This is a genomic window from Stutzerimonas azotifigens DSM 17556, assembly GCF_000425625.1.
GTDB classification, from domain to species: Bacteria; Pseudomonadota; Gammaproteobacteria; order Pseudomonadales; family Pseudomonadaceae; genus Stutzerimonas; species Stutzerimonas azotifigens.
This window is the reverse complement of record NZ_KE384411.1, coordinates 116,405-171,892: the sequence shown is the minus strand read 5'-3', so window position 1 is coordinate 171,892 and position 55,488 is coordinate 116,405. Positions and strand designations below refer to the sequence as shown.

The window sequence follows — 55,488 nt, the reverse complement described above, 5'->3', positions numbered from 1 at the left end:
AGAGCGTCTGCCCCAGGCTTTCATATTCGTAGCCGACCAGGTGCACGATGATGTCGTAGCCCTGGTACAGGCAGCGGTGGCTGTGCGGGATCTGGTGGTCGCTGCCCGGGGGAATGTGCTCGGGTGCGTCGAAATAGGGTTGCTCCGCATCCGGTTTGAACATCTTGCTCATGGTGGCACCTGCTCGCTCGTCCATTAGCCCTTTGGCCCGACCAGCGCCGGCAATGTTCCCGTTGTCTGACGCAACCGACAGGAATTTGCGCGGCGCGAATCGGTCGATTGCCGTACCGACTTCATGCGGAGGCAGCGATGACGGCGCGGAAGATCCAGCTGGATGTGTGGAGCGACTATGTATGCCCGTTCTGCTATCTCGAACTACCGGTGATCAGGCAGTTGCAGACCGACCTCGGCGATGCCGTGGCGGTGCGCTGGCCGGCGTTCGAGTTGCGCCCGGAGCCGATGCCGGCCCTGGAACCTGCCGGCGACTACCTGCAGAGCACCTGGGACCGGGCGGTCTACCCGCTCGCCGACCTGCGGCGGATGATCCTGCGGCTGCCGCCGCTGCAGCCGCGCAGTCGCATGGCCTTCGAGCTGGCGGCGTTCGCCCGCGACCACGGGCGCTTCCAGGCGGTCCACGAGGCGCTGTTCGCGGCCTTCTTCGAGGACGGGCGCGACATCGGCGAAGAGAGCGTGCTGCTCGACCTCGGCCGCGAGCAGGGGCTGGACCCGCAGGCGCTGGCCGAGGCGATCGACACCGGGCGCTATCTGGAAGAGGTGTTCAGCGACCGCCAGACCGCGGAGCAACTGAACATCTCGGCAGTGCCGACCCTGGTGGTGCGGCGGGCGGGCGAGCCGCTGGAGGATGGCGTGCAACTGCATGGAGCGGTGGACCATCCGGCGCTGCGCCAGGCGGTGGAGCGGGTACTGCTGCGCTCGGGCCAAGTCGTCCGACCCTAGGGTGGGCTTCAGCCCACCGGTGCCTGTTGGGTCGACGAGGCCATTGGTGGGCTGAAGCGGAACGCCGCCCGGCCCACCCTACATGCATGTGCGCATAACCCAGCCTACGGCGGGGGCAATGGCTGATCCGGGTCGGGCCCTTTTCGACGTAGCTCGCAGACGCGCGGGCGCACGAATTGACAGCAGCGGCACGGCTTATCTAGGGTGCAGCGCCACCTTGGAGGAATCGCATGACCCAGGAAGATCGCATCAAGCTCGAGGCCAGCTGGAAGGAGGCCTTGCGCGACGAATTCGAACAGCCCTACATGCAGGCGCTACGCGACTTCCTGCGCCAGGAGAAGACCGCCGGCAAGCAGATCTTCCCGCCGGGCCCGCTGATCTTCAACGCGCTCAATTCGACGCCGCTGGACAAGGTCAAGGTGGTGATTCTCGGGCAGGATCCCTATCACGGGCCTGGCCAGGCGCACGGCCTGAGCTTCTCGGTGCAGCCGGGTGTCGCGGTGCCGCCCTCGCTGCAGAACATCTACAAGGAAATCAAGCGCGACCTGAACCTGGACATGCCGGCCCACGGCTATCTGCAGGCCTGGGCGGACCAGGGCGTGCTGCTGCTCAACACTTCGCTGACGGTGGAGCGGGGCCAGGCCGGTTCTCACGCCAAGGCAGGCTGGCAGCGTTTCACCGACCGGGTGATCGAGGTGGTCAGCGCTGAGCGGCCGCACCTGGTGTTCATGCTCTGGGGCTCGCATGCGCAGAGCAAGGCCAAGCTGATCGACGGGACGCGCCATCTGATCCTGAAATCCGCGCACCCCTCGCCGTTGTCGGCGCACCGTGGCTTTCTCGGCAACGGGCATTTCAGCCGGGCCAACAAGTTCCTCCAGCAGCACGGCCTGACGCCCATCGACTGGAGGTTGCCGGCCACGGTCTGACCACGACCGGGCCGGACCAAGATGCGACGCGAACGCCGCCGCCCCGGCGTCAGTTCTTGCCGGCGTACTTCGTCTGCAGCTCCTTGGCCATCTTCAGGTGTTCCTCGAGCTTGGGCAGGGTCGATTCGGCGTACTGCTTGAGGTCGGGGTTTTCGCCGCTCTTCACGTATTCGCGGTACAGCTCGATGGTCTGCTCGTGGGCGACCACCTGGTTGTTCGCGTAGGCCTCGTCGAAGTTCTCGCCATCGCGCAGCTGCAGGATCATGGCCTTGGCCTTGTCCATCAGCATGGCGCGGTCGGACATCTCCAGGTTCTTCTCGCTGGCCAGCTGGGCGAGCGTCTGGTTGGCCTGGGTGTGGTCCTCGACCATGCGGTTGGCGAAGTCCTTGATGTCCTGCGCCTGGCTCTTCTCCAGCGCCAGCCTGGCCGTCTCGATTTCCGCCATGCCTTTGGCCGAGGCGTCGTCGACGAAGCTTTCCGCCTGGGCCAGCGCCTGGCTGCTGGCAAAGGCGAACAAAAGGGCGAGAGCGCCCGCGAGGAAGGCTCTGGATTGTCGGATCATTGTTTTTCTCCTGCTCGTTGAACATGGGCCGTGCACGCCATGCGTGTGCGGCTGACCGTCATGAGTTCGGACGTGCGGCGGAGAAAGGCGGTTCCTGCGGGCCGTCGAACGGTCGACGCAGAAGCGGAAAGGCGGCGGAGCCGGGCGGCCCCGCCGGAGCGGTTACTGGAGCATGCCCATGGCGGCATCCATCGCCGCGGAGAGGTCTTCGTCGTCCTCGGCCTGCGAGTTCGGATCGAGCCCCAGCTTGGCGAAGGCGGGAATGCCGCTCCAGTCGAGCCGGGCGAACGGGTGCTCGGTGCCGATGTAGGACTGCAGGGTCGCCACCTGGACGATGTCGACATAGTCGACGGCGGGCGAGTGGCGGGTGAAGTTCAGGTAGGCCGCCGGCACGCAGGCGATGTGCTCGGGGAAGTCCCAGGTGCGCAGGATCTTCTCGCCGATGATCGGATGGATCTTCTCAATCACGCGGTTCAGGCTGATGGAGTCGGCCAGCAGCGCGCCGTGTTCCTCGGCATAGGTCAGGATCGGCAGCACGCCGATCTGGTGCACCAGCCCGGCGAGCGTCGCCTGGTCCGGCATCAGGCGGGTGTAGTGGCGGCACAGCACATAGGCGATCCCGGCGATCTCGGCGCTCTTGTTCCACACTTCGCGCAGCTTGCGATCGACCACGTCGGTGGTCGCCTGGAACATCTGTTCCATGGCCAGGCCGGTCGCCAGGTTGCAGGTGTAGTTGATGCCCAGGCGCGAGACCGCCATCTGCAGGTCGTTGATCTCGCGGTTGGTGCGCAGCAGTGGGCTGTTCACCACCTTGATGATGCGCGCGGTCAGCGCCGCATCGTTGCCGATCACCTTGCAGATGGCCGGGATGCTGATGTTCGGGTCCTCGGCCGCTTCGCGTACGCGCAGGGCCACTTCCGGCAGCGTCGGCAGCACCAGCGCGTCGTGATCGATGGCCTGGGTCAGCTCCAGTTGGACTTTGTCGGCTAGGGTGCTCATGTCGATTCCTTTATATGAGGCTGAGTCATTCAGCGCTGGATTTCCTTATCGGCATCCAGGGTGTACGGCAGATCCAGAGGGGTGAGCGGCAGCCCGTCGGGCGAGCCGAGGTAGATGCGGCCGTCGGCTGCGGCGTCTTCCTGCAGCACGGCGAGCAGCTCGATGCCCTGTTCGGCCGGCGCGGCCAGCACGACCTCGCCGACGCTCGATCCGTGCACCGGCGAAAACAGTTCGACGCCGGGGGCGGGCAGGGCGGTCTGCCCGACGTCGACCAGCGACAGGCGATGCAGGCGGCGCTTGAGCTTGCCCAGGTACTGCATGCGCGCCACGATCTCCTGGCCGGTGTAGCAACCCTTCTTGAAGCTGACGCCGCCCAGCGCCTGCAGGTTGATCATCTGCGGGATGAACAGCTCGCGCGTGCTGCCGAACACCTGGCCGATGCCGGCGCGCACCTGCGCCAGCAGCCAGCGTTCCAGCGGCGCTTCGCTCAGCTGTGCGGCCAGCCGGCCGCGAATCGATTCGGCCTGCCCGGCCGGGGCCCACAGCTCGGCGCGGCCGTCGGACAGCCGTACCGCGAGCAGTTCGCCGGCGCGCGCGACCCGGTCCGGTTCCTGCGGCAGGTCGAGGCCGAGGGTGACCAGCGCCGTGTCGCCGCCGGCCAGACCGAAGCGGGCCCAGCGGTCGCTCTCGTCGCCGATGGCCGACTTGGAGAACACCGCGTATTTCTTCAGGTCCGCCTGCTGCCCCTCGAGCAGTTCACGGGCGAGCGCCAGCAGGTAGCCGTCGCCCTCGCCGAGGATGCGGAAGCTCGACTGCATGCGGCCCTTGGGGGTGCAGCGGGCACCGAGGCTGGAGCGCTCGGCGGACAGGTAGTTGAGGTTGCAGGTCAGCTGGCCCTGTAGGAACTTGGCGGCATCCGGGCCACGGACGGCCAGGACACCCTCGTGCGACAGGGCGCAGAAGAAAGCGGTATCGGTCATGGTCGGTCGCCAGGAAAGGGAAGCGCCATCATAGCAGAGGCCGATTCTCTGGCGAGCCGATGGCGGGCACGCAACCGGCCGATATAATGCGCGCCGACTCACAGGAGCTATCCATGACCGATCAAACCGAACTCAATCGCCTTTTCTGGCATAGCCGACGCGGCATGCTGGAGCTCGACGTGCTGCTGGTGCCCTTCGTCAAGGAGGTCTATCCGCAGCTCGACGCCGAGGACCAGGCGCGCTACCGCAAGCTGCTCGCCTGCGAGGATCAGGACCTGTTCGGCTGGTTCATGGAGCGCAGCGAGCCGGAAGACGCGGATCTGCTGCGCATGGTTCGCATGATTCTCGACCGTGTCCAGCCGAAGTGACACCTTCGAGTGCCGCTGGCAGCCCTCGCGGATGCTGCTGCGGCTCTACCTGAGCGTGCTGGCGCTGGCGGTGCTGGCCACCGCCCTCAGCGCTCTTCCGGCCGGTTGGAAGCTTCTGGTGCTGGCGCTGTGCGCGGTGCATGCGTGGTGGACGCTGCCGCGGTACGTGCTGCTCAGCGACGCGGCGGCCTGGCGCGGGTTGCGCCACGACGAGACCGGCTGGCAGCTGTGGAGCCGGGCGCACGGCTGGCAGCCGGTGCAGCTGCGCCCCGACAGCCTGGCCCTGCCGCTGGCGGTGGTGCTGCGCGTGCGGCTGCCCGGCGCCTGGCGCAGCCGCGGATTGTGCATTCCCTTCGATGCGATGGGGCCGGCCGAACACCGGCGCCTGCGCGTGCGGCTGAAGTTCAGTCGGCGTAGGTGGGCGGCACCAGAATAGTGTCGCGCGCCTGCGGCAGCAGGCCGGGGTGGTCGAGGGTGTAGTGCAGCCCGCGGCTTTCCTTGCGCTGCATCGCCGAGCGGATCATCAGGTCGGCCACCAGCGCCAGGTTGCGCAGCTCGATCAGGTCGCGGCTGACGCGGTAGTTGCTGTAGAACTCGTCGATCTCGCTCAGCAGCAGGCGCACGCGGTGCTGGGCGCGCATCAGGCGCTTGTCGGTGCGCACGATGCCCACGTAGTCCCACATGAAGCGCCGCAGCTCGTCCCAGTTGTGCGCGATGATCACGTCCTCGTCGGAGTCGGTGACCTGGCTCGCATCCCAGGCCGGCAGCCGCTCGGGCGCGCGGGTCTCGGCGAGGCCCGCGACGATGTCGGCGGCCGCCGAGCGGGCATAGACGAAGCATTCGAGCAGCGAGTTGCTGGCCATGCGGTTGGCGCCGTGCAGGCCGGTGAAGCTGGTCTCGCCGATGGCGTAGAGCCCGGGCAGGTCGGTGCGACCGCGCTGGTCGACGAGCACGCCGCCGCAGGTGTAATGCGCGGCCGGCACCACCGGTATCGGCTGGCGGGTGATGTCGATGCCGAAGTCGAGGCAGCGCTCGTAGACGGTGGGGAAGTGCGCCTTGATGAACTCGGCCGGCTTGTGGCTGATGTCCAGGTAGACGCAGTCGGCGCCCAGGCGCTTCATCTCGTGGTCGATGGCGCGCGCGACGATGTCCCGCGGGGCCAGTTCGGCACGCGGATCGAAGCGCGGCATGAAGCGCTCGCCCGAAGGCAGCCGGAGCAGCGCGCCTTCGCCGCGCAGGGCCTCGGTCACCAGGAAGCTCTTGGCCTGCGGGTGGTAGAGGCAGGTGGGGTGGAACTGGTTGAACTCCAGGTTGCCGACCCGGCAGCCGGCGCGCCAGGCCATGGCGATGCCGTCGCCGCAGGCGCCGTCGGGATTGCTGGTGTAGAGGTAGGCCTTGGCCGCGCCGCCGGTGGCGAGCACCACGAAGCGCGCCTGGAAGGTATCCACCTCGCCGGTCTGGCGGTCGAGCACGTAGGCGCCCAGGCAGCGCCCGCCGTCGCGGCCCAGCTTGCGGTCGGTGATCAGGTCCACCGCTACGCGCTGCTCGAGCAGCTCGATGTTCGGCCGCTGGCGGGCGCGCGCGAGCAGGGTGTTGAAGATCGCCGCGCCGGTGGCATCCGCGGCGTGGATGATGCGCCGGTGGCTGTGGCCGCCTTCGCGGGTAAGGTGGAAGGCGAAGCCCTCTTCCTGATGCTGCTCGTCGCGGGTGAAGGGCACGCCCTGGTCGATGAGCCACTGGATGGCTTCGCGGCTGTGCTCCACGGTGAAGCGTACGGCCTCCTCGCGGCAGAGCCCGGCGCCGGCATCGAGGGTGTCGGCGACGTGCGAGTCCACGGTGTCGCCGGCATCCAGCACGGCGGCGACGCCGCCCTGGGCCCAGAAGGTGGAGCCGTTGGCCAGGTCGCCCTTGCTCAGCACGGCGATGTTCAGCGACTGGGGCAGTGTGAGGGCCAGGGTGAGGCCGGCAGCGCCGCTGCCGATGACCAGCACGTCATGTTGGTAGTAGTGGCTCATGTCGGATACCAGATGAGGGGCGCCGCCTAGTATATCGGTCGTCGGTATGGCCTAAATAGACGGGCGGTAACGCTCGATGCTGTGCGCGACCGAAACACGTCGTATCCTAACCGGCTTTGCCAAAGGCCGTTGGCGACGGCAATGTAACGCGCTGCGCCTCTACCATACGTCGGAACTTTTCTTCCATGCGGGCCGTCAATAGACAGTTGCCCGAGCAGTCAGGCTGGCTATGCACATAGGCGGCCCGGCAGCACCGTGGGTGCAGGGAGAGGCCGGCGGCAGGGTGATGAGCGCTCGTATCTATTGGTTTTTTGCAGGATGGCTTGCTAGGAGGGGAACTTTTGCGTAGAGCCCGGGTCTATTCTGGCAGTTCGGTTCGCTGGTGGGCACGGCACCCCTTCGGCTTCAACGAGGAGTGTGCATGCTAACCCAGGAGCAGGACCAGCAACTGGTCGAACGAGTGCAGCGGGGAGATAAGCGGGCTTTTGATCTGCTGGTCATGAAATACCAGCACAAGATTCTCGGGTTGATCGTGCGGTTCGTGCACGACTCCCACGAGGCCCAGGATGTGGCGCAGGAAGCATTCATCAAGGCCTATCGCGCGCTGAGCAACTTCCGCGGCGACAGTGCCTTCTATACATGGCTGTACCGCATTGCGATCAATACGGCAAAAAATCACCTCGTGGCGCGGGGGCGTCGTCCTCCGGACAACGATGTAAGTTCCGAAGATGCCGAGTTCTATGAAGGCGATCATGCGCTCAAGGATATCGAATCACCGGAACGCTCACTGCTAAGGGATGAGATCGAGGGCACCGTTCATCGAACGATCCAGCAGTTACCGGAAGATTTGCGCACAGCCCTAACATTGCGCGAATTCGATGGTCTTAGTTATGAAGACATTGCAAGTGTGATGCAGTGTCCGGTAGGCACCGTTCGATCCCGGATATTCCGGGCGAGGGAAGCCATCGATAAAGCGTTGCAACCCTTGTTGCATGAATCCTGAGACAGCGGCGTCAGCCAAGAGAGGAACCGCCATGAGTCGTGAAGCCCTGCATGAATCGCTGTCCGCAGTGATGGATAACGAAGCGGACGAGTTGGAATTGCGCCGTGTACTCGCCGACAGCGGCGAGACCGAGCTGCGCTCGACCTGGTCGCGCTACCAGATCGCTCGTGCCGCCATGCACAAGGAGTTGATCGAACCGCGCCTGGACATCGCTGCGGCCGTATCCGCCGCCATCGCGGACGAAGCCGCGCCGGTCAAACCGGCCGAACACAAGCGCTCGGTCTGGCAGAACGTGGGCCGGATCGCCGTGGCCGCCTCGGTCACGGTCGCCGTGCTGGCGGGTGTGCGCCTGTACAACGGCGGCGCGGACAGCGCTCCGCAGATGGCTCAGCAGGCCGCACAGCCTGCGCCGTCCGGGCTCAGCGTACCGCAGGCACAGGGGCCTGCGATGCTGGCCGGCTACAGCGAAGGCGAGGCCGATGCGGGTCAGGCGGCACAGGACACCACCGCGGTGGAAGGCTGGCATGAACAGCGCCTTCCGGAGTATGTTCGCCAGCATGCCCAACAGGCTGCGTTCGGCGGATCGGAAACTGCACTTCCATACGCGCGAGCTGCAAGCATGGAAGAACGCTAGGGAGAAGCATGCGCGTCATACCGCTGTGTGTTGTTGCTTTGGGGGGCTGGCTGACGATGCCGGCCCTTGCCGCAGATGATGCTTTCCAATGGTTGAAACGCCTGGCCGAGGCCGAGCACCAGCAGAGCTATGCCGGTGACTTCGTCTACCAGCGCAACGGAAGCTTTTCGACCCATGCCATCTGGCAGCGCGTTGCCGGCGGAGAGGTCAGGGAACGCCTGCTGCAGCTCGACGGTTCGGCCGTCGAGGTCGCCATGGTCGACGGACGTCCCGTCTGTGCGACCCAGGGGCTGGTGCCTGGCGCCGCTTCGGGTAATGGCCTCGGCGGAGACCGGTTCGACCCTCGTGTACTGACCCAATCCTACGAGCTGCGCGTGATCGGCGACTCCCGTGTCGCCGGGCGCGATACCGTGGCGCTGGCCATCCTGCCGCGCGACCAGCATCGCTACGGCATGGAACTGCATCTGGATCGCGCTACCGGGCTTCCGTTGAAATCCCTGCTGCTGAACGAACAGGGGCAGTTGCTCGAGCGCTTCCAGTACACCCGGCTGGATGTCGGCGACGTGACCCCGGAAACCCTGCGTACCGGCACCGGGTGCAAGACCGTCGAGGTCCCTCCGGCCCGTGAGCCGCAGCCGGTCGAGTGGCGCTCGGACTGGTTGCCGCCGGGTTTCGAGCAGTTGGAGTCGGATGTGCGATCGAGCCCTGCCGCCGACGAGTCGGTCGCCTGGCTGAGCTATGGCGACGGGCTGGCCCGTTTCTCGGTGTTCATCGAACCGCTGCGCGGCGAAGTCGTGCAGGACGCCCGCAGCCAAATGGGGCCGACGGTCGCGGTGTCCAAGCGCGTCACCGTCGATGACGGCGATGTCATGGTGACGGTCGTGGGAGAAATCCCGCTGGGTACTGCCGAGCGCATCGCGCTGTCGATGAGAAAGGCGCCCGGCCTGGCCCAGCAATGATCGAAGAGCGCGGGCGTGTCGTCGCGGTAGAGCCCGAGGCCGCCTGGGTGCAGACCGTCCGCAGCAGCTCGTGCTCGACCTGTTCGGCGCGCGCCGGCTGCGGGCAGGGTCTCATGGACCGGCTCGGCGTTTCCGGGCGGGTCGGCCTGGTCCGGGCGCATTGCCCCACGCCCGTGCGCCAGGGCGATGAAGTGGTCATCGGCATCGCCGAAGATGCGCTGCTCAGAGCCTCTCTGCTCGTCTATTTGTTTCCGCTGATATCGTTGCTCGCCGGCAGCCTGCTGGCGCAGCTGCTGTTCGGTCTCGGCGAACCCTTCGTCATCATCTCGGGGCTCGTTGCCTTTGCGCTCGCCTGGGCCGTGGTTTGCAGGCACGGCGAGCGCCTGGCCGGCCGTCGCCGGTCCCAGCCGGTGGTGCTGCGCACCCTGCCGGCGGACGCATCGGCCACGCCTTGAATCCATCCTCGTCGGGAGACCGGACTATGTCGTCGTACTGGAAGAACTATCACGCCATGGTGGCGGGTCTGCTCCTGCTGGGGCAGGCCCTGGTGGCGCGCGCCGAGCTGCCCGACTTCACGCCGCTGGTGGAGAGCGCCTCGCCCGCGGTGGTCAACATCAGCACCCGGCAGACCGTGCCCGCCCGTGGCGCCGGCGCGCAGATGCCCGATCTCGAGGGGTTGCCGCCGATCCTCCGCGAATTCCTCGAGCGGGGGATTCCGGGCCTTCCGGGCGGGGCCGCCCCGGGGCAGCCGCGTGAGGCGCAGTCGCTGGGTTCCGGATTCATCATTTCCGAGGACGGCTACATCCTCACCAACAACCACGTGGTGGCCGACGCCGACGAAATCATGGTGCGCATGCCCGATCGCAGCGAGCTGGTAGCCAAGCTGGTCGGCGCCGACCCGCGGACAGATGTGGCGCTGATCAAGGTCGACGGCGACGGCTTGCCCACCGTCAAGCTCGGCAAGTCGAGCGCGCTGCAGGTGGGCGAGTGGGTGCTCGCCATCGGCTCGCCGTTCGGCTTCGATCATTCGGTCACCGCCGGGATCGTCAGCGCGACCGGTCGTAACCTGCCGAACGAGAGCTACGTGCCCTTCATCCAGACCGATGTCGCGATCAACCCCGGCAATTCCGGCGGCCCGCTGTTCAACCTGCAGGGCGAGGTGGTCGGCGTCAACTCGCAGATCTTCACCCGCTCCGGCGGCTTCATGGGCCTGTCGTTCGCCATTCCGATCGACGTGGCCATGGATGTCGCCGATCAGCTGCGCACCGCCGGGAAGGTCAGCCGCGGCTGGCTCGGCGTGGTGATCCAGGAGGTCAACAAGGAACTCGCCGAATCCTTCGGGCTCGACCGGCCGGCCGGCGCCCTGGTCGCCCAGGTGGTCGATGGCGGCCCGGCGGCCAAGGGCGGTCTGCGCGTGGGCGATGTGATCCGCAGCCTCAACGGCGAGCCGATCGAGATGTCGGCCGATCTGCCGCACCGTGTCGGGGCGCTCAAGCCGGGTACCCTGGCCACCCTGGAAGTGGTGCGCGACGGTGATCGGGAAACGCTTCGCATCGAAATCGGTGCGCTGCCCGAGGAGGGCGAGCCGCTGGCCATCGACGAACGGGGCGAGCCGATCGGGCAGGGCAACAACCGGCTCGGCGTACAGGTCTCCGAATTGACCGCCACCCAGAAACAGGCGCTCGATCTGCAGAACGGCGTGGTGATCACCGAGGTCGGCAGCGGCCCGGCCGCCATGATCGGGTTGCGCCCGGGCGACGTGATCACCCACCTGAACAACGAAGCCATCGACTCGGTGCAAGCCTTCGACAAGGTGACGCGGCAGTTGCCGAAGAATCGTTCGGTGTCCATGCGCGTGCTGCGCGAGGGGCGCGCCAGCTTCATCACTTTCAAGCTGTCGGAGTAGGCCGGCGCGCGGAAACGGGGGCCGGCGGCAGGCTCCGGCGCCGCCGGTGCGCTCGGCCGGTCGGCAATGGCACTCGCAGGGGCATTCGGTTAAACTCACCGGCTATTTTCGGCGGGCAATCGGCCCGCGGCATACCGAGTGTTCGAGCTGTGAGTGACCTGAGTCATATCCGCAATTTTTCCATCATCGCCCACATCGACCACGGCAAATCGACCCTGGCGGATCGCTTCATCCAGATCTGCGGTGGTTTGTCCGAGCGCGAGATGGAAGCCCAGGTGCTGGACTCGATGGACCTGGAACGTGAGCGTGGCATCACCATCAAGGCCCACAGCGTCACCCTTTACTACAAGGCGAAGGACGGCAAGACCTACCAGCTGAACTTCATCGACACCCCCGGGCACGTCGACTTCACCTACGAGGTGAGCCGTTCGCTGGCCGCCTGCGAGGGGGCGCTGCTGGTGGTCGACGCCGGCCAGGGCGTCGAGGCGCAGTCGGTCGCCAACTGCTACACGGCGATCGAGCAGGGCCTCGAAGTGATGCCAGTGCTGAACAAGATGGACCTTCCCCAGGCCGAGCCGGAGCGGGTGAAGGAAGAGATCGAGCACATCATCGGCATCGACGCCACCGACGCCGTGGCCTGTAGCGCCAAGAGCGGCATGGGCGTCGAGGACGTGCTCGAGCGGCTGGTGCAGGTGATCCCGCCGCCGCAGGGCGAGATCGACGCACCGTTGCAGGCCCTGATCATCGATTCCTGGTTCGACAACTACCTGGGCGTGGTCTCGCTGGTGCGGGTGCGCCACGGCCGCCTGAAGAAAGGCGACAAGATCCTCGTCAAGTCCACCGGCAAGGTGCACCAGGTCGACAGCGTCGGGGTCTTCAATCCCAAGCACACCACCACCGAGGATCTCAAGGCCGGCGAGGTGGGCTTCATCGTCGCCGGCATCAAGGACATCCATGGCGCCCCGGTGGGCGATACCCTGACCCTCGCCTCGACGCCCGACGTCGAGATGCTGCCGGGCTTCCAGCGCATCAAGCCGCAGGTATACGCCGGCCTGTTCCCGGTCAGCTCGGACGATTTCGAGGACTTCCGCGAGGCGCTGCAGAAGCTGACGCTCAACGACGCGGCCCTGCAGTACGAACCGGAGAGCTCCGATGCGCTGGGCTTTGGCTTCCGTATCGGCTTCCTCGGCATGCTCCACATGGAGATCATCCAGGAGCGCCTGGAACGCGAGTACGACCTCGACCTGATCACCACCGCGCCCACCGTGGTGTTCGAAGTGGTGCTGAAGAACGGCGAGCTGCGCTACGTCGACAACCCGTCCAAGCTGCCCGATCTGGCCTCGATCGACGAGATGCGCGAGCCCATCGTGCGCGCCAACATCCTCGTCCCGCAGGATCACCTGGGCAGCGTGATCACCCTGTGCATCGAGAAGCGCGGCGTGCAGCGCGATATGCACTTCCTCGGCACCCAGGTGCAGGTTTCCTACGACCTGCCGATGAACGAGGTGGTGCTCGACTTCTTCGACCGCCTCAAGTCGGTCAGCCGCGGCTACGCTTCGCTCGACTACAGCTTCGACCGCTTCCAGGCCGCCAATCTCGTTCGTCTGGACGTGCTCATCAACGGTGAGAAGGTCGATGCGCTGGCACTCATCGTGCATCGCGACAATGCGCACTACAAAGGTCGCGCTCTGACCGAGAAGATGAAGGAACTGATCCCGCGGCAGATGTTCGACGTGGCGATCCAGGCGGCGATCGGCGGGCAGGTCGTGGCCCGTACGACGGTCAAGGCCTTGCGCAAGAACGTGCTTGCGAAGTGCTACGGCGGCGACGTGAGCCGCAAACGCAAGCTGCTGGAAAAGCAGAAGGCAGGCAAGAAACGCATGAAACAGGTCGGCAGCGTGGAAATCCCGCAGGAAGCCTTCCTAGCGGTACTGAAGGTGGATAGCTGAGATGTCGATCAATTTCCCTCTGCTGCTGGTGATCGCCGTGTTGGTGTGCGGTGCCCTGTCGCTGTTCGACCTTCTGTTTCTCGCCCCGCGCCGGCGCGCCGCCATCGCCGCCTACGAAGGGCAGGTCGGCCAGGCCGATCCGGGCACGCTGGAAGAGCTGAACAAGGAACCCCTGCTGGTCGAGTACGGCAAGTCGTTCTTCCCGGTGCTGGCGATCGTCCTGGTGCTGCGCTCCTTCCTCGTCGAGCCGTTCCAGATCCCGTCCGGCTCGATGAAGCCGACCCTGGAAGTCGGCGATTTCATCCTGGTCAACAAGTTCGCCTACGGCATCCGCCTGCCGGTGGTCGACACCAAGATCATCGACGTGAACGACCCACAGCGCGGTGACGTCATGGTGTTCCGCTACCCCAGCGATCCGAACATCAACTACATCAAGCGCGTGGTCGGCCTGCCGGGCGACACCGTCCGCTACACCGGCGACAAGCGCCTGTACGTGAACGGCCAGCTGGTCGCCGAGCAGCTGCTCGGCGAAGAGCCCGGCAGCCTGGGCAGCGCCAGGCTGTATGTCGAGCAGCTGGGCGAGGCCGAGCACCAGATCCGCAAGGAAATGACCCGTCTGCGCATCGAGCCGGACCGCGAATGGAGCGTGCCGGCCGGGCACTACTTCATGATGGGCGACAACCGCGACAACTCAAACGACAGCCGCTACTGGGACGATCCGGGCATCCCCTACGAGCTGCGCGGCATGGTTCCGGACCGCAACATCGTCGGCAAGGCCTTCGCCGTGTGGATGAGCTGGCCGGATCCGAAGTTCAGCAACCTGCCGCATTTTTCCCGCGTAGGCCTGATCCACTGATCCTGTGAAGCATTCCCGGTTCGCTGGTTGCCGCTCGCTATAGTAGGGCGGCCCGCTGATGGGCGTTTAACGACAATGAGGTCGATATGAGTCTTGCACGCTCGCAGAAAGGAATGTCCATGCTCGGGTGGGTCGCGATGCTGGCGCTGGTGGCATTCTTCGCCAGCGCGGCATTCAAGATGTTTCCGCACTACCTGGACTTCATGTCCATGGACAAGATCATCATGGCCGTCGAAACCGATTCGGCGCTGGACATTCGATCGGTTCGTGACTTTTATGATCATGTCAACAAAGGCATGCAGGTCAACGGCATCAGGGACCTGAATCTGCGGGACGTCCTGCAGGTCGAGGTCGACGGCGACGAATTCCGTGCTCACCTCGATTACGAGAAGCGCGAACCCCTGATCCGCAACCTCGACCTGGTCGCCAACTTCAGCAAAGATTACCGTCTAAGGATGCCGTGAGCACATCGCTAGCCCGCCTGGAGCGCAAGCTCGGCTACCAGTTCAAGGACCAGGAGCTGATGCTCCTGGCCCTCACCCACCGCAGCTTCGCCGGACGCAACAACGAGCGCCTGGAATTTCTCGGCGACGCCATCCTCAACTTCATCGCCGGCGAAGCGCTGTTCAACCACTTCCCGCAGGCCCGCGAAGGCCAGCTTTCGCGGCTGCGCGCGCGTCTGGTCAAGGGCGAGACCCTGGCCCAGCTGGCGCGCGGGTTCGAGCTCGGCGACTACCTGCGCCTGGGTTCGGGCGAGCTCAAGAGCGGCGGTTTCCGCCGCGAATCGATACTCGCCGACGCCCTCGAGGCGCTGATCGGCGCCATCTACCTCGACGCCGGCATCGAGGTGGCCCGCGAACGCGTGCTCGACTGGCTCGACAGCCAGCTGCAGGGCCTGACGCTGGTGGACACCAACAAGGACCCGAAGACCCGCCTGCAGGAATTCCTGCAATCGCGCAGCTGTGAGCTGCCGCGCTACGAAGTGGTCGATATTCAGGGCGAGCCGCATTGCCGGGTCTTCTTCGTGGCCTGCGAAGTGGCCTTGCTCAACGACAGGACGCACGGGCAGGGCGCCAGCCGGCGCATCGCCGAGCAGGTGGCCGCAGCGGGCGCGCTGGTCGCCCTGGGCGTCGAAAACGGCCAAGACTGAGGGGGGGCCGCCAGGCCACCCTCGGCATCACGAGGAATCATCATGACTGCTGAAGGCAGCCGCTGCGGCTACGTGGCGATCGTCGGACGGCCGAACGTCGGCAAGTCCACCCTGCTCAACCACATTCTCGGGCAGAAGCTCGCCATCACGTCGCGCAAGCCGCAGACCACCCGGCACAACATGCTCGGGATCAAGACGGAGGGCGAGGTGCAGGCGGTGTACGTCGACACGCCCGGCCTGCACAAGGACGGCGAGACGGCGCTCAACCGCTACATGAACCGCACCGCGTCCTCGGCGCTGAAGGACGTCGACGTGGTGATCTTCGTGGTCGACCGCAACCGCTGGACCGAAGAGGACCAACTGGTCCTGGAGCGTGTCCAGTACGTGCAGGGCCCGGTGATCGTCGCGGTCAACAAGACCGACCGCCTCGAAGACAAGGCCGAGCTCCTGCCGCACCTCGAATGGCTCGCCGAGCAACTGCCGAACGCCGAGATCGTGCCGATCTCCGCGCAGCAGGCACGCAACCTGGACGTGCTGGAACAGCTCGTCGGCGAACGCCTGCCCGAAGGCGAGCACTTCTTCCCCGAAGACCAGATCACCGATCGCAGCAGCCGCTTCCTCGCCGCCGAACTGGTGCGCGAGAAGATCATGCGCCAGCTCGGCGCCGAGCTGCCCTACCAGATCACCGTCGAGATCGAGGACTTCAAGCAGGAGGGCAGGGTGCTGCACATCCATGCGCTGATCCTGGTCGAGCGCGAGGGGCAGAAGAAGATCATCATCGGCGACAAGGGTGAACGCATCAAACGGATCGGCCAGGAAGCGCGCAAGGACATGGAGACGATGTTCGACTCCAAGGTCATGCTCAACCTCTGGGTGAAGGTGAAGGGCGGCTGGTCGGACGACGAGCGGGCGCTGCATTCGCTGGGCTACCGCGACAGCTGACCGAGCCGGCCGCAGGCGCGACAGGCGCCTGCGGCGAACCCCTCACGCCATGTCCAGCCCCTCCGCCTTCGTCCTGCACAGCCGGCCGTACCGCGAGACCAGCGCGCTGGTCGACCTGTTCACGCCGCAAGGGCGGACCCGCGCGGTCCTGCGCGGCGCGCGCGGCCGGGCCGGCACGCTGGCGCGCCCCTTCGTCCCGCTGGAGATAGAGCTGCGCGGGCGTTCCGAGCTGAAGAACCTGATACGCCTGGAGCCGGCCGGCACCGCGCACTGGCTCGACGGCGACGCGCTGTTCAGCGGCCTGTACCTCAACGAACTGATCATCCGCCTGCTGCCCGCCGAGGACGCCCATCCCGACCTCTTCGAGCACTACGCCGCGACCCTGCCGGCGCTGGCCGCGAGACGTCCGCTGGAGCCGCTGCTGCGGGCCTTCGAATGGCGCTTGCTGACCGAGCTGGGCTACGGCTTTCCGCTCGACCTGGACATCGCCGGGCAACCCATCGACCCCGCAGGCGTCTATCGTCTGCAACCGGACGCCGGCCTCGAGCCGGTCGGGCAGCTCCAGCCCGGGCTGTTCGGTGGTGCCGAACTGCTCGCCATGGCGGAGGCGGCCTGGGACCAGCCGGGCGCGCTGGCCGCGGCCAAGCGGCTGATGCGCCAGGCGCTGGCGCCGCACCTGGGCGGGCGGCCGCTGGTCAGCCGCGAGCTGTTCCTGGCCAGGGCCGCGGGGGCGGCGCCGCGGGAGTGAACCATCCGAACCATCTGCAACCTTGAGAGGAGAACGCGTGTGACCGAGCTGCAACGAATTCTGCTGGGGGTCAACATCGACCACGTGGCGACGCTGCGTCAGGCGCGCGGGACGCGCTATCCCGACCCGCTGAAGGCGGCGCTGGATGCGGAAGAGGCCGGCGCCGACGGCATCACCCTGCACCTGCGCGAGGACCGGCGGCACATCCAGGAGCGCGACGTGCGGATGATGAAGGACGCGCTGCAGACCCGCATGAACTTCGAGATGGGCGTCACCGAGCCAATGCTGGAGTTCGCCGAGAGCATCCGCCCGGAGCACATCTGCCTGGTGCCGGAAACGCGGCAGGAACTGACCACCGAAGGCGGCCTCGACGTCGCCGGCCAGGAGGCGCGCATCAAGGCGGCCGTCGAACGCCTGGCACGCACCGGCGCCGAGGTGTCGCTGTTCATCGATGCCGACCCGCGCCAGATCGAGGCGGCCAGCCGCATCGGCGCGCCGGCCATCGAGCTGCATACCGGGCGCTACGCCGACGCGCATACCCCGGCGGAGGCGGTGCTCGAACTGGCGCGCATCCGCGACGGGGTCGCCCTGGGGCTGGATCACGGCCTGGTGGTCAACGCCGGCCATGGCCTGCATTACCACAACGTCGAGGCGGTCGCGGCGATTCCCGGGGTCAACGAACTGAACATCGGCCACGCCATCGTCGCCCACGCCCTGTTCGTCGGCTTCAAGCAGGCGGTGCGTGAAATGAAGGCGCTGATTCTCGGCGCGTCGCCGCGTTCCTGAGGGGGACCGGCCCGGCGCCGCCCTGGGGTCTTCCGCCCGAACGAGCGCGGCGGGCCGCCCTTCGGCCCGCCGCCGAAATGACACTCCTCCGACGAACCGCTATCCTCTCGCGCCACCGCCGCCCTCTGCCAGGATGTGGCGGCCGGTGCCTCGCGGGCCACGAGCCTGCGCAAAGTCTGCCGAGGCGGGGTGATCCCCGTGCCTCACGATAACAAGGAACAAGCGAATGTCCCTCAGCAACCCCACGTTCGTCACCTTCGTGACCTACATTGCGGCGATGATCCTGATCGGCTTCCTCGCCTACCGTGCGACCAAGAATTTCGACGACTACATCCTCGGCGGGCGCAGCCTCGGCAGCTTCGTCACGGCGCTCTCGGCCGGTGCCTCGGACATGAGCGGCTGGCTGCTGATGGGCCTGCCCGGGGCGGTCTTCGTCGCCGGCCTGTCGGAAAGCTGGATCGCCATCGGCCTGATCATCGGCGCCTGGCTGAACTGGCTGTTCGTCGCCGGCCGGCTGCGCGTGCACACCGAGCACAACCACAACGCCCTGACCCTGCCTGACTATTTCTCGCACCGCTTCGAGGATGACAGCCGCCTGCTGCGCATCTTCTCGGCGCTGGTGATCCTGGTGTTCTTCACCATCTACTGCGCCTCGGGCGTGGTGGCCGGGGCGCGGCTGTTCGAGACCACTTTCGGCGTGCCCTACGACCTGGCGCTGTGGATCGGCGCGGCAGCGACCATCCTCTACGTATTCATCGGCGGCTTCCTCGCGGTGTCCTGGACCGACACCGTACAGGCCACGCTGATGATCTTCGCCCTGCTGCTGACGCCGCTGTTCGTGATCCTGGCGCTGGGTGACATCGGCGCGGCCATGGATACCATCGAATCGGTCAAGCCGGCCGCTTTCGACATGTTCAGCGGGCTGTCCTTCATCGCCATCGTCTCGCTGCTGGCCTGGGGCCTGGGCTATTTCGGCCAGCCGCACATCCTGGTGCGCTTCATGGCTGCCGACTCGGTCAGCAACATTCCCAACGCTCGCCGCATCGGCATGACCTGGATGATCCTGACCCTGGCCGGTGCCGTGGCGGTAGGCTTCTTCGGCATCGCCTACTTCGCCGGGCACCCGGACCAGGCCGGGCCGGTGAGCGAGAACGGCGAGCGGGTGTTCATGGAGCTGACCAAGATCCTGTTCAATCCCTGGATCGCCGGGATCATCCTCTCCGGCGTGCTGGCGGCGGTGATGAGCACCCTGAGCGCGCAACTGCTGGTGAGCTCCAGCGCGCTGACCCAGGATTTCTACAAGGCCTTCCTGCGCAAGGGCGCCTCGCAGACCGAGCTGGTCTGGGTCGGCCGCGCCATGGTGCTGATGATCGCGATGATCGCCATCGGTATCGCTTCGAACCCGGAGAGCAAGGTGCTGGGGCTGGTGTCCTACGCCTGGGCCGGTTTCGGCGCGTCCTTCGGCCCTGTGGTGCTGTTCTCGCTGCTGTGGAAGCAGATGACCCGCAACGGCGCGCTGGCCGGGATGCTGGTCGGTGCGGTGACCGTGGTGGTATGGAAGGAATTCATCGGCCTGGGGCTGTACGAGATCATTCCCGGCTTCATCCTCGCCAGCCTGGCGATCCTGGTGGTGAGCAAGCTGGGGCCGGCGCCGTCGGCGTCCATCCAGGCGCGCTTCGACGCGGCCGAGCGGGAGTACCAGCAGGGCTGAGGGCATCCCGGGCGGGCGAAAAAGGCCACCGGAGTCAGGCTGTCTAAAAGCTGGGGGTCTGCAGCCTAAGGCAGAGGCCGGGATGATACGCGGCCATCAGGCTCGCGGGTGGAGGGCGGTCTGGCCGGCAGTTTGGTGGGCTGAAGCCCACCCTACCAAGCTTGTCGCCAGCGGGTGCCAATGTAGGAGCGACCTTGGTCGCGAACCGATTTAACGCCATGCTTCTTCGCAAGCAAGGACTCGGCATCCCCCTCGCTCCAACGGGGCGGCGTTCACGTTGATGCGATGTTGCTTCAACGCGGCATCACCTCGGCCAAATCGATGCGTCGCCACAGCGCCTCGGCGAAGCTGTAGAGGGCGAAGGCGAGCAGCCCGAGCCCGATCGCCAGCAGGAGCAGCCAGCCGAACGGCAAGCCCTGCAGCGCTTCCAGCGCCTCCTTGAGCCCCGGCGGGTCGGTCGGCTGGTAGCGGCTGCCGCCGAGGACGAGCAGGGCGGCGATGATCAGGAATACGCAGCCGCGCGCGACAAGCCCGACGCGCGCCACCGGCCGCACCAGGCGCATGCGCTCTTCGGAGCACTGGAAGTGGCGTTCGAACTTCAGGCGCCAGGCCTTCACCAGGTGCGCGATGCCGACACCCAGCGGCACCAGCGCCATCAGGTAGATCACCCGGTTGGCGTTGTCGTAGCGCAGCAGGCGGGCCAGCAGGTCGTTGTCGCCTGCGCCTGCGCCCCCGGAGCCGAGGCCGGTGCCCAGCAGACCGAGCGCGAAGATCGCCAGCAGGCCGTTGACCAGCGCGCTGCCGACGAGTCCGGCGCGGATCAGCAGGCCCTTGCCATCAGTGCCGTGGCCATCGGTGTCGCCCAGCGCCTGGGTCAGGCGCCAGGCCACGTGCGCGAGCAGGCCGAGCGCCACCAGCCAGAGCAGGGTCGTGCCGAACGGCTGTTCGAGAATCCGCGTGATCGCCCCCCGGGTATCCACCGTATCGCCCGAGCCCATGGCCGCCATCACCGCGAAGCAGGCCACGATCACGTACACCACACCGCGTGCGGCGTAGCCGCCACGTGCCAGCCAGACCACCCCTCGGGTCACGGTCATTCGGCCTCGTTCTCCATTCGACCTTTATATGAGGTGTAGACGGCTGCGTTTCGGTATCGGTTCGCAGGCGCGTTGGACGCATCCATCGAGAGGGGCGGGCGGTCGGGACGACGATAGGCAGGATTGTTGAGAAGCATTAGTATTTGCGAACAAAAGCACAGGAGAGCCTGAATGGCCACCGACGGCGTTCTCGGACGACACGAGCTGCAGCGCTTCTATGCCGACCACCATCGCTGGCTGCACGGCTGGCTGCGGCGACAGCTCGGTTGTCGGGACAATGCCGCCGATCTGGCCCAGGACACCTTCGTGCGCCTGCTCGCCCGTGAGCAGGATTTGCGCGCCATCCGCGAGCCTCGCGCCTATCTGCATGCCATCGCCCGCGGGCTGCTGCTCAATCATTGGCGGCGGCGCCGAATCGAACAGGCCTACCTGGAGGCACTGGCCGCCCGGCCCGAGCCCTGCGCGCCGTCGCCGGAGCGCCGCGCACTGATCATCGAGGCCCTGCTGGAAATCGACCGGCTGCTCTCCGGCCTGCCGGAAAAGGCGCGCCGCGCGTTCCTGCTGTCGCAGCTCGAAGGACTCACCTATGCGGCGATCGGCGCCGAGCTCGGCGTCTCCGAACGGATGGTGAAGAAGTACATGGCCCAGGCCATGTTCGCCTGCCTGAACGTGGAACCGCTGGCCGAGGGGGATCTGTGAATCCCAGGGCGCTGCAGCAGGCGGCGGAGTGGTTCGCCGTGCTGCAGTCGGGACAGGCTGGCGAGGCCGAGCACCGCGCCTGGCGACGCTGGCTAGAGCGCAGCGCCGAGCACCGCCAGGCCTGGGCGCGGGTCGAGCGGATCAGCGGGCAGTTCCAGGCGTTGTCGCAGGACGCCACGGCGCGTGCGGCCGGACGCGGGCTGAGCGGCCCGTCGATGGGGCGCCGGCGGATGCTCAAGACCCTCTGCGTGGCCGGCGGAGCCGGTGTGCTCGGGACCCTGGCCGGCCCCGCCTGCCGCGACTGGATGGCCGACGAGCGCACGGCGGTGGGCGAGGTGCGTGCGCTGACCCTGGCCGACGGTTCGCAGCTGTGGCTGAACACCGACACCGCGCTGGACATCCGCGTGGCGGCTGAAGGCCCACACCTCATCCTGCGTCGCGGCGAGCTGCTGCTGGAGTCGGCCGCCGAGGCACGCATCCATGTGAGCGCCCGGGACGCCGAGCTGGCCGGCAGCGGGGCGCGAATGGCCCTGTACCAGGGCGACGGCGAAAGCCGCGTCAGCCTCTACGAGGGCGCGCTGCGCCTGTCGCTGACAGCGCGGCCGGGCGTGGTGGAGGAAGCGATGCCCGGGCACGAGCTGCTGTTCGATTCCGCGCGGTTGCTCGGCTCGGGGCCGGCCGCTGCCGGGGCGCGGGCCTGGGCCACCGGCGTGCTGCTCGCCGACCACCTGCGGCTCGACGATTTCGTCGCCCAGCTCGGGCGCTATCGCCGCGGCTATCTCGGCTGCGACACGCGGATCGCCGGCTTGCGCGTGGTCGGCGCCTATCCGCTGGCAGACACCGACCGGGTGCTGGATATCCTCGCCGGCACCCTGCCGATCCGCGTCAATCGGCGCCTGCCCTGGTGGGTGAGCCTCGAGCCGGCTGCGGCTTGAGGCAGCCGAACGCGCAAGTAAAAATTATTCTTATTCAGGTTCCCCTTTTTAGGAGCCCGCGGGGCATACAGGCACAGGTCCCCCGCGGGACGCCAGAGAAGCAGGAAACCACCGATGCCCGTAGTTACCGCTTGCCCTTCCTACGCCGGCCGCCGCCGGCTGCGCCACGCCATACACGCCGCCCTCCTGACGCTGCCGTTGGCAGCCGCCTTGCCTGCCCCGGCGTGGGCGGCCGGGCCCACCGAGGTCGAGCAGGGCAGCCGGCCGGTGGACATTCCCGCCGGGCCGCTGTCCAGCAGCCTCAGTCGCTTCGCCGCCGAGGCGGGCATCGTGCTTTCGGTGGACGGCAGCCTGGTCGCCGGGCGCCAGGCGCCGGCGCTGTCCGGCCGCTACACGCCGGAGCAGGGGCTGGCGCGCCTGCTGGAAGGCTCCGGGCTGCAGGCCACGCAGGATGCACAAGGCACCTGGTCGCTGCGGCCGGTGCCCGGCGAGGGCGCGGCGACGGAACTGGCGCCGATGGTGATCGAGGGCTTCGCGCTGGGTAATGCACTCGGCGATACCGAGGGCTACAACGCCACCCACAGCATGGTCGCCACCAAGACCAGCATGCCACTGCTGGAAACGCCGCAGACCGTTTCGGTGGTCACCCGCCAGCAGATCGAGGACCAGGGCGCGCGCAACGTCTCCCAGGCGCTGCGCTACACGCCCGGGGTGATGAGCTCGCCCTACGGCGCCACCACCCGCTACGACTACGTGGCGATGCGCGGCATCAACGACGGCTCGGTGGACAACCTGTTCCTCGACGGCCTCAAGCTCATGGGCGACAGCGGCACCTACAGCAGCCTGCAGGTCGATCCGTACTTCATCGAACGCATCGACGTGCTCAAGGGGCCGTCCTCGGTCCTCTACGGCCGCAGCCTGCCGGGCGGGCTGGTGGCGATGACCACCAAGAAGCCGCAGTACGAAAGCCGGCGGCAACTGCAACTGTCCTACGGCAGCCACGACTACAAGCAGGCGGCCTTCGACTTCACCGGTCCGCTGGACGACCAGCAACGGATCGCCTACCGGCTGACCGGCGTGGCCAAGGACGCCGACACCCAGGTCGATGGCGTCGAGGAGCAGCGCTATGCGGTCATGCCGTCGCTGAGCATCAACTTCAGCGACGACACCCGGTTGACCCTGCTGGCCATGCTCCAGCACGATCCGGAAAGCGGCTACCACGGCGGCCTGCCGGCCGACGGCACGGTCACCTCGCACAATGGCCGGCGCATCTCGCGCAGCTTCTTCGAGGGCGACGAGGACTACGAGAAGTTCGAGCGCGACCAGCAGATGGTCGGCTACCAGCTCGAGCACCGCTTCAACGATAGGGTGTCGGCCCGGCAGAATTTCCAGTACCTGGATTCCACCGTCGAGTCCGGGCAGGTCTACCAGTATGGTTACGCGACCCAGGACCAGCTGGTGCGCTACTACACCGGCGCCGACGAGGCGCTGCACGCCTGGACGCTGGACAACCAGGTGCAGTTTCTGTTCGACACCGGGGCGTTGAGCCACACCCTGGTGACCGGCCTGGACTACCAGCGGCGCAAGGCCAAGGTCAGCTACGACGGCGCCAACGGGATCGCCGGGATCGACCCCTTCACCGGCGCGGTCGGGCCGGCAACCCGCAGTTCTATCACCAGTACGACGAAAGCCGGGAGCTCGAGCAGACCGGCCTCTACGTTCAGGACCTGGTCAACCTGGGCAACTGGCGCTTCTCGCTGGGCGCGCGGCAGGACTGGGTCGACGTGTCCTTCCGGCAGACCGAGTCGGTGTACGGCGACCAGGCCGATAGCGCCAAGCTCGAACGGTTCACCGGGCGGGTCGGCGTGCTCTACGCCTTCGACAACGGCCTGTCGCCCTACGCCAGCTACTCGGAATCCTTCAACCCCAACGCGACGGGGGCCTACAACTTCGACGGCAGCGCCTACGACATCACTCTGCTCGATCCCACCGAGGGCGAGCAGGTGGAAGTGGGCCTGAAGTACCAGCCGCTGGGCAGCGACGATCTCTATACGGTCTCGCTGTTCGACCTCGAGCAGTCCAACCTGTCGAGCAAGGATTCCAACGAGAGTTTCTTCCGTTCGGTCGGCGAGATCACCTCGCGCGGGGTGGAAGTGGAAGCGCGCCTGCGCCCGCGGGACAACCTCAACGTGCTGGCCAGCTACACCTGGATGGACGTCGAGTACAGCAAGGACTACGTCGGCACGGTGGGGGTGAACAACCGCGGCAACACGCCCAATGCGGTGGCGCGCAACATGGCGGCGCTGTGGGCCGACTACACCCTGGACGGCGGGCCGCTCGCCGGCCTGCAGATCGGCGCCGGGGCACGCTACTTCGGCAAGAGCTGGGCGGACGCGGAGAACACCCTGCGCCTGCCGTCCTATACGTTGTACGACGCGATGCTCGGCTACGACCTGTCGCGGGTCGGCCTCGACGGGCTGGGCGTGCGCCTGAACCTGAACAACCTCACCGACGAGAAGTACGTGGCCGCCTGCAACAGCCTCAACCAGTGCTACTACGGCGAGGCGCGCAACCTGATGGCCACCCTGACCTACGACTTCTGAGCCCCGCCGGCCGTCTTCTCGGGCGGCCGGGACGTGGCCGTCCGGAGGGACGATGCGTTCACTGCTGTTACTGCTGCACCGCTACGTCGGCCTGGCAATCGCCCTGTTCCTGGCGCTCGCCGGCCTGACCGGCAGCGTGCTGGCCTTCCACCACGAACTCGACGAGTGGCTCAACCCCGGCTTCTACCAGACGCCCGGGCAGGGCGAACCGCTCGGTCCGGGTGAGCTAGTCGAGCGGATCGAACAGCGCTATCCGCGCATGCAAGTCTGGTACATGGAGCTGCCCGACGAGCCGCAGCACTCGGCATTGCTCGCCCTGGTGCCGCGCAACGATCCGGGCACCGGCCAGCCCTACGCGGAAAAGCCGGTGGTGCGCTACCTCGACCCGGTCACCGCGGCGGAGGTCGGCAGCCGGCACTGGGGCGAATGCTGTTTCGCCCGGGAGAAGCTGGTGCCCTTCCTGCTGGAATTTCACTACAACCTGGCGCTACCGGGCAGCTGGGGGCTATGGCTGATGGGCATCGTGGCGATCCTCTGGGTGCTGGACTGCCTGGTGTCGCAGCTGCTCACCTTCCCGCGCGGCCGGCCGTTCCTGCGCAAATGGGCGCCGGCCTGGCGGATCAAGCGCGGCCACCTGCACCGCGCCACGCTCGACCTGCACCGCGCCAGCGGCCTCTGGCTGTGGCTGTTGCTGCTGCCGGTGGCGGTCAGCAGCGTGGCGATGAACCTGCCGGAGCAGGTGTTCAAGCCCGCGGTCTCGCTGTTCTCGCCGGTGCCGGCGAGCGTCTACCAGGCGCGCAGCCACCTGCCGGCCGAGGCGCTGGGAACGACCACCTACGGCTATCGGCAGGCGTACGCCCATGCCCTCGAACACGGACGTGCTCTGGGCCTGCACGAGCCGGTCACCGAGCTGTACTACAGCTTCCAGTACAACTTCTACGGCGCCGGCTTCGGCGAGCACGACAGCCCGCAGGGCAATGCCTGGGTGTTCTTCCACGGCACCGATGGCAGCCGCCTGCTGGGCCAGGAGATTCCCGGGCGCGGCAGCTGGGGCGAGCGTTTCTTCCAACTGCAGGCGCCGATCCACGGCGGGCGGATACTCGGCCTTCCGGGGCGGCTGGCGATCGCCGTGCTGGGGCTGGTGGTCGCGGTGCTCTCGGTGACCGGCGTGGCTATCTGGTGGCGCAAGCGTCGCGCTCCGGCGCGCGCGCGGGCGCGGCGCCTGGTCGAGGCGGGGTGACCGGCACGACCGCCCGCCGCAGCGGCCCGTCGAGCAGCCACTGGCGGGCGCGGCTGACGAATTGCTCCTGGAACACCACGCAGAAGGCGATGGTGAACAGCAGCAGGAACGGGTAGTAGCCGAGGAACAGCGGCTGCGCCTTGGCCTGTGCGACGCAGGCCACGGCATTGTTCAGGCACAGCTGGAAATCGATGTTGAGCAGCATCTCCAGACGCCGGAAGACGATGAAAATCGGCGTGTGCAGGGCGAACATCGGCAGCGACGCGCCGCCCAGCCGGCGCGCCCAGCGACGATGCCGCTCGTTCGCCGGGCTCGGGATCATCGCGCAAAGACCCACGGTCGCCAGCACCATCGGCAGCATCAGCCCGTTGTGCAGCAGTACGTACCAGTGGTTGCCGCCGTGCCAGTTGAGTTCGGCGGCGATGCTCAGGCCGACGCCCAGCGCCACCACGGCGAGCAGCTTGATCGGCCCGTGCAGCCCGCTGCCGGCCATCTCGTACTCGCGAAACAGCAGGTAGGCCAGTATGCCGGCGAGGAACACCGGCAGGCGGAAGAGCGGGAAATGATGCAGCAGCCCGATCCAGGTCGAGCCATAGTCGCCATTCAGGATGACCACCACCGGCGGGATCAGGCAGGCGATCCAGGTGAGCAGCAGCAGCCAGACCTTGTGCCGTGCCGCCGCCAGGCGCGGGGCGAAATAGGGGAAGACCAGGTAGAAGAAGAACAGTGTCGAGATCGACCAGAGCGGGCCGTTGTAGGCGAGGAAGACCGGGTTCCAGGCATGCAGCAGGGTCAGCTGCAGCAGGGCGTTGAGCGCCAGCTCGAGATCGCTCAGGTGGTATTCGAGCTGCTCGGGCGCGGTGCGCTTGAGCAGGTCGTCGGCGCGGTAGGCCAGGTGCAGGTCGGTGTGGCTGTCGAAGGTGCCGGTGATCAGCACCAGGGCGATGCAGCTGGCCAGGCCGACCAGGTGGATGGGGTAGAGGTTGGCGAAGCGCTTGGCCATGATGCTCGTCGGCCGTTCGCGAAGCCGGTTGCCGTCCAGGTAGACGTGCGCGAGCAGGAACCCCGACAGGGCGAAGAAGCAACTGGTGGCGAAGAACCCCAGCTCGTTCACTTCCACCAGGCCGTCGAGTCGCGTGTAGCTCTCGTAGAACGGCAGCGTGTGGTACATCACCAGATACACGCCGAGGAAGAAACGCAACCACTCGAGACCGATGAACTTCTCTTTGCCCGCCTGCATGCGTACGACTTTCCTAGGTGGTGGCCCGTTAATACTGGACCGCCAGCAGGCGGGAAGTGTTCCAAAGTTTTTCAAGCGAGGCGTCGCTCAATGCCGAGAGGAACGACCTGCGGTCAGGGACGGATCTCGATCAGCGTCCCGTCCTTGACCAGCGTCCAGAGCTCGCGCATGTCCTCGTTCTTCAGCGCGATGCAGCCTTCGGTCCAGTCCAGCGTGTGGAAATACCATTCCGGATAGTCCTCATCCAGCGGCGTGCCGTGCAGCATGATCATGCTGCCGGGCGGCACGCCTTCGGCATGCGCACGGGCCAGGTCGCGGGCGTTGGGGTAGGAGATGTGCATGGCCAGGTTGTACTTGTCGCTGACCTTGCGCCAGTCGATCCAGTAGAAGCCTTCCGGGGTGCGCCGGTCGCCTTCGCGCTGCTTCGGGCCCCTGGGTTCCTTGCCGAGGGAGATGCGGTAGCTCTTCAGCGTCTCGCCGCGGCTGACCAGATGCAGGCGACGCTCGGACTTGACCACCAGGACCTTGTCGATCATGGCTCCGTCCAGGCTGGGGGCTGCGTTGGCGTGGGACAGGAGGGTGAAACCGAAACAGAAAACGGCGAGGAACCAGCGCATCGAGGTATGTCCCGGGAAAACGACTGCATCAGGCCCGTTGGCGCTTGGCCCGCAACGCGTCGACCGCCTCGTTGCGCACCGGGAAGGCCTGCTGCTCCCGGTCGGAGAAGTAGCATTCTAGGGTACGGCCGATGGTCGGGAAAGCCAGCTCGGACCAGGGGATGTCGGCCTGCTCGAACAGCCTTACCTCCAGGCTTTCGCTCCCCGGGGCGAAGGTCGGTTCGGTCAGCGCACCGCGGAAGAACATGTACACCTGGTCGATGTGCGGCAGGTCGAAGAGCATGTACAGCTCGAGGTCGCGCAGCTCGGCGCAGGCCTCTTCCAGCGTCTCGCGGCGGGCGGCCTGCTCGAGGGTTTCGCCGTTCTCCATGAAGCCGGCCGGCAGCGTCCAGTAGCCGCGGCGCGGCTCGATCGCGCGTCGGCACAGCAGCACCTGGGAACCCCACACCGGCAGGCAGCCGGCGACGATGCGCGGATTCTGGTAATGCACGGTGGTGCAATGGTCGCAGACGAAGCGCGGCCGATTGTCGCCTTCGGGGATGCGCTGGACGAGCGTGCCGCCGCACTGATTGCAGAATTTCATACCGGTTCCTCGTGCTTTCCGACCTAATCTTGGCCGGCTCCCGCCGGCCGGGCAAGCCGCGCCGCGAGCCCGCGGGTGGTGGGCGGGCCACGGGTTTCGTGCCATGATGCCGGTCCGAATACCAGACGAGGCCCTGCATGCTGGACGACATCTTCCAACGGGTGCGGGACTACAGCCCGCGGCTCCTGGAACCGGAGGGCACACTGCCCGAAGCCGCCGTACTGATGCCGATCACGCGCTCGGACGCGCCGGAGCTGGTGCTCACGCTGCGCGCCAGCGGCCTGTCGACGCACGGCGGCGAGGTGGCCTTTCCCGGAGGCCGGCGCGACCCGGAAGACGCCGACCTGGTCCAGACCGCGCTGCGCGAGGCCGAGGAAGAGGTCGGGCTGGCGCCGGGCCTGGTGGAAATCGTCGGACCGCTCAGCAGCCTGGTCTCGCGCTACGGCATCCACGTCACGCCCTACGTGGGCTTCGTCCCCGACTACTTCGAATACCGCCCCAACGATGCGGAGATCGCCTCGGTGTTTTCCGTGCCGCTGGAGTTCTTTCGGCAGGACCCGCGCGAGGTGACCCACCGCATCGACTACGTCGGCCAGAGCTGGTACGTGCCGGCCTATCAGTACGGCGACTATCGTATCTGGGGGCTGACCGCGACCATGATCGTCGAACTGGTGAACGTCATCTACGACGCCGGCATCGACCTGCGCCGCGCACCTCCATCCTTCATCGATCTGAGCAGCAGCAAGAGGTCCTGACCGTGAAATACCGCCTGGGAGATTCCCGCGTCGACGCCCATCCGCAGAGCTGGGCCGCCCCCAGCGCCACCCTGATCGGCAAGATCCGTCTCGACGAGGGCGCCAGCGTCTGGTTCGGCGCGGTGCTGCGCGGCGACAACGAGCTGATCCACATCGGCCCGAACAGCAACGTACAGGACGCCGCGGTGATGCACACCGACATGGGCTATCCGCTGACGCTGGGCACCGGGGTGACCATCGGCCACCACGCCATGCTGCACGGCTGCACGGTCGGCGACTACAGCCTGATCGGCATCAACGCCGTGGTGCTCAACGGGGCGAAGATCGGCAAGTACTGCATCATCGGCGCCAATGCGCTGATCCCCGAAGGCAAGGAGATTCCCGACGGCTCGCTGGTGATGGGCTCGCCGGGCAAGGTGGTGCGCGAACTCAGCGAAGAGCAGCGCAAGAAGCTCGAGGCCAGCGCGGCGCACTACGTGCACAACGCGCAGCGCTACGCCCGCGATCTGGCGGAGGACGCTTGAGCACCGTCCCCTCCGGCCCGGCCGCACGTCCCGTGCGTTCGCCCTGCGTCAGCATCTGCGCGCTGAACGACGCCGACATCTGTGTCGGCTGCCAGCGCAGCGCCAGCGAAATCAGCCGCTGGGGCCGTATGACCGACGACGAGCGCCGCGAAGTTCTGGTCCTCTGCCAGCTGCGCGCCCGCGAGAGCGGCAACCTGCTTTAACACTCCTTTTCCATTTCGAGGAACATCATGTCCCGCATCGGTACGCCCCTGTCCGCCAGCGCCACCCGTGTCCTGCTCTGTGGTTCCGGCGAGCTGGGCAAGGAACTGGTGATCGAACTGCAACGCCTGGGCGTGGAAGTCATCGCCGTCGACCGCTATGCCAACGCTCCGGCGATGCAGGTCGCCCATCGCAGCCACGTCATCAACATGCTCGACGGCGCCGCGCTGCGAGCGCTGATCGAGCAGGAGCGGCCGCACTACATCGTGCCGGAGATCGAGGCGATCGCCACCGCGACCCTGGTCGAGCTGGAGTCCGAGGGCTTCACCGTGATCCCTACGGCGCGCGCGGCGCAACTGACCATGAACCGCGAGGGCATCCGCCGCCTCGCCGCGGAAGAGCTCGGCCTGCCGACCTCGCCCTATCGCTTCGCCGATTCGCTGGAAGCCTGCCGCGAGGCGGCGCTGGCGCTCGGCTTCCCGTGCCTGGTCAAGCCGGTGATGAGCTCGTCGGGCAAGGGCCAGTCGGTGCTGCGCGGCACCGAGGACATCGATGCCGCCTGGAACTACGCGCAGGCCGGCGGCCGTGCGGGGCAGGGGCGGGTCATCGTCGAGGGTTTCATCGACTTCGACTACGAGATCACCCTGCTGACCGTGCGCCATGCCGGCGGCACCAGCTTCTGCCAGCCGGTCGGCCACCGCCAGGAGAAGGGCGACTACCAGGAATCCTGGCAGCCGCAGCCGATGACCGCAGCGGCGCGCGCCGAGGCCGAGCGCATCGCCCTGGCGATCACCGACGGGCTCGGTGGGCGTGGCATCTTCGGCGTGGAGCTGTTCGTCAAGGGCGATCAGGTGTGGTTCTGCGAGGTGTCCCCGCGCCCGCACGACACCGGCCTGGTGACCCTGGTGTCGCAGGACCTGTCCGAGTTCGCCCTGCATGCGCGGGCCATTCTCGGCCTGCCGATCCCGGCGATCCGCCAGCTCGGCCCGGCGGCCTCGGCGGTGGTGCTGGTGGAGGGCGAGTCGACGCAGATGACCTTCGGCGGGCTGGAAGAGGCGCTGGCGGAGCCGGACACCGCCCTGCGCCTGTTCGGCAAGCCGGAGGTGAAGGGGCAGCGCCGTCTGGGCGTGGCGCTGGCGCGCGGCGAATCGATCGAAGCGGCACGGGCCAAGGCGACCCGCGCCGCGCGGGCGGTGAAGGTCGACCTCTGATCGGCAGCGGGCGTCCGCGGGAGCGGGCGCCTATTCCTCGCTTTCTTCTTCCGGGTCCTGGCCCGCGTCCCAGGCGCGCACGCTCTTCACGCGGTTCTCCGCGGCCTGGAGGATCTCCAGGCGGTAGCGGCCGATCTGCAGGCAGACGCTGCTGTCCGGAATGTGCTCGAGCGCCTCGGTGATCAGCCCGTTGAGCGTCTTCGGGCCCTCGCACGGCAGGTGCCAGCCCAGCGCGCGGTTCACCTCGCGGATGTAGGCGGCGCCGTCGATCACCTGGGTGCCGTCGTCCTGCGGATGGATGTCCGGACTGCGCAGGGCGTCCTGGTTGCTGAACTCGCCGACGATTTCCTCGAGGATGTCCTCCAGGGTGACGATGCCGAGCACGTCACCGTATTCGTCGACGACGATGCCGATGCGCCGCTTCTGCTTCTGGAAGTTCAGCAGCTGGGTCGACAGCGGCGTGTTTTCCGGCACGAAGTAGGGCTCGGTGCAGGCTTCGAGCAGGGCTTCCTTGGTCAACTGGTCGTGGCTGAGCAGGCGCGCGATATGGCGCATGTGCACCACGCCTTCGATCTGGTTGATGTCCTCGCGATAGACCGGCAGCCGGGTGTGCGGCGTGGTGCGCAGCTGGCCGATGATGGTCTCCAGGTCGTCGTCCAGGTTGATGCCGGCCACCTCGTGGCGCGGGATCATGATGTCGTCCACCGTCACCCGTTCGAGATCGAGGATGCCGAGCAGCATGCTCTGGCGATTGAGCGGCAGGCTGGTGCCCGATTCGCGCACTACGCTGCGCAGTTCCTCGGTGGACAGCGTATCGCTGCCCTTTGCCGCCGGATCGATGCCGATGAGTTTGAGCAGGCCGTTGCTGATCCAGCCGAGCGTGGCCACCAGCGGGTAGAGGATGCGTTGCAGGAACGTCAGCGGCAGGCTGAACGGGTAGGCCACCAGTTCCGGGCGCAGCGCGGCGAGGGTCTTCGGGGTGATCTCGCCGAAGATCAGCAGCAGGATGGTCAGGCCGAGGGTGGCGATGGCGATGCCCGCTTCGCCCCACAGCTGCATCGCCAGCACCGTGGCGATCGACGAGGCGAGGATGTTGACGAAGTTGTTGCCCACCAGGATGGTGCCGAGCAGGCGATCGGGCCGCGACAGCAGGCGGCTGGCGCGGCGCGCCGCGCGATGTCCCTCCTTGGCCTGGTGCCGCAGCCGGTAGCGGTTGAGGCTGAGCATGCCGGTCTCGGCGCTGGAGAAGAACGCCGAACACAATAGAAGGAAGACCAGCAGGCCAACGAGGAAGCCGGGAGGTAGGTTTTCCATCAGGCCGTCATCAGATGTGCAGGATGAATTCGCGGACCAGCTTGCTGCCGAAGTAGGCCAGCATCAGCAGGCAGAAGCCTGCGAGCGTCAGGCGGATCGCCTTGTGCCCGCGCCAGCCCAGGCGATGACGACCCCACAGCAGGACGCCGAACACCACCCAGGCCAGCACCGACAGCGCGGTCTTGTGCACCAGATGCTGGGCGAACAGGTCGTCGAGGAACAGCCAGCCGGACAGCAGCGAGGCCGAGAGCAGCAGCCACCCGGCCCAGAGGAAGCCGAACAGCAGGCTTTCCATGGTCTGCAGCGGCGGGAAGTTGCGGATCACCCCGGAAGGGTGCTTGTGCTTGAGGTAGTGATCCTGCAGCAACAGCAGGAGCGACTGGAAGACGGCGATCGTCAGCAGCCCGTAGGCGATGATCGAGAACAGGATGTGCGCCAGGATGCCGGGCGCCTCGGTGATCACCTGGGGCGTGCCCGAGGGGGCGAACTGGCCGAGCAGCACCGTCAGGCAGCCGAGCGGGAACAGCGGCAGCAGCAGGTTCTCCACCGGCATGCGGTTGACCGCCAGCAGCAGCAGGAGGATGACGGCAGCGGCGATCAGGCTGGAGGCGGTGAAGAAGTCCAGCACCAGGCCGGCGGGGGCGAGCAGCTGGTAGACCAGGCTGGCACCATGCGCGAGCAAGGCCAGGGAGCCAAGCAGCAGGAGCAGACGTCTGTCCGGCACGGCGCGTTGTGCCAGCCGCAGGCCCTGGTAGCCGGTGGCACCGGCGTAGAGGCAGGCGGCGGCAAGGCTTGGCAGCAGAGGATACATAGGTCCTGCAAAGGCGATCGGAAAGGGCGTGAGTGTGGCATAAACCTCCTGACCGCAAAAGCGGCAGGCGGCACGCTCCGGCGTTAAAAGCATGACGGGCGGGGTACCGGCCGGCGGCGCCCAGCTTCTATAATCCCGGCCCTCACCCTATCGGCGTGGAATGCTCATGTTCGAAAACCTTACCGACCGTCTTTCCCAGACCCTGCGTCATGTCACCGGCAAGGCCAGGCTGACCGAGGACAACATCAAGGACACCCTGCGCGAAGTGCGCATGGCGCTGCTCGAGGCCGACGTGGCGCTGCCGGTGGTCAAGGAGTTCGTCAACCGGGTCAAGGAGCGCGCGGTCGGCACCGAGGTCTCCAAGAGCCTGACCCCGGGCCAGGCGTTCGTGAAGATCGTGCGCGCCGAGCTCGAGGAGCTGATGGGCGCCGCCAACGAGGAACTGGCGCTGAACGTCGCGCCGCCGGCGGTGGTGCTGATGGCCGGCCTGCAGGGCGCGGGCAAGACCACCACGGTCGGCAAGCTCGCGCGGCACCTCAAGGAGCGCCGGAAGAAATCGGTGCTGGTGGTTTCGGCCGACGTCTACCGGCCCGCGGCGATCAAGCAGCTGGAGACCCTGGCCGGCGAAGTCGGCGTGACCTTCTTCCCCTCGGACGCCAGCCAGAAGCCGGTGGACATCGCCCAGGCGGCGATCCGCGAGGCGAAGCTCAAGTTCATCGACGTGGTGCTGGTGGACACCGCTGGCCGCCTAGCCGTGGACGCCGAGATGATGGCCGAGATCCAGGCCATCCATGCGGCGATCAAGCCGGCCGAGACGCTGTTCGTGGTCGACGCCATGACCGGCCAGGACGCCGCCAACACCGCCAAGGCCTTCGGCGATGCGCTGCCATTGACCGGCGTGGTGCTGACCAAGGTCGACGGCGACGCGCGCGGCGGCGCGGCGCTGTCGGTGCGTCACGTCACCGGCAAGCCGATCAAGTTCCTCGGCATGGGCGAGAAGAGCGACGCCCTCGAACCCTTCCACCCGGACCGCATCGCCTCGCGCATCCTCGGCATGGGCGACGTGCTCAGCCTCATCGAGCAGGCCGAGCAGACCCTCGACCGCGAGAAGGCCGAGAAGCTCACCAGGAAGCTGAAGAAAGGCAAGGGCTTCGACCTCGAGGACTTCCGCGACCAGCTGCAGCAGATGAAGAACATGGGTGGCCTCGGCGGGCTCATGGACAAGCTGCCGATGATGGGCGGGGTGAACCTGTCGCAGATGGGCAACGTCCAGGGCGCGGCCGAGAAGCAGTTCAAGCAGATGGAAGCCATCATCAATTCCATGACTCCGGCCGAGCGCCGCGATCCGGAAATCATCAGCGGCTCGCGCAAGCGCCGCATCGCCCTGGGTTCCGGCACCCAGGTGCAGGACATCGGTCGGCTGATCAAGCAGCACAAGCAGATGCAGAAGATGATGAAGAAGGTGACCGGCAAGGGCGGCATGGCGAAGATGATGCGCGGCATGGGCGGGATGTTCCCCGGCGGCGGCATGCCGAAGTTCTAGCGGCGCGGCTATAGGCGGTAGGTCAAAAGCGGCTACAGGCTACAGGCTACAGGCTACAGGCTGCAGGCTGCAGGCGAAAGGCGCGGAAAAGCGCTTGACAGCGTTTTGGCGAGGCCCGACACACTGGAAGCCTTCAGCCTTCAGCCTTCAGCCTTCAGCCTTCAGCCTTCAGCCTTCAGCCTTCAGCAAAACAGTTTGCAAAATCCCCGGCATTCCTTAAAATACGCGGCCTTTCGGGCCCAGGCCCATTTTAAGTGTGTGCCTTAAGTTAGCACCGACTACAGGAACGATGTTCACATGGTAACCATCCGTCTCGCCCGTGGCGGCTCCAAGAAGCGCCCTTTCTACCACCTGACCGTGACCAACAGCCGCAATGCGCGTGATGGTCGCTTCGTCGAGCGCATCGGTTTCTTCAACCCGGTCGCCACCGGTAGCGAAGTTCGCCTCTCGGTCGACCAGGAGCGCGCTGCCTACTGGCTGGGCCAGGGCGCACAGCCGTCCGAGCGCGTTGCTCAACTGCTCAAGGAAGCCGGCAAGGCCGCTGCCTGAGCACCATGAACAGCATGCCGGCACCGGCCGACGACCTCCTGGTCCTTGGCAAGATCGTTTCGGTGCATGGCATACGGGGCGAGGTGAAGGTCTACTCCTTCACCGATCCCATCGACAATCTGCTGGATTACCGTCACTGGACGCTCAGGCGAGGTGACGAGGTCCGGCAGGTCGAACTGGCCAACGGCCGACTGCAAGGTAATGTTCTGGTCGCCAAGCTGGCGGGCCTGGACGACCGGGAGGTCGCGCGGACCTACGCGGACTTCGAGATCTGCGTGCCGCGCTCGGAGCTGCCGGCGCTGGAAGAGGGCGAGTTCTACTGGCACCAGCTGGTGGGGTTGAAGGTCGTCGACCAGACTGGGCAACTGCTCGGCAAGGTGGATCACCTGTTCGAGACCGGCGCCAACGATGTCCTGGTGGTCAGGCCCTGTGTCGGCAGCCTGGATGAGCGCGAGCGCCTGCTGCCCTACACCGATCAGTGCGTGCTGAGCATCGACCTGGAAGCGGGCGAGATGCGGGTCGACTGGGACGCGGATTTCTGATCGATGGGAATGCGCGTCGACGTCATCACGCTGTTTCCGGAGATGTTCGCCGCGGTCAGCGACTACGGCATCACCAGCCGCGCGGTGAAGCAGGGCCTGCTGCATCTGGTCTGCTGGAACCCGCGGGCCTACACCGAGGATCGGCACCAGACCGTGGACGACCGGCCCTTCGGCGGCGGCCCCGGGATGGTGATGAAGATCAGGCCGCTGGAGGCAGCGCTGGCCGATGCCAGGCTCGCCGCCGGCGAGCGGGCGAAGGTGATCTACCTCTCGCCGCAGGGGCGGCCGCTGAAACAGGCCGCCGTGCGCGAGCTGGCGAAGGAGGAGGCACTGATCCTCATCGCCGGCCGCTACGAAGGCATCGACGAGCGCTTCATCGAGGCGCATGTGGATGAGGAATGGTCGATCGGCGACTACGTGCTGTCCGGCGGCGAGCTGCCGGCGATGGTGCTGATCGATTCGGTGACCCGGTTGCTCCCTGGAGCGCTGGGGCATGCTGATTCGGCCGAGGAGGATTCGTTTTCGTACGGCCTGCTTGACTGTCCGCACTACACCCGCCCGGAGGTGTATGCGGATAAACGTGTTCCTGAGGTGCTGCTCAGCGGCAATCACGAACACATCCGGCGCTGGCGTTTGCAGCAGTCCCTCGGGCGGACCTGGGAACGCCGCGCTGATCTTCTGGATAGCCGCTCGCTTTCTGGAGAAGAGCAAAAGCTGTTGGCGGAATACATTCGTCAGCGGAACGATAGTTAACGTATCGATGGCCGCCCAGAGGCGTGCCTTAGGAGCACAGCATGACCAACAAGATCATCCAGCAGCTCGAAGCCGAGCAGATGAGCAAGGAAATCCCGCCGTTCGCCCCCGGTGACACCGTGGTCGTTCAGGTGAAGGTGAAGGAAGGCGATCGTCAGCGTCTCCAGGCCTTCGAGGGCGTGGTGATCGGCAAGCGCAACCGTGGCCTGAACAGTGCCTTCACCGTGCGCAAGATCTCCAACGGCGTGGGCGTGGAGCGTACCTTCCAGACCTACAGCCCGCTGGTCGACAGCGTCAGCGTCAAGCGCCGCGGCGACGTGCGCAAGGCCAAGCTGTACTACCTCCGCGAACTGTCCGGCAAGGCAGCGCGCATCAAGGAGAAGCTGTCCTGAGGACGGCGCTCCCGCCAAGCAGAAAAGCAGCCTGAGGGCTGCTTTTTTGTGCGTATCCGAAAAGGGGCCCGAAGGCGTAAGTCCCGCCGAGGCGCTCGCAACTGCCTGCGTGGCAGCGTGACAACAACGACAACACTCGCGACACGGCGGCAGCCACCTGACCCAGAGAGCAGTGGCATGACCCCGAGAGAACATGAAATCCTGAGCCGTATCGAGCGCTCGGAAACCCGCGTGGCCAAGGCGGTGTTCCCGCCGACCACCAACCACCACAACACCCTGTTCGGCGGCACCGCGCTGGCCTGGATGGACGAGGTGTCCTTCATCACCGCCACGCGCTTCTGCCGCCTGCCGCTGGTGACCGTGTCCACCGACCGCATCGACTTCAATCACGCGATACCCGCCGGTTCGATCGTCGAGCTGATCGGCCGGGTGGTGAAGGTCGGCAATACCAGCCTCAAGGTCGACGTCGAGGTGTTCGTCGAAAGCATGTCCGCCGACGGGCGCGAGCGGGCGATCAAGGGTTCCTTCAGCTTCGTCGCCATCGACGAAGACAAGCGCCCGATTCCGGTATTGCCAGACTTCCCGGCCTGAGCGCCCTGTGGAAGACTGCCGATACATCCGGCCCGATACCGCTTCATGTCCCGAACGCCCGACCCGCTGATCGACCGCTTCCTCGACGCCCTGTGGCTCGAGAAGGGGCTGTCCGACAACACCCGCAGCGCCTACCGCACCGACCTCTCGCTGTTCGACGACTGGCTGCACGCGCGTGGTGGCAACCTGCTCGCGGCCGGGCGCGAGGCGATCCTCGATCACCTTGCCTGGCGCCTGGCGCAGGGCTACAAGGCCCGCTCGACCGCGCGCCTGCTATCGGGGTTGCGCGGGTTTTACCGCTATCTGGTGCGCGAGGGCCTGCTCGAGGCCGACCCGACCCTGCGGGTCGAGCTGCCGCACATTGGCCAGCCGCTGCCGAAGTCGCTGTCCGAGGCGCAGGTGGAGGCGCTGCTCGCCGCTCCCGACGTCGACGACCCGCTCGGCCTGCGCGACCGCGCGATGCTCGAGGTGCTCTATGCCTGCGGACTGCGCGTCACCGAGCTGGTCAGCCTGACGCTCGAGCAGGTGAGCCTGCGCCAGGGCGTATTGCGCACCTTCGGCAAGGGCAGCAAGGAGCGCCTGGTGCCGCTCGGTCTGGAGGCGATCCACTGGCTCGAGCACTACCTGGCGCAGGGGCGGGCGGCGCTGCTCGGCGGCCGGCCGAGCGACGTGCTGTTCCCCAGCCAGCGCGGGCAGATGATGACGCGGCAGACCTTCTGGTACCGGATCAAGTTGCACGCGGCGGCCGCCGGGATCGGCAGCGGGCTGTCGCCGCACACGCTGCGACATGCCTTCGCCACCCACCTGCTCAACCACGGCGCCGACCTGCGTACCGTGCAGATGCTGCTCGGCCATAGCAACCTGTCCACCACGCAGATCTACACCCACGTCGCCCGCGCCCGCCTGCAGCAGCTGCACGCCGAGCACCACCCGCGCGGCTGAGCGCTGTGACGATCACCGCGTTTCCGTCGGGAAGCGGCCGGCCGCCGGCGGCCTGTGGTAGGCTGCGTCGATCACCTCACCGTCGCCCGACAGGAGTCTTCATGCGTGTCTTTCCGCTTATCGCCGGTGCGGCGCTGAGCCTGGCCGGCAGCCTTGCGCTCGCCGCCGATCCCGACCAGGCGATTCGCCAGACCCTCAACGCCCTGCAGCCGGACCTGCCGATCGAGGCGATCGCCGAAAGCCCGATGCCGGGCCTGTACCAGGTACAGCTGCAGGGCGGCCGGCAGCTCTATGCCAGCGCCGACGGCCAGTTCCTCGTGCAGGGCTACCTGTTCCAGATGCGCGACGGCCAGGCGGTCAACCTGACCGAGCAGGCCGAGAGCCGCTCGGTCGCCAAGCTGATCGATGCCATTCCCGAGTCGCAGATGGTGGTCTTCCCGGCACAGTCGCCAAAGACCCGCATCACCGTGTTCACCGACACCGACTGCGGCTACTGTCAGAAGCTGCACTCCGCGGTCGCCGAGCTGAACCGGCTCGGCGTGGAGGTACGCTACGTTGCCTTCCCGCGCCAGGGGCTCGGCTCGCACGGCTACAACACCCTGGTCAGCGTCTGGTGCGCCAAGGACCGGCAGGCCGCCATGAACAAGGCCAAGGCACGCCAGGACGTGCCGACCGCCAGTTGCGAGAACCCGGTCGCCGACCAGTACAAGCTCGGCCAGATGATCGGGGTGCAGGGCACGCCGGCCATCGTGCTCGCCGACGGGCGGATCGTTCCCGGCTACCAGCCGGCGCCGCAACTGGCGGAGATCGCCCTGGCCGCCGCGCAATCCGCCGATCGGAAAGCCGTCGCCCAGCAGCAGGCGCAGTAAAACGACGCCTGCCGCACCCTGTCTCAACACGGGCCGCCGATGCGGCCCGTTTTCATTCAGGAGGGTGTACCCATGCGACTCGAAGGCTCCTGCCACTGCCAGGCGGTGCGGTTCTCCCTGGAATCGGCGCAGCCCTATCCCTTCATGCGCTGCTACTGCTCGATCTGCCGCAAGACTGCTGGCGCCGGCGGCTTTGCCATCAACCTCGGCGGCGACTACCGCACCTTCGAAGTGCAGGGGCGCGAGCACCTCGGCGTCTACCAGGCGCGGATGGAGGACGGCTCCACCAGCAGTGGCCAGCGCCATTTCTGCACCCGCTGCGGCAGCGCGCTGTGGCTCTACGATCCCACCTGGCCCGACCTCGTCCACCCGCACGCCTCGGCGATCGACACGCCGCTGCCGGTGCCGCCGGACCACGTCCACCTGATGCTCGGCTCCAAGGCCAGCTGGGTCGAGGTGGCGGCCGGGGAGGGCGACCGCTGCTTCGACGACTATCCGGACGAATCGCTGGCGCAATGGCACGAACGCCACGGGCTCGGCGGCGCCTGACAGCCGTCGCGTCGATCCCGCCGCCGGCCTCGCGCCGATTGACTAAACCCCGGTCGCTTCGTAATGTGCGGCTCTTTTCCGCGCCCGGCCTGCCGGGCGCCTCTGCGGTAATGGGGAGTCGAGCGTGAAACCGGTGAAAGTGGGCATCTGCGGATTGGGGACCGTCGGCGGCGGTACCTTCAACGTTCTCAAACGTAACGCCGAGGAAATCGCCCGTCGCGCCGGACGCGGCATCGAAGTCGCCCAGATTGCCGCCCGCCGCGCCAATCCAAAGTGCGACACCGGTGCCACGCCCATTACCGCCGACATCTTCGAAGTCGCCAACAACCCCGAGATCGACATCGTCGTCGAACTGATCGGCGGCTACACGCTGGCCCGCGACCTGGTGCTCAAGGCGATCGAAAACGGCAAGCACGTGGTGACCGCCAACAAGGCGCTGATCGCCGTGCACGGCAACGAGATCTTCGCCCGCGCCCAGGAAAAGGGCGTCATCGTCGCCTTCGAGGCCTCGGTGGCCGGCGGCATCCCGGTGATCAAGGCGATCCGCGAAGGCCTGGCGGCCAACGACATCAACTGGCTGGCCGGCATCATCAACGGCACCGGCAACTTCATCCTCAGCGAGATGCGCGAGAAGGGCCGCACCTTCCCCGACGTGCTCGCCGAAGCCCAGGCGCTCGGCTACGCCGAAGCCGACCCGACCTTCGACGTCGAGGGTATCGACGCCGCGCACAAGCTGACCATTCTCGCCTCGATCGCCTTCGGTATCCCGCTGCAGTTCGACAAGGCCTACACCGAGGGCATCACCCGCCTGACCACGGCGGACGTGAACTACGCCGAGACCCTCGGCTACCGCATCAAGCATTTGGGCGTGGCGCGCAAGACCGCCGCCGGCATCGAGCTGCGCGTGCACCCGACGCTGATTCCCGCCGACCGCCTGATCGCCAACGTCAACGGCGTGATGAACGCGGTGATGGTCAATGGCGACGCGGTCGGTTCCACGCTTTTCTATGGTGCCGGCGCCGGCATGGAGCCGACCGCCTCGGCGGTGGTGGCCGACCTGGTCGACGTGGTCCGCGCGCTGACCACCGATCCCAACAACCGCGTGCCGCACCTGGCGTTCCAGCCCGATGCGCTGTCCGACCTGCCGATCCTGCCGATCGGTGCCTGCGAGAGTGCCTACTACCTGCGCATCCAGGCCAAGGACCACCCCGGCGTGCTGGCCCAGGTGGCGACCATTCTTTCCGAGCGCGGCATCAACATCGAGTCGATCATGCAGAAGGAAGCCGAGGAGCACGACGGCCTGGTGCCGGTGATCCTGGTCACCCACCGTGTGGTCGAGCAGCGCATCGACGACGCCATCGCCGCGCTCGAGGCGCTGGACGACGTGGTCGGCAACGTAGTCCGCATCCGCGTGGAACAACTCGCTTGAGGCTGAAGGCTGGAGGCTGGACGAGTTGGCTCTCGCGTTCAGCCTCCAGCCTTCCAGCGCTCTTAATCGGCTTCTGAGGTTTCAAATGCGCTATATCAGCACCCGCGGCCAGGCACCGGCCCTGAATTTCGAAGACGTCCTGCTGGCCGGCCTGGCCAGCGACGGCGGCCTGTACGTGCCGGAGAACCTGCCGCGCTTCACCCTCGAGGAGATCGCCTCCTGGGCCGGCCTGCCGTACCACGAGCTGGCCTTCCGGGTGATGCGCCCATTCGTCGCCGGCAGCATCCCGGACGCGGACTTCAAGCGGATCCTCGAAGAGACCTATGGTGTCTTCGCCCACCGAGCGGTCGCGCCGCTGCGCCAGCTGGACGGCAACGAATGGGTGCTCGAGCTGTTCCATGGCCCGACCCTGGCGTTCAAGGACTTCGCCCTGCAGCTGCTCGGCCGCCTGCTCGACCACGTGCTGGCCAAGCGCGGCGAGCGCGTGGTGATCATGGGCGCGACCTCCGGCGACACCGGCTCGGCGGCCATCGAGGGCTGCAAGGCCTGCGACAACGTCGACATCTTCATCATGCACCCGCACAACCGCGTGTCCGAAGTTCAGCGCCGGCAGATGACCACCATCCTCGGCGAGAACATCCACAACATCGCCATCGAAGGCAACTTCGACGATTGCCAGGAAATGGTGAAGGCGAGCTTCGCCGACCAGGGCTTCCTCAAGGGCACCCGCCTGGTGGCGGTGAACTCGATCAACTGGGCGCGGATCATGGCCCAGATCGTCTACTACTTCCACGCCGCGCTGCAGCTTGGCGCGCCGGCCCGCTCGATCGCCTTCTCGGTGCCCACCGGCAACTTCGGCGACATCTTCGCCGGCTACCTGGCACGCAACATGGGCCTGCCGGTCAGCCAACTGATCGTGGCGACCAACCGCAACGACATCCTGCACCGCTTCATGTCCGGCAACCGTTACGACAAGGACACACTGCACCCGTCGCTGTCGCCGTCGATGGACATCATGGTCTCGTCCAACTTCGAACGCCTGCTGTTCGACCTGCACGGGCGCAACGGTGCCGCCGTGGGCGAGCTGATGAACGACTTCAAGCGCACTGGCAAGCTGACGGTGGCCGACGAGCGCTGGACCGAGGCGCGGCGCCTGTTCGATTCGCTGGCGGTCGACGACGAGCAGACCTGCCGCACCATCGCCGAGGTGTTCGCCGAGTGCGGTGAACTGCTCGACCCGCACACCGCGATCGGCGTGCGCGCCGCCCGCGAATGCCGCCGCAGCCTGGCCACGCCGATGGTCACGCTGGGTACCGCGCACCCGGTCAAGTTCCCCGATGCGGTCAAGCAGGCCGGCGTCGGCAAGGCCCTGTCGCTGCCGGCGCACCTGGCCGACCTGTTCGAGCGCGAGGAACGCTGCACCGTCCTGCCGAACGACCTCGCCGCGGTGCAGGCCTTCGTCAGCGGCCACGGCAACCGCGGCAAGCCGCTCTGAGACGTGGCCGTACGGTGCGCCGCGCGCACCTTCGGTAGGGGCGGCCCTGGCCGCGAATACCCGTGTACAGGCCCTCATCCGGCCCTGCGGGCCACCTTCTCCCGGAGGGAGAAGGGGAAAGCGCGGTATCGCCGCTCCCACGGGCAATGTGCGGGCATGCGCTCTTGCAGGAGTGGCCATGGCCGCGAACCGGGCCTGCACGTTGCCGCATACCAACCCCGAACCAACCCTCTCTCCCCTTCGGTGAAGACCGGTGTGAGGGCCTGCACGCCGCCCTCATCCGGCCCTGCGGGCCACCTTCTCCCGGAGGGAGAAGGGCAAAGCGCGCCCGGTGTCGCCTGTAGCCGCGTCATGCACCTGTAGGAGCAGGCTCTGCCTGCGACCGGGGTCACGATGCGGAAAGATCGGAAAACCTTCGCGAGCAGATCGCTCCTACGCGCGGTGTGGGCGCGGGCCTGTCCCAGTGGGAGGCGCGCCCTCGCGGCGATAGGCGCTGGAGCCGGCGTACGCGGACGGCACGCGGCTCGGCTTAAGTGCAGTTCAGAAAAAATTGAGGCAGGGCGGATGTCCGGTCCGTTATGGTTATCCGGATAGCCTCTGCCGACATCGGATACCCGAGCCCATGGATGCACTGCTCGCTTCGCCCCTGCTGATCCTATTCGTCGCACTGGCGCTGTTCCTCGGCGGCGCGGTCAAGGGCACCGTGGGCGTCGGTCTGCCGCTGGTGGTGGTGTCCCTGCTCGGCTCGCTGCTGGACCCGCGCCTGTCGGTGGCGCTGGTGACCTTGCCGGTGGTGATGACCAACGTCTGGCAGAGCCTGCGTTCCGGCATCCTGCTCGGCGCCTTGCGCCGTTTCTGGCCGCTGATCCTGGTCTTCGCGCTGAGCACCTGGGTCGGCGCGCAGATCCTGGTGGCGCTGGACGCGGCGCTGCTGCTCGGGCTGCTGGGCGCGGCGGTGGTGATGTTCTCACTCATCAACCTGTTCCAGCCGCGCCTGCGGCTGGCGGCCGAACACGAGCGCTTCGCCGGGCCCGGGGTGGGGCTGGTGGCCGGGTTGCTCAACGGCGTCTCGACGGTGAACGGACCGCCGCTGGCGATCTACCTGGTGTCGCTCGGGCTGGACAAGGAAACCTTCATCGGCAGCTACGGGCTGATAGCGCTGTGCGGTTCCTTCCCGCTGCTGCTGTCTTACATCGGTGTCGGCCTGCTCGGGCCGACCGAACTCGGGGCTTCCCTGCTCGCGGTGGTGCCGGCGCTGGTCGGGGTGGTGGCGGGGGAACGGCTCAGGCACCGCATCGATCCGGAGCTGTTCCGCCGCATCCTGCTGGCGGTGCTCATCGTGCTCGGGCTGAACCTCATCCGCCGCGCGTTCGTGTGACGCCGCGAGGTCTCAGGCGGGGTTGACCACGCCGGCGCCGGCCAGGTTGACCGCGCCGATCTTCTGCCTGAGGTGGCCGCGCAGGATGTCGCCCAGGCGCTTGCCGTCACGCGCGCGCAGCGCCTCGATCATCTCCTCGTGATCGTTCACCGCCTTGCGCCAGAAGTCGTCACTCATTTCCATGGTGTAGCGGATCCTTTTGATCCGCTGGCTGAGGTTGTTGTACATCTCCAGCAGGATGGCGTTGCGCGAGGCCTGCAGGATGCACTCGTGGATCTGCTGGTTGGCCTCGAAATAGGCCTGCAGTTCCTGGCGCCGGTAATGTCCGAGCATCTGCTCGTGCAGGTCGCAGATGTGCGCCAGTTCCTCGTCCGTCAGGTGGCGGCAGGCGGTCTCGCCGGCCAGCCCTTCCAGGGCGCCCATGATGTCGTAGGTGTGCTCGACGTCGCTCAGGGTCAGGCGGCTGACCCGCGCCCCGCGGTTGGGCAGGATCTCCACCAGCCCCTCGGACGTCAGCACCTTGAGCGCTTCGCGAAGCGGAGTCCGAGAGATGCCGAACTTCTCGCACAGCTGTTTTTCCGAGATCTTCTCGCCGGCGACCAGCGCGCCGTGCTCGATCAGTTCGCGGATGCGGTTGGCGGCTTCCTGGTAGAGGATCCTGTGCTGAATCCTGTCCAACGACTTTTCCTGTGCGGGTAGCGTCATTCGGGCACCTTCGGGTAACGGGACGGCTATTGCCGTCTGGCTAAGCTGTGCTAGCTTTTTGCATTAAGAATACAAAATAGCCTGAAAGTGCGATTCGCGCGAAGCGGGCATACGAACGGCAGCGTTGTACCGCGTCTGGCGAGTCGAAGCGAGTGTACGGAGTGCTCGGGCGAAGGCGGAAGGCACTCGATTCTGGAAAGTCGAAAAGCCCCTGAGGAGAAATGGCAATGGCTGGCAAGGTTTACCGTTCGAGCGTGGCGATTTCACGGGCGCAGGCCCGGCGCATCCTGGACGCGGCGTTCGCCGAGGCGAGAGCAAGGGAGATGGAGCCGTTGACGGCCTTCGTCATGGACGGTGGTGGCAACCTCATCGCCGCCGAGCGCGAGGATGGCTGCGCGCCGCTGCGTTTCGTCGTCGCCCGCGGCAAGGCCTTCGCCGCGCTGGGCAACGGCGTCGCCAGCCGCACGGTAGGCGAGCGCAACGAAGCCCGTCCGGCCTTCCTCGCCGCGGTGGCCGCCGCCTCCGACGGGCATTTCATCCCGGTGCCCGGCGGCGTGCTGATCCTCGACGAGAAGGACGAGGTCATCGGCGCGGTGGGGGTCAGCGGCGCATCTTCGGACGAGGACGAGCACGTGGCCATCACCGGAATCGAAGCTGCAGGATTCAAGGCCGGCATCGTTCCGGCCTGAGGCGCACCCAGGGCGCTGCCGACTCCATCTGCGCCCTGCAACCACGGACCGGCTGCCGTCCTCGACGGCCGCATCCCTCCCTTCCCACCGGCGCAGCCCACGGCTGCGCCGCCTGTCTCGCGCCGAATCCGCTGCCCCTGTGCAGCCCTTCACGGCTTCGACGAACGGACAAAATTTTCTTCGATTCCTTTCTGGCGTCTCCCGAAAAGCTGAACTAAGGTCTGAACGGGATGATGAATAATGAATTCATTTTTCCTTATCGCCTGCCGGCGATGCAGGTCGGGCCGTCCGCCTGGGGTCGGCAGCGATTGCAGTACCACCTCAATAAAAACAACAGTGGAGGTCAGCATGAAAATCCTGAAGACGGCATTGGTCGTGTCCCTGCTCGGTATTGCCGCAACGGCGGTACAGGCGGCCGAGCGGCAGATCAAGTTCGGCCACGTCGGCGGGCCGGGGTCGCTGTTCGAGATTTCGGCCAACGAGTTCGCCCGCATCGCCAACGAGAAGCTCGAAGGCAAGGCCAAGGTCGTGATCTACGGCTCCAGCCAGCTCGGCGACGACTCGCAGATGCTCAACAAGCTCAAGCTCGGCTCACTCGACCTGGCGCTGCCCTCGACCGTGATGAGCAGCGTCGCGCCGGAATTCTCCTTGTTCGAAATGCCCTACCTGATCAGCGACCGCGAACACATGAAGCGTGTGCGCGACGAGCTGGTTCGCGACGTGCTGTACAAGGCCGCTGAAGGCAAGGGCTACAAGATCATCGGGGTCTGGGAGAACGGTGTCCGGCAGATCACCAACAATGTGCGCCCGATCGTCGTGCCAAGCGACCTGAAGGGCATGAAGCTGCGGACGCCGAACGGCATTTGGCGCGTCGAGATGTTCAAGAGCTACGGCGCCAGCCCGGCTCCGATGGCGCTTTCCGAAGCCTTCGTGGCGCTGCAGACCGGTGCGATGGACGGCCAGGAAAACCCGCTGGTGCAGAGCTATTCGCAGCGCTTCCACGAGGTCCAGAAGTACCTCTCCATGTCCAACCACGTCTACACCCCCGCCTTCGTCGTCGCCGGCGCGAGCTGGAAGCGTTTTCCCGAGGACGTGAGGCAGGCGCTGAGCGAAGCCGCCCAGGAGGTCGAGGCCTATGCCCTGGAGCAGGGTAAGTCGCTCGACGACAGCCTGGTGAAGAAGATGGAAGAGGCCGGCATGGAGGTGAACGAGGTCGACCAGCAGGCCTTCATCGACGGCTCCGCAGCGATCTACGCCAAGTTCGCCGAGGAAGTCGAAGGCGGCCAGGCGATGCTCGACAAGGTCAAGCAGCTTCGCCAGATGTGACCCCACCTGCCTCCGCATGCCCGCACCGGGGCCCGGTGCGGCGATGCCTCAGATAATCGGAGAGAGCTGATGAATTCCGTCGCTGCTTTCAGAAAGGGCTTTTCCAAGTTTCTCGAAGTCATCGTGGTGCTCAACGTCGTGGCGCTGGCCCTGGTGATCACCATCGGGTTCGTCTCGCGGCTCGCCGGCTCGCCCTTCAGCTGGTACGACGAGGTGGCCTCGGTCGGGCTGGCCTGGCTGACGTATTACGGTGCGGCGCTGGCCGCCGCCAAGGGTGCGCACATCGGCTGCCCGAGCGTGGTCAACTACTTTTCCCCGAAGCTGCGCCTGCCGATCGCCCTGGTCGCCGAGGCGATCACCATCGGCTTCTTCGTGCTGCTGGCCTGGACCGGCATGCAGGTGGTGCTGATCCTGGAAGGCTCGACGCTCGTCAGCCTGACCAACGTGTCGTTGCAACTGACCCAATCCGTGCTGCCGATCGGTTCGGCGCTGTTCATCATCGCCGAGCTGCTGCGGCTGCCGGAAGTGATCGAAAGTGCCAAGGGCGACGGATTCGTCGATCACGAACTCGAAGAAGCCGGCATCAAGCTCGCCAAGGCGTGAGTGGCCGAAACGCATAGCGAACGTCCGTCGCGGCGCTCGGGAGAACAAGAAATGACCATCTTCTACATGTTCCTTGGCTTGATATTCCTGATACTCATCAACGTCCCGGTGGCCATCGCACTGGGTGTCGTCGGTGCGGTGGCGATCTTCATGAGTTACGGCGCACTGGCGCTTCCCAACATCGGGATGGTCATGTACGACGGCACCACCAGCTTCCCGCTGATCGCCATCCCGCTGTTCATCCTCGCCGGCGCCATCATGAACGCGTCGAGCATCTCGCGGCGCCTGATCGACCTGGCCTCGGCTATGCTGGGCTTCATCAAGGGCGGGCTGTCGATGGTGACCATCGGCGCCTCGATCTTCTTCGCCGAAATCTCCGGCTCGGCGGTGGCGGGTGTCTCGGCCATCGGCAGCATCATGATCCCGGCGATGAAGAAGAAGGGCTACTCCAAGGAGTTTTCCGCGGCACTGTCATCCTCGGCGGCGAGCCTGGCGATCATCCTGCCGCCGTCGATCCCGATGATCCTCTATGCGGTGATGTCCGGCGAGTCGGTGGTCAAGATGTTCGTCGCCGGCGTCTTCCCGGGACTGCTCGGGGCGCTGGGTCTGGCCGCGATGTGCTACTACCTGGCCAAGAAGCACAACTTCCCGTCCGAGGGCGAGTTCCAGGCGAAGAAGCTCTGGGAAGCCTTCAAGGGCGCGATCTGGGCGCTGTCGATCCCGGTCATCATCCTCGGCGGGATCTTCGGCGGCGTGGTGACCGCCACCGAGGGCGCGGCCCTGGCGGTGGTGGTGGCGATCTTCATCAGCGCCGTGGTCTACCGCGAATTCACCCTGAAGACCTTCTACAAGGCCTGCCTCGATGCGGGGATCCAGACCGCGGTGGTGATGTTGCTGGTGGCCAGTTCCGCGGTGGTGGGGCTGTACCTGACCGAAACGCAGCTGCCGCAGCAACTGGCCGGGCAGATCAGCGAGTGGACCAGCAACAAGTACGTGATCCTGGCGCTGCTCAACATCATCTTCCTCATCCTCGGCATGTTCCTGCACTCGGCGGCGGCCATTATCCTGGTGGTGCCCATCGTCCTGCCGCTGGTGCTGGCGGTCGGCATCGACCCGATCCACTTCGGCCTGATCGTCACGCTGAACCTGGCCATCGGCCAGCAGACGCCGCCGGTAGCCAGCGTGCTGATCGCCTCCTGCTCGATCGCCAAGTCCGACATCTGGGCCACCACCCGCACCAACATGTGGTTCCTCGGCGTGCTGATGCTGATCCTGTTGATCAACACCTACGTGCCGGCCTTCGCCATGGCGCTGGTGAACGCCATCTACGGCAGCTGACGGCGCCATGACGAGAGGACGCAAGCATGACTGACACGACTCAGGGGCAGGTGGTCTGCCGGATCGAGCAGGGCGTCGCCTGGATCGGCTTCGACCGTCCGGAGAGCCGCAACGCGATGACCTGGAGCATGTACGACAGCCTGGACCGGCTGCGCCAGGAGGTGGATGACAACCCCGAGGTGGCCGCAGTGGTGTTCCACGGCTGCGGCGGCAAGGCCTTCGTCGCCGGTACCGACATCACCCAGTTCGCCGACTTCGAGGGCGGCGAGGCGGGCGTGGCCTACGAGCGGCGCATCGACAGCGTGATCGCCGGGCTGGAGAACATGCGCAAGCCCACCCTCGCGCTGCTCGAGGGGTTCTGCGTCGGCGGCGGCGCGGCCATCGCCCTGGCCTGCGACTTCCGCTACTGCACGCCGTCGCTGAAGTTCGGCGTGCCGATCGCGCAGACGCTGGGCAACTGCCTGTCGGTGACCAACGTCTCGCGGCTGATGGACCTGCTCGGCGTCGCCCGCACCAAGGAGGTGCTGATGACCGCCCGGCTGATCGAGGCGCCGGAAGCGGCGGCGATCGGCCTGGTTGGCGAGGTCTTCGCGGCCGACAGCATCCACCAGGAGGTCGCCCGCAAGGCGCAGGCCTTCGCACGGCGCGCGCCGCTCACCGTGCAGGCCACCAAGGCCACCATCAACCGGGTGCTGGCGCACCGCCGGGCCTCGGCCGATGCCAGCGACGACTGGATACGCGCCTGCTACGGCAGCCGCGATTTCAAGACGGCCGTCGGCAATTTCGCCAGCAAGACGCCGTTCGATTGGACCGGCCAGTAGTCACGCGCCCGCTCTGGAGAAAACCCATGCTTCCCTTGAACAATGTGAAAATCCTCGACATCTCGCAGATCATGGCCGGCCCGTACTGCACCATGGTGCTCGGCGATCTCGGCGCCGAGGTGATCAAGGTCGAGAAGGCCAACGGCGGCGACGACAGCCGGCAGATGGGCCCCTACGTCAACGGCGAGTCGACCTGCTTCTTCCAGATCAACCGGAACAAGAAGAGCATCTCGCTGAACCTCAAGGACCCGCGCGCCCGCGAGGTGTTCTACCGGCTGGCCGCCGACGCCGACGTGATCGTGGAGAACTACCGGCCGGGCGTGACCCAGTCGCTGGAGATCGACTACGAGACGATCCGCCGGATCAACCCGGGCATCATCTACTGCTCCATCTCCGGCTACGGCCAGACCGGGCCCTACAGCAACAAGGGCGGCTTCGACCTGGTCGCGCAAGGCATGACCGGGCTGATGTCGATGACCGGCGAGCCGGGCAAGCGTCCGCTGAAGACCGGCATCGCGGTGTACGACATCGGCGCCGGCATCACCGCCATCTATTCCATCCTCGCCGCCTACATCCACAAGCAGAACACCGGGGAAGGGCAGCACGTCGACATCGCCATCGCCGAATGCGGGCTGCCTTGGTTCAGCTGGGAGGCGGCCGCCTATTTCGCCGAGGGCACCGTGCCCAAGCCCACCGGCTCGCGCCACCGGGTGTCGGCGCCGTACCAGGCGGTCAGGACCGCAGACGGCTACATGATGCTCGGCTGCGCCAACCAGCGGACCTGGGAGCGCTTCTGCCGCGACGTGATCGACCGCGAGGACCTGCTCGCCGACGAGCGCTTCGTCACCAACAGCGACCGCGGGCGCAACGTCGAGGTGCTGGAGACGCTGCTCGAGGAAATCCTGGTGCAGCGGCCGATGAAGCACTGGCTCGATCGCTGCGACGCCGCCGGGGTGCCGGCCGGGCCGATCAACGACTTCGCCCAGGCCATGCACGATGAGCATTACCTGGCGCGGGACATGGTCAAGCAGGTCAGCCACCCGGTGATCGGCGAGATGAAGACGATCGGCTTTCCGACCAAGTTCTCCCGCACGCCCCTACAGATCCGCCGTCCGGCGCCGCTGTTCGCCCAGCACACGGACGAGGTGCTGCAGGGCATCGGCATGAGCGAGGCCGAGATCCAGGGCCTGCGCGCCGAGGGCTGCGTCCGCTAGGCGCCACGGCCTTTCGTTGGCCTGATTTGAATGCAAAACGCAAAAGACAAACAAGAACAAAACGTTCAGGAGAGCCGCCATGTTGAACCTCGACTTCCATCCCTCCGGTCGCCACTTCCTGCAGATCCCGGGGCCCTCGCCGGTGCCGGATCGCATCCTGCGCGCCATGAGCCTGCCGACCATCGACCACCGCGGCCCCGAGTTCGGCGCACTGGGGCTGGAAGTGCTGCGCAAGGTCCGCGAGGTGTTCAAGACCGAGCAGCCGGTGGTCATCTACCCGGCCTCCGGCACCGGCGCCTGGGAGGCGGCGCTGGTCAACACCCTCTCGCCGGGAGACCGGGTGTTGATGTTCGAGACCGGCCATTTCGCCACGCTGTGGGAGAAGATGGCGCGCCGGCTGGGGCTCGAGCCCGAGTTCCTCGGCCTGCCGGGATACGAGGGCTGGCGCAACGGGGTGCAGGCCGACATGATCGAGCGGCGCCTGAAGGAGGACAGCGGCCACACGATCAAGGCGGTCTGCGTGGTCCACAACGAAACCTCCACCGGCGTGACCAGCGACATCGCCGCCGTGCGCCGGGCGATCGATGAGGCGCGGCACCCGGCGCTGCTGCTGGTGGACACCATCTCGGGCCTCGCCTGTGCCGACTACCAGCACGACGGCTGGGGCGTCGACGTGACCATCTCCGGCTCGCAGAAGGGCCTGATGCTGCCGCCCGGCATCAGCTTCAACGCCGTCTCCGAGAAGGCCATCGAGGCCAGCCGCCGCGCGCAGCTGCCGAAGAGCTTCTGGGCCTGGGACGAGATCCTGGAGATGAACAAGAGCGGCTACTGGCCGTATACCCCCAACACCAACCTGCTGTACGGCCTGAACGAGGCGCTGGACATGCTTCTCGGGGAGGGCCTGGACCATGTGTTCGCCCGCCACCAGCGCTGGGCCGCCGGCGTGCGCACCGCGGTCGAGTGCTGGGGGCTGGAAGTGCAGTGCCAGGACCCGAGCGTCTACTCGCCGGTGCTGACCGGCGTGGTGGTGCCCGAGGGCATCGACGCCGACGCCGTGCGCAGCCTGATCTACAAGCGCTTCGACCTGTCGCTGGGCACCGGCCTGGGCAAGGCCAAGGGCAAGATGTTCCGCATCGGCCACCTGGGCGACTGCAACGACCTGACGCTGATCGCCACCCTCGGCGGCTGCGAGGCCGGCCTCAAGCTGTCGGGGGCGAAGCTCCAGGGCAGCGGCGTGCTCGCCGCCCTGGACTACTTCGCGGCGCATCCGCTGGCTGCCGCCAGCTGATGTTCTCCCCCGACGGCAGAGTAGGAGGTCGTGATGACTTCATTGAGCGGATCAGGCTTACAGACCAGCAAGGTGCCGGCGGCCCGCGTAGGCGAGCTGGCGGCCCGGCTGCAACGCGAGATCGCCGGCGAGGTGCTGTTCGATGCGGCATCGCGCGGCCGTTATTCGACCGACGCCTCGATCTATCAGGTGATGCCGGTGGGCGTCGTCATTCCTCGCCATCAGCACGACCTGCAGGTCGCGCTGGACATCGCCCGCGAGGCCCGTGTTCCGCTGTTGGCGCGCGGCGGCGGCACCAGCCAGTGCGGGCAGACCGTGGGCGACGCGCTGGTGGTGGACACCAGCCGCTGGCTGAACCTGGTGGTCGAGTTCGACCCCGAGGCGCGCACCGTGGTGGTCGAGCCGGGCATGGTGCTCGACGACCTCAACCGCTGGCTCAAGCCGCACGGGCTGTGGTTCCCGGTGGACGTCTCGACCTCCGCCCAGTGCACCATCGGCGGCATGGCCGGCAACAATTCCTGCGGCTCGCGCTCGATCCGCTACGGCAACATGGTGCACAACGTGCTCGGCATCGAGGCCCTGCTGGCGGACGGCAGCCTGGGCTACTTCGGCTTTCTGCACGAGTTGCCGGCGAGCGAGCGGATGCGCGAGATCGCCCGCCAGGTGCAGCGCATCGCCGAACGCGAACACCCGAACATCCAGGCGCATTTCCCCAAGGTGCTGCGACGGGTTGGCGGCTACAACCTCGACCTGTTCGACTGTCAGAACCCGCGGCCCTACGACCCGGACGGGCAGATCAACCTGGCGCACCTGCTGGTGGGCTCCGAGGGCACCCTAGGGGTGACCCGGCGGATCAAGCTGCGGCTCTCGCCGCTGCCGCGGCACAAGGTGCTGGGAGTGGTGAATTTCCCCACCTTCTACCAATCGATGGACATGACCCAGCACATCGTCAAGCTCGACCCGACCGCGGTCGAGCTGGTCGACCGCACCATGATCGAGCTGTCGCTGGAAAACCCGGCCTTCCGCCCGGTGATCGAGAAGGCCCTGATCGGCCAGCCGGATGCGCTGCTGCTGGTCGAGTTCGCCGGCGAGGACGCCGGTGAGCTGCGCCGGCAGCTGGACCGGCTGAGCGAGCTGATGGCGGACCTCGGGCTGCCGGGCAGCGTGGTCAGCATGATCGAGGGGGCCGAGCAGACGGCGCTGTGGAACGTGCGCAAGGCCGGACTGAACATCATGATGAGCATGAAGGGCGACGGTAAGCCGGTGTCCTTCATCGAAGACTGCGCGGTGCCGCTGGAGCACCTCGCCGAATACACCGCCAAGCTCACCGAGGTGTTCCACAAGCACGGCACCGAGGGCACCTGGTACGCCCACGCCAGCGTCGGCACCCTGCACGTGCGGCCGATCCTCGACATGCGTCGCGACGGCTCGGACAAGATGCGCGCCATCGCCGAGGAGGCCTCCGAGCTGGTGCGCGCCTACAAGGGGGCGTTTTCCGGCGAGCACGGCGACGGTATCTGCCGCGGCGAATGGGTGGCCTGGCAGTTCGGCCCGCAGCTCAATGCGGCGTTCAAGGAGATCAAGCAGCTGTTCGATCCGGACAACCTGCTCAACCCCGGCAAGATCGTCGACACGCCGCGGATGGACGATCACAGCTACTTCCGCTTCCCGCGGACCTATCGGCCGATCCCGGTCACGCCGGTGCTCGACTGGTCGGACTGGGACGTGCTGCGCGACCCGCTGACCGGCGAGCAGAGCGCGCCGGGCAGCGCCGGCGACCCCACCGGCGGGCTGATCAAGGCCGTGGAGATGTGCAACAACAACGGCCACTGCCGCAAGTTCGACGCCGGCACCATGTGCCCCAGCTACCGCGCCACGCGCAACGAGCAGCACCTGACCCGCGGGCGCGCCAACACCCTGCGCCTGGCGCTGTCCGGGCAGCTCGGCAGCGAGGGGCTGGCCAGCGAGGACGTGAAGGCGGCGCTGGACCTGTGCGTGTCCTGCAAGGGCTGCAAGCGCGAGTGCCCGACCGGCATCGACATGGCCAAGATGAAGATCGAGGCGCGGGCGGCCTGGGCCAGCAAACACGCCGTCCCGCTGCGCGAACGGCTGATTGCCGAGATGCCGCGCTACGCGCCCTATGCCCGCCATCTGGCCGGCGCGGTGGCGGCGGTGGAGCGGGTGCCGTTCCTGTCGCGCTGGGTCAAGCGCAAGCTCGGACTGGCCGACCAGCGCGCGCTGCCGAGCTTCGTCGGCAACTTCCTGGCCGAGGCCGGCAGCGGCGCGGGGGGCGCGACGCAGACGCGGGAGGTGCTGCTGTTCGTCGACACCTTCAACAACTACATGGAACCGGAGAACGCACGGGCCGCGCGGCGGGTGCTGGAGGCGGCCGGCTACCGGGTGCACTTCAACCAGGCCCCGGGCCAGCGCCCGCTGTGCTGCGGTCGCACCTACCTGGCCTCCGGGCAGGTGGAAAAGGCCAAGGCCGAGGCCAAGCGTGCGCTGGACCACCTGCTGCCGTTCGTCGAGCGCGGCGTCGCCGTCGTCGGCCTGGAGCCCTCGTGCCTGTTGACCATGCGCGACGAGTTCCTGCGCTACGGCTACGGCGAGCAGGCGGTGGCACTGTCGAAGGCCTCCTTCCTGTTCGAGGAGTTCCTGCTGCGCGAGCACCAGGCCGGTCACCTGCAGCTCGACCTCAAGCCGCTGGACGAAACCCGGGCGCTGCTGCACGGGCACTGCCACCAGAAGGCCTTCGACGCGCTGCGTCCGGTGGAGCAGGTGCTGCGCTGGATACCGCAGCTGGAGGTGCGGACGGTCGAGACCTCCTGCTGTGGCATGGCCGGCAGCTTCGGCTACGAGCGCGAGCACTACGAGGCCTCGATGCAGATGGGCGAACTGGCGCTGCTGCCGGCGGTGCGCAAGGCGGAGGCCGACGATATGGTGGTGGCCGACGGCACCAGCTGCCGTCACCAGATCCACGACGGGGCTCAGCGAACGGCCTTGCACGTGGCGAGGGTGCTGGAGCGGGCGCTGGCCTGAGGCGGAGGCTTTTCCCTTCTCCCACCGGGAGAAGGACCCGCAGGGCCGGATGAGGGGCGTTTGCACCGGGCGAACCAGCCCTCACCCCGGCCCTCTCCCGGAGGGAGAGTGCGTTGGTTTGGTGCTGGCCAGGGCGCCGAGGTCGCAGGCTT

Annotated in this window: 57 protein-coding genes and 1 pseudogene (1 of these 58 running past the window's edge); 45 read left to right on the top strand and 13 right to left on the bottom strand. The window is 66.8% G+C overall.

The features are described from left to right. A protein-coding gene (locus H610_RS0115410) for a hypothetical protein (protein ID WP_028240513.1) crosses the window boundary here: on the bottom strand, window positions 1-172 show its 5' portion. 143 nt of this gene lie to the left of the window's left edge; the window shows 172 of its 315 coding nt (coding positions 1-172); the start codon lies at window positions 170-172; the stop codon falls past the left edge of the window. A 137-nt stretch (window positions 173-309) separates the two neighbouring features. Between H610_RS0115410 and H610_RS0115405 the strand changes: the two genes are divergently transcribed. Together H610_RS0115405 and ung are read left to right on the top strand one after the other, a co-directional pair. Next, window positions 310-957 carry a DsbA family oxidoreductase gene (locus H610_RS0115405; protein ID WP_028240512.1) on the top strand — a complete coding sequence of 216 codons (648 nt, stop codon included), beginning with the start codon at window positions 310-312 and terminating at the stop codon, window positions 955-957. A 230-nt stretch (window positions 958-1,187) separates the two neighbouring features. Next, window positions 1,188-1,883, top strand: a complete 696-nt coding sequence (ung, locus tag H610_RS0115400) for a uracil-DNA glycosylase (protein ID WP_028240511.1) — start codon at window positions 1,188-1,190, stop codon at window positions 1,881-1,883. A 49-nt stretch (window positions 1,884-1,932) separates the two neighbouring features. Here ung and H610_RS0115395 read toward each other — a convergent pair whose 3' ends face one another. From H610_RS0115395 to ygfZ, 3 genes are all read right to left on the bottom strand, one after another. Next, window positions 1,933-2,445 carry a DUF4142 domain-containing protein gene (locus H610_RS0115395; protein WP_028240510.1) on the bottom strand — a complete coding sequence of 171 codons (513 nt, stop codon included), beginning with the start codon at window positions 2,443-2,445 and terminating at the stop codon, window positions 1,933-1,935. Window positions 2,446-2,607: 162 nt separating this feature from the next. Next, the gene (locus H610_RS0115390) at window positions 2,608-3,444 is read right to left on the bottom strand and encodes an HDOD domain-containing protein (RefSeq protein ID WP_028240509.1); all 837 of its coding nucleotides are present in this window, start codon (window positions 3,442-3,444) and stop codon (window positions 2,608-2,610) included. 29 nt (window positions 3,445-3,473) lie between these two features. Then, a complete protein-coding gene (gene ygfZ, locus H610_RS0115385) occupies window positions 3,474-4,424 on the bottom strand; it encodes a CAF17-like 4Fe-4S cluster assembly/insertion protein YgfZ (protein WP_028240508.1) in 951 nt (316 codons plus the stop codon). A gap of 113 nt (window positions 4,425-4,537) precedes the next feature. On the opposite strand from ygfZ, the gene H610_RS0115380 reads away from it, so the two are divergent. After that, window positions 4,538-4,792, top strand: coding sequence for an FAD assembly factor SdhE (locus H610_RS0115380; RefSeq protein ID WP_028240507.1), 255 nt, complete (start codon window positions 4,538-4,540; stop codon window positions 4,790-4,792). Beyond that, window positions 4,776-5,228 (top strand): protein YgfX, encoded by a 453-nt coding sequence (locus H610_RS0115375; protein ID WP_028240506.1) that lies wholly within the window; start codon window positions 4,776-4,778, stop codon window positions 5,226-5,228. Before H610_RS0115380 ends, H610_RS0115375 begins: the two co-directional genes overlap by 17 nt. On the opposite strand, the gene nadB is transcribed toward H610_RS0115375, so the two are convergent. Beyond that, complete coding sequence (nadB, locus tag H610_RS0115370; RefSeq protein ID WP_028240505.1) at window positions 5,197-6,807, bottom strand: L-aspartate oxidase; 1,611 nt, start codon at window positions 6,805-6,807, stop codon at window positions 5,197-5,199. The genes H610_RS0115375 and nadB overlap by 32 nt on opposite strands. 421 nt (window positions 6,808-7,228) lie before the next feature. On the opposite strand from nadB, the gene rpoE reads away from it, so the two are divergent. The 13 genes from rpoE (at window position 7,229) to putP (ending at window position 19,451) form a co-directional block, all read left to right on the top strand. Continuing rightward, window positions 7,229-7,810 carry an RNA polymerase sigma factor RpoE gene (gene rpoE / locus H610_RS0115365; protein WP_028240504.1) on the top strand — a complete coding sequence of 194 codons (582 nt, stop codon included), beginning with the start codon at window positions 7,229-7,231 and terminating at the stop codon, window positions 7,808-7,810. A 31-nt stretch (window positions 7,811-7,841) separates the two neighbouring features. Continuing rightward, entirely contained in the window at window positions 7,842-8,444 is a 603-nt protein-coding gene (locus H610_RS0115360) for an RseA family anti-sigma factor (RefSeq protein ID WP_028240503.1), read from the top strand. A gap of 8 nt (window positions 8,445-8,452) precedes the next feature. After that, on the top strand, window positions 8,453-9,403 hold the full coding sequence (locus H610_RS0115355; protein WP_028240502.1) for a MucB/RseB C-terminal domain-containing protein: 951 nt from the start codon (window positions 8,453-8,455) through the stop codon (window positions 9,401-9,403). Then, complete coding sequence (locus H610_RS0115350; RefSeq protein WP_028240501.1) at window positions 9,400-9,858, top strand: SoxR reducing system RseC family protein; 459 nt, start codon at window positions 9,400-9,402, stop codon at window positions 9,856-9,858. Before H610_RS0115355 ends, H610_RS0115350 begins: the two co-directional genes overlap by 4 nt. A 26-nt stretch (window positions 9,859-9,884) precedes the next feature. Further along, window positions 9,885-11,309 carry a DegQ family serine endoprotease gene (locus tag H610_RS0115345; RefSeq protein ID WP_043238696.1) on the top strand — a complete coding sequence of 475 codons (1,425 nt, stop codon included), beginning with the start codon at window positions 9,885-9,887 and terminating at the stop codon, window positions 11,307-11,309. 149 nt (window positions 11,310-11,458) lie between these two features. Beyond that, window positions 11,459-13,258, top strand: a complete 1,800-nt coding sequence (gene lepA / locus H610_RS0115340; RefSeq protein ID WP_028240499.1) for a translation elongation factor 4 — start codon at window positions 11,459-11,461, stop codon at window positions 13,256-13,258. A gap of 1 nt (window position 13,259) precedes the next feature. Continuing rightward, window positions 13,260-14,114 carry a signal peptidase I gene (gene lepB, locus H610_RS0115335; RefSeq protein WP_028240498.1) on the top strand — a complete coding sequence of 285 codons (855 nt, stop codon included), beginning with the start codon at window positions 13,260-13,262 and terminating at the stop codon, window positions 14,112-14,114. Window positions 14,115-14,200: 86 nt separating this feature from the next. Then, window positions 14,201-14,578, top strand: coding sequence for a DUF4845 domain-containing protein (locus H610_RS0115330; RefSeq protein WP_028240497.1), 378 nt, complete (start codon window positions 14,201-14,203; stop codon window positions 14,576-14,578). Beyond that, window positions 14,575-15,264, top strand: a complete 690-nt coding sequence (gene rnc, locus H610_RS0115325) for a ribonuclease III (protein ID WP_028240496.1) — start codon at window positions 14,575-14,577, stop codon at window positions 15,262-15,264. The genes H610_RS0115330 and rnc overlap by 4 nt, the downstream gene beginning before the upstream one ends. A 42-nt stretch (window positions 15,265-15,306) precedes the next feature. Further along, window positions 15,307-16,206 carry a GTPase Era gene (gene era / locus H610_RS0115320; protein WP_028240495.1) on the top strand — a complete coding sequence of 300 codons (900 nt, stop codon included), beginning with the start codon at window positions 15,307-15,309 and terminating at the stop codon, window positions 16,204-16,206. A gap of 49 nt (window positions 16,207-16,255) precedes the next feature. Continuing rightward, the gene (gene recO / locus H610_RS0115315; protein ID WP_028240494.1) at window positions 16,256-16,954 is read left to right on the top strand and encodes a DNA repair protein RecO; all 699 of its coding nucleotides are present in this window, start codon (window positions 16,256-16,258) and stop codon (window positions 16,952-16,954) included. A gap of 39 nt (window positions 16,955-16,993) precedes the next feature. Further along, window positions 16,994-17,740 carry a pyridoxine 5'-phosphate synthase gene (gene pdxJ, locus H610_RS0115310; RefSeq protein ID WP_028240493.1) on the top strand — a complete coding sequence of 249 codons (747 nt, stop codon included), beginning with the start codon at window positions 16,994-16,996 and terminating at the stop codon, window positions 17,738-17,740. A 226-nt stretch (window positions 17,741-17,966) separates the two neighbouring features. Next, on the top strand, window positions 17,967-19,451 hold the full coding sequence (gene putP / locus H610_RS0115305) for a sodium/proline symporter PutP (RefSeq protein WP_028240492.1): 1,485 nt from the start codon (window positions 17,967-17,969) through the stop codon (window positions 19,449-19,451). A 293-nt stretch (window positions 19,452-19,744) separates the two neighbouring features. Here putP and H610_RS0115300 read toward each other — a convergent pair whose 3' ends face one another. Beyond that, on the bottom strand, window positions 19,745-20,548 hold the full coding sequence (locus H610_RS0115300; RefSeq protein ID WP_028240491.1) for a DUF1206 domain-containing protein: 804 nt from the start codon (window positions 20,546-20,548) through the stop codon (window positions 19,745-19,747). A gap of 171 nt (window positions 20,549-20,719) precedes the next feature. On the opposite strand from H610_RS0115300, the gene H610_RS0115295 reads away from it, so the two are divergent. The 4 genes and pseudogenes from H610_RS0115295 (at window position 20,720) to H610_RS0115280 (ending at window position 26,025) form a co-directional block, all read left to right on the top strand. Beyond that, entirely contained in the window at window positions 20,720-21,247 is a 528-nt protein-coding gene (locus H610_RS0115295; protein ID WP_028240490.1) for a sigma-70 family RNA polymerase sigma factor, read from the top strand. After that, window positions 21,244-22,182, top strand: coding sequence for a DUF4880 domain-containing protein (locus H610_RS0115290; RefSeq protein WP_028240489.1), 939 nt, complete (start codon window positions 21,244-21,246; stop codon window positions 22,180-22,182). Before H610_RS0115295 ends, H610_RS0115290 begins: the two co-directional genes overlap by 4 nt. A gap of 114 nt (window positions 22,183-22,296) precedes the next feature. Further along, a pseudogene (locus tag H610_RS23990) lies at window positions 22,297-24,785 on the top strand (TonB-dependent siderophore receptor). A 52-nt stretch (window positions 24,786-24,837) separates the two neighbouring features. Beyond that, on the top strand, window positions 24,838-26,025 hold the full coding sequence (locus H610_RS0115280; protein ID WP_028240488.1) for a PepSY-associated TM helix domain-containing protein: 1,188 nt from the start codon (window positions 24,838-24,840) through the stop codon (window positions 26,023-26,025). Here the strand turns inward: H610_RS0115280 and H610_RS23985 are convergent. The 3 genes from H610_RS23985 to H610_RS0115265 all read right to left on the bottom strand — a co-directional run bounded on the left by H610_RS23985 (window position 25,958) and on the right by H610_RS0115265 (window position 28,465). Beyond that, complete coding sequence (locus H610_RS23985; RefSeq protein WP_051231785.1) at window positions 25,958-27,265, bottom strand: acyltransferase family protein; 1,308 nt, start codon at window positions 27,263-27,265, stop codon at window positions 25,958-25,960. The two genes, H610_RS0115280 and H610_RS23985, sit on opposite strands and share 68 nt — an antisense overlap. A gap of 113 nt (window positions 27,266-27,378) precedes the next feature. Beyond that, window positions 27,379-27,882 carry a L,D-transpeptidase family protein gene (locus H610_RS0115270; RefSeq protein ID WP_028240487.1) on the bottom strand — a complete coding sequence of 168 codons (504 nt, stop codon included), beginning with the start codon at window positions 27,880-27,882 and terminating at the stop codon, window positions 27,379-27,381. 28 nt (window positions 27,883-27,910) lie between these two features. After that, window positions 27,911-28,465, bottom strand: coding sequence for an NUDIX hydrolase (locus H610_RS0115265; protein ID WP_028240486.1), 555 nt, complete (start codon window positions 28,463-28,465; stop codon window positions 27,911-27,913). 137 nt (window positions 28,466-28,602) lie between these two features. On the opposite strand from H610_RS0115265, the gene H610_RS0115260 reads away from it, so the two are divergent. Genes H610_RS0115260 through purT form a run of 4 tightly spaced genes read left to right on the top strand, consistent with a single transcriptional unit; the run spans window position 28,603 to window position 31,156 of the window. After that, on the top strand, window positions 28,603-29,220 hold the full coding sequence (locus H610_RS0115260; RefSeq protein WP_028240485.1) for a CoA pyrophosphatase: 618 nt from the start codon (window positions 28,603-28,605) through the stop codon (window positions 29,218-29,220). Window positions 29,221-29,222: 2 nt separating this feature from the next. After that, entirely contained in the window at window positions 29,223-29,744 is a 522-nt protein-coding gene (locus tag H610_RS0115255) for a gamma carbonic anhydrase family protein (protein ID WP_028240484.1), read from the top strand. Beyond that, entirely contained in the window at window positions 29,741-29,947 is a 207-nt protein-coding gene (locus H610_RS0115250; RefSeq protein WP_028240483.1) for a DUF1289 domain-containing protein, read from the top strand. The genes H610_RS0115255 and H610_RS0115250 overlap by 4 nt, the downstream gene beginning before the upstream one ends. A gap of 27 nt (window positions 29,948-29,974) precedes the next feature. Then, window positions 29,975-31,156, top strand: a complete 1,182-nt coding sequence (gene purT, locus H610_RS0115245) for a formate-dependent phosphoribosylglycinamide formyltransferase (protein ID WP_028240482.1) — start codon at window positions 29,975-29,977, stop codon at window positions 31,154-31,156. Between the two features lie 30 nt (window positions 31,157-31,186). Here the strand turns inward: purT and H610_RS0115240 are convergent, their stop codons facing one another. After that, complete coding sequence (locus tag H610_RS0115240) at window positions 31,187-32,470, bottom strand: HlyC/CorC family transporter (protein WP_028240481.1); 1,284 nt, start codon at window positions 32,468-32,470, stop codon at window positions 31,187-31,189. A 10-nt stretch (window positions 32,471-32,480) separates the two neighbouring features. Further along, the gene (locus H610_RS0115235) at window positions 32,481-33,281 is read right to left on the bottom strand and encodes a cytochrome C assembly family protein (RefSeq protein ID WP_028240480.1); all 801 of its coding nucleotides are present in this window, start codon (window positions 33,279-33,281) and stop codon (window positions 32,481-32,483) included. Between the two features lie 166 nt (window positions 33,282-33,447). On the opposite strand from H610_RS0115235, the gene ffh reads away from it, so the two are divergent. The 12 genes from ffh to H610_RS0115175 all read left to right on the top strand — a co-directional run bounded on the left by ffh (window position 33,448) and on the right by H610_RS0115175 (window position 44,313). Then, window positions 33,448-34,824: a signal recognition particle protein gene (ffh, locus tag H610_RS0115230; RefSeq protein ID WP_028240479.1), complete on the top strand. Its 1,377-nt coding sequence runs from the start codon at window positions 33,448-33,450 to the stop codon at window positions 34,822-34,824. Window positions 34,825-35,121: 297 nt separating this feature from the next. Further along, complete coding sequence (gene rpsP, locus H610_RS0115225) at window positions 35,122-35,373, top strand: 30S ribosomal protein S16 (RefSeq protein WP_028240478.1); 252 nt, start codon at window positions 35,122-35,124, stop codon at window positions 35,371-35,373. Window positions 35,374-35,387: 14 nt separating this feature from the next. After that, window positions 35,388-35,915, top strand: a complete 528-nt coding sequence (rimM, locus tag H610_RS0115220; protein ID WP_028240477.1) for a ribosome maturation factor RimM — start codon at window positions 35,388-35,390, stop codon at window positions 35,913-35,915. 9 nt (window positions 35,916-35,924) lie between these two features. After that, window positions 35,925-36,668: a tRNA (guanosine(37)-N1)-methyltransferase TrmD gene (trmD, locus tag H610_RS0115215; RefSeq protein WP_043238691.1), complete on the top strand. Its 744-nt coding sequence runs from the start codon at window positions 35,925-35,927 to the stop codon at window positions 36,666-36,668. 41 nt (window positions 36,669-36,709) lie between these two features. After that, a complete protein-coding gene (gene rplS / locus H610_RS0115210) occupies window positions 36,710-37,060 on the top strand; it encodes a 50S ribosomal protein L19 (RefSeq protein WP_028240475.1) in 351 nt (116 codons plus the stop codon). A gap of 177 nt (window positions 37,061-37,237) precedes the next feature. Beyond that, complete coding sequence (locus H610_RS0115205; protein ID WP_028240474.1) at window positions 37,238-37,651, top strand: acyl-CoA thioesterase; 414 nt, start codon at window positions 37,238-37,240, stop codon at window positions 37,649-37,651. A gap of 45 nt (window positions 37,652-37,696) precedes the next feature. Further along, window positions 37,697-38,593, top strand: coding sequence for a site-specific tyrosine recombinase XerD (xerD, locus tag H610_RS0115200; protein WP_028240473.1), 897 nt, complete (start codon window positions 37,697-37,699; stop codon window positions 38,591-38,593). A gap of 101 nt (window positions 38,594-38,694) precedes the next feature. After that, on the top strand, window positions 38,695-39,462 hold the full coding sequence (locus H610_RS0115195; protein WP_028240472.1) for a disulfide isomerase DsbC N-terminal domain-containing protein: 768 nt from the start codon (window positions 38,695-38,697) through the stop codon (window positions 39,460-39,462). 72 nt (window positions 39,463-39,534) lie between these two features. Continuing rightward, window positions 39,535-40,011 (top strand): GFA family protein, encoded by a 477-nt coding sequence (locus tag H610_RS0115190; protein WP_028240471.1) that lies wholly within the window; start codon window positions 39,535-39,537, stop codon window positions 40,009-40,011. Window positions 40,012-40,135: 124 nt separating this feature from the next. After that, on the top strand, window positions 40,136-41,440 hold the full coding sequence (locus H610_RS0115185) for a homoserine dehydrogenase (RefSeq protein ID WP_028240470.1): 1,305 nt from the start codon (window positions 40,136-40,138) through the stop codon (window positions 41,438-41,440). Window positions 41,441-41,525: 85 nt separating this feature from the next. Next, window positions 41,526-42,935 carry a threonine synthase gene (gene thrC, locus H610_RS0115180; protein WP_028240469.1) on the top strand — a complete coding sequence of 470 codons (1,410 nt, stop codon included), beginning with the start codon at window positions 41,526-41,528 and terminating at the stop codon, window positions 42,933-42,935. A gap of 622 nt (window positions 42,936-43,557) precedes the next feature. Then, on the top strand, window positions 43,558-44,313 hold the full coding sequence (locus H610_RS0115175) for a sulfite exporter TauE/SafE family protein (RefSeq protein WP_028240468.1): 756 nt from the start codon (window positions 43,558-43,560) through the stop codon (window positions 44,311-44,313). 12 nt (window positions 44,314-44,325) lie between these two features. Here H610_RS0115175 and H610_RS0115170 read toward each other — a convergent pair whose 3' ends face one another. Continuing rightward, window positions 44,326-45,018, bottom strand: a complete 693-nt coding sequence (locus H610_RS0115170) for a GntR family transcriptional regulator (RefSeq protein WP_028240467.1) — start codon at window positions 45,016-45,018, stop codon at window positions 44,326-44,328. 227 nt (window positions 45,019-45,245) lie between these two features. On the opposite strand from H610_RS0115170, the gene H610_RS0115165 reads away from it, so the two are divergent. Next, the gene (locus H610_RS0115165; protein ID WP_028240466.1) at window positions 45,246-45,707 is read left to right on the top strand and encodes a GlcG/HbpS family heme-binding protein; all 462 of its coding nucleotides are present in this window, start codon (window positions 45,246-45,248) and stop codon (window positions 45,705-45,707) included. 149 nt (window positions 45,708-45,856) lie between these two features. On the opposite strand, the gene H610_RS25530 is transcribed toward H610_RS0115165, so the two are convergent. After that, the gene (locus H610_RS25530) at window positions 45,857-46,057 is read right to left on the bottom strand and encodes a hypothetical protein (protein ID WP_152529107.1); all 201 of its coding nucleotides are present in this window, start codon (window positions 46,055-46,057) and stop codon (window positions 45,857-45,859) included. Between H610_RS25530 and H610_RS0115160 the strand changes: the two genes are divergently transcribed. From H610_RS0115160 to H610_RS0115130, 7 genes are all read left to right on the top strand, one after another. Beyond that, a complete protein-coding gene (locus H610_RS0115160) occupies window positions 46,056-47,033 on the top strand; it encodes a TRAP transporter substrate-binding protein (RefSeq protein ID WP_028240465.1) in 978 nt (325 codons plus the stop codon). The two genes, H610_RS25530 and H610_RS0115160, sit on opposite strands and share 2 nt — an antisense overlap. Before the next feature lie 69 nt (window positions 47,034-47,102). Further along, window positions 47,103-47,636, top strand: a complete 534-nt coding sequence (locus H610_RS0115155; protein WP_028240464.1) for a TRAP transporter small permease — start codon at window positions 47,103-47,105, stop codon at window positions 47,634-47,636. Window positions 47,637-47,687: 51 nt separating this feature from the next. Beyond that, window positions 47,688-48,974, top strand: coding sequence for a TRAP transporter large permease (locus tag H610_RS0115150; protein ID WP_028240463.1), 1,287 nt, complete (start codon window positions 47,688-47,690; stop codon window positions 48,972-48,974). A gap of 26 nt (window positions 48,975-49,000) precedes the next feature. Next, window positions 49,001-49,795 (top strand): enoyl-CoA hydratase/isomerase family protein, encoded by a 795-nt coding sequence (locus H610_RS0115145; protein ID WP_028240462.1) that lies wholly within the window; start codon window positions 49,001-49,003, stop codon window positions 49,793-49,795. Window positions 49,796-49,821: 26 nt separating this feature from the next. Further along, window positions 49,822-51,009, top strand: a complete 1,188-nt coding sequence (locus H610_RS0115140; RefSeq protein ID WP_028240461.1) for a CaiB/BaiF CoA transferase family protein — start codon at window positions 49,822-49,824, stop codon at window positions 51,007-51,009. Between the two features lie 79 nt (window positions 51,010-51,088). Beyond that, a complete protein-coding gene (locus tag H610_RS0115135; protein ID WP_028240460.1) occupies window positions 51,089-52,297 on the top strand; it encodes a pyridoxal-phosphate-dependent aminotransferase family protein in 1,209 nt (402 codons plus the stop codon). Between the two features lie 33 nt (window positions 52,298-52,330). Beyond that, complete coding sequence (locus tag H610_RS0115130) at window positions 52,331-55,336, top strand: FAD-binding and (Fe-S)-binding domain-containing protein (RefSeq protein WP_028240459.1); 3,006 nt, start codon at window positions 52,331-52,333, stop codon at window positions 55,334-55,336. Window positions 55,337-55,488: the final 152 nt, after the last annotated feature.

Coding starts and splice junctions, on each gene's coding strand:
- H610_RS0115405 (WP_028240512.1), top strand. CDS start 310: ATGACGGCGCGGAAGATCCAGCTGGATGTGTGGAGCGACTATGTATGC.
- ung (WP_028240511.1), top strand. CDS start 1,188: ATGACCCAGGAAGATCGCATCAAGCTCGAGGCCAGCTGGAAGGAGGCC.
- H610_RS0115395 (WP_028240510.1), bottom strand. CDS start 2,445: ATGATCCGACAATCCAGAGCCTTCCTCGCGGGCGCTCTCGCCCTTTTG.
- H610_RS0115390 (WP_028240509.1), bottom strand. CDS start 3,444: ATGAGCACCCTAGCCGACAAAGTCCAACTGGAGCTGACCCAGGCCATC.
- ygfZ (WP_028240508.1), bottom strand. CDS start 4,424: ATGACCGATACCGCTTTCTTCTGCGCCCTGTCGCACGAGGGTGTCCTG.
- H610_RS0115380 (WP_028240507.1), top strand. CDS start 4,538: ATGACCGATCAAACCGAACTCAATCGCCTTTTCTGGCATAGCCGACGC.
- nadB (WP_028240505.1), bottom strand. CDS start 6,807: ATGAGCCACTACTACCAACATGACGTGCTGGTCATCGGCAGCGGCGCT.
- rpoE (WP_028240504.1), top strand. CDS start 7,229: ATGCTAACCCAGGAGCAGGACCAGCAACTGGTCGAACGAGTGCAGCGG.
- H610_RS0115360 (WP_028240503.1), top strand. CDS start 7,842: ATGAGTCGTGAAGCCCTGCATGAATCGCTGTCCGCAGTGATGGATAAC.
- H610_RS0115355 (WP_028240502.1), top strand. CDS start 8,453: ATGCGCGTCATACCGCTGTGTGTTGTTGCTTTGGGGGGCTGGCTGACG.
- H610_RS0115350 (WP_028240501.1), top strand. CDS start 9,400: ATGATCGAAGAGCGCGGGCGTGTCGTCGCGGTAGAGCCCGAGGCCGCC.
- H610_RS0115345 (WP_043238696.1), top strand. CDS start 9,885: ATGTCGTCGTACTGGAAGAACTATCACGCCATGGTGGCGGGTCTGCTC.
- lepB (WP_028240498.1), top strand. CDS start 13,260: ATGTCGATCAATTTCCCTCTGCTGCTGGTGATCGCCGTGTTGGTGTGC.
- H610_RS0115330 (WP_028240497.1), top strand. CDS start 14,201: ATGAGTCTTGCACGCTCGCAGAAAGGAATGTCCATGCTCGGGTGGGTC.
- era (WP_028240495.1), top strand. CDS start 15,307: ATGACTGCTGAAGGCAGCCGCTGCGGCTACGTGGCGATCGTCGGACGG.
- recO (WP_028240494.1), top strand. CDS start 16,256: ATGTCCAGCCCCTCCGCCTTCGTCCTGCACAGCCGGCCGTACCGCGAG.
- putP (WP_028240492.1), top strand. CDS start 17,967: ATGTCCCTCAGCAACCCCACGTTCGTCACCTTCGTGACCTACATTGCG.
- H610_RS0115300 (WP_028240491.1), bottom strand. CDS start 20,548: ATGACCGTGACCCGAGGGGTGGTCTGGCTGGCACGTGGCGGCTACGCC.
- H610_RS0115295 (WP_028240490.1), top strand. CDS start 20,720: ATGGCCACCGACGGCGTTCTCGGACGACACGAGCTGCAGCGCTTCTAT.
- H610_RS0115280 (WP_028240488.1), top strand. CDS start 24,838: ATGCGTTCACTGCTGTTACTGCTGCACCGCTACGTCGGCCTGGCAATC.
- H610_RS23985 (WP_051231785.1), bottom strand. CDS start 27,265: ATGCAGGCGGGCAAAGAGAAGTTCATCGGTCTCGAGTGGTTGCGTTTC.
- H610_RS0115270 (WP_028240487.1), bottom strand. CDS start 27,882: ATGCGCTGGTTCCTCGCCGTTTTCTGTTTCGGTTTCACCCTCCTGTCC.
- H610_RS0115265 (WP_028240486.1), bottom strand. CDS start 28,465: ATGAAATTCTGCAATCAGTGCGGCGGCACGCTCGTCCAGCGCATCCCC.
- H610_RS0115260 (WP_028240485.1), top strand. CDS start 28,603: ATGCTGGACGACATCTTCCAACGGGTGCGGGACTACAGCCCGCGGCTC.
- purT (WP_028240482.1), top strand. CDS start 29,975: ATGTCCCGCATCGGTACGCCCCTGTCCGCCAGCGCCACCCGTGTCCTG.
- H610_RS0115240 (WP_028240481.1), bottom strand. CDS start 32,470: ATGGAAAACCTACCTCCCGGCTTCCTCGTTGGCCTGCTGGTCTTCCTT.
- H610_RS0115235 (WP_028240480.1), bottom strand. CDS start 33,281: ATGTATCCTCTGCTGCCAAGCCTTGCCGCCGCCTGCCTCTACGCCGGT.
- ffh (WP_028240479.1), top strand. CDS start 33,448: ATGTTCGAAAACCTTACCGACCGTCTTTCCCAGACCCTGCGTCATGTC.
- rpsP (WP_028240478.1), top strand. CDS start 35,122: ATGGTAACCATCCGTCTCGCCCGTGGCGGCTCCAAGAAGCGCCCTTTC.
- rimM (WP_028240477.1), top strand. CDS start 35,388: ATGCCGGCACCGGCCGACGACCTCCTGGTCCTTGGCAAGATCGTTTCG.
- trmD (WP_043238691.1), top strand. CDS start 35,925: ATGCGCGTCGACGTCATCACGCTGTTTCCGGAGATGTTCGCCGCGGTC.
- rplS (WP_028240475.1), top strand. CDS start 36,710: ATGACCAACAAGATCATCCAGCAGCTCGAAGCCGAGCAGATGAGCAAG.
- H610_RS0115205 (WP_028240474.1), top strand. CDS start 37,238: ATGACCCCGAGAGAACATGAAATCCTGAGCCGTATCGAGCGCTCGGAA.
- xerD (WP_028240473.1), top strand. CDS start 37,697: ATGTCCCGAACGCCCGACCCGCTGATCGACCGCTTCCTCGACGCCCTG.
- H610_RS0115195 (WP_028240472.1), top strand. CDS start 38,695: ATGCGTGTCTTTCCGCTTATCGCCGGTGCGGCGCTGAGCCTGGCCGGC.
- H610_RS0115190 (WP_028240471.1), top strand. CDS start 39,535: ATGCGACTCGAAGGCTCCTGCCACTGCCAGGCGGTGCGGTTCTCCCTG.
- thrC (WP_028240469.1), top strand. CDS start 41,526: ATGCGCTATATCAGCACCCGCGGCCAGGCACCGGCCCTGAATTTCGAA.
- H610_RS0115175 (WP_028240468.1), top strand. CDS start 43,558: ATGGATGCACTGCTCGCTTCGCCCCTGCTGATCCTATTCGTCGCACTG.
- H610_RS0115170 (WP_028240467.1), bottom strand. CDS start 45,018: ATGACGCTACCCGCACAGGAAAAGTCGTTGGACAGGATTCAGCACAGG.
- H610_RS0115165 (WP_028240466.1), top strand. CDS start 45,246: ATGGCTGGCAAGGTTTACCGTTCGAGCGTGGCGATTTCACGGGCGCAG.
- H610_RS0115160 (WP_028240465.1), top strand. CDS start 46,056: ATGAAAATCCTGAAGACGGCATTGGTCGTGTCCCTGCTCGGTATTGCC.
- H610_RS25530 (WP_152529107.1), bottom strand. CDS start 46,057: ATGCTGACCTCCACTGTTGTTTTTATTGAGGTGGTACTGCAATCGCTG.
- H610_RS0115155 (WP_028240464.1), top strand. CDS start 47,103: ATGAATTCCGTCGCTGCTTTCAGAAAGGGCTTTTCCAAGTTTCTCGAA.
- H610_RS0115150 (WP_028240463.1), top strand. CDS start 47,688: ATGACCATCTTCTACATGTTCCTTGGCTTGATATTCCTGATACTCATC.
- H610_RS0115145 (WP_028240462.1), top strand. CDS start 49,001: ATGACTGACACGACTCAGGGGCAGGTGGTCTGCCGGATCGAGCAGGGC.
- H610_RS0115140 (WP_028240461.1), top strand. CDS start 49,822: ATGCTTCCCTTGAACAATGTGAAAATCCTCGACATCTCGCAGATCATG.
- H610_RS0115135 (WP_028240460.1), top strand. CDS start 51,089: ATGTTGAACCTCGACTTCCATCCCTCCGGTCGCCACTTCCTGCAGATC.
- H610_RS0115130 (WP_028240459.1), top strand. CDS start 52,331: ATGACTTCATTGAGCGGATCAGGCTTACAGACCAGCAAGGTGCCGGCG.